A 56,713-nucleotide genomic window follows, 5' to 3' on the forward strand; every position below is an offset into this window, starting at 1 on the left:
TACCCGTGCTGCCGCTCGACTTGCATGTGTTAGGCCTGCCGCCAGCGTTCAATCTGAGCCATGATCAAACTCTTCAGTTCAAACATCTTTGGGTTTTTAAAAAACCCTAAATTTAGCTCAGCAATCGTTGGTTATTCTTTGATTTCTCGCGGAGTAACTGGTGACTGCTGATAATCAGTTGACTTCAGTCTTACGGCACAAGCACCCACACGAATTGCTTGATTCAATTGTTAAAGAGCGGTGGGTTGATTCTTTCGTCTCAACCGAGGCGCGCATTCTACAGCAGCGCCCGTTACTGTCAAGCGGTTATTTCAAACACGTTTCAAAGTTTCCTTTGCAACTTCAACCACTTGCGCTTCGATCAACTTCGCGTCTCTCGTCAGCGGGAGGCGAATTCTACAGCGTTTCAACTCGCTGTCAACTGCCTTTTTTCACCGCTTCCGATCACCGCGACCGAAGGCTCTTCCTCGCTGACAAATCTGGCTAACTCATTGATTACCAAGGAGTTTCCGTTTCATCTGCTCCGGAAGAGGTGCGAATTATAGGCCCAGGAAAAGTTACGTCAATAGCTAATTTCAACTATCTGTCATTGATGCCATAACCCGGCATCGCCAAACGCCAAGTTTGAGGTACATCGGCCGGTGCGATCAGCTTTTCCAGCGCCATGGGTTTTGCGAAGTAGTAACCCTGGGCCTGGCTGGCGCCCATTTCACGCAGCAAGTTGAGGGTCGCCTCATCTTCCACTCCTTCGGCCACCACAGAGAGATCAAGCGACTCGGCCATCCGCACGATGGCGCGAACGATAGCTCGGCTGCGAGGACTGGCGGTCAGTTCCAGGATGAAGGATTTGTCTATTTTCAGTCCGCTGAAACGGTACTGGTGCACGTAGCTCAACGATGAAAATCCCGCGCCGAAATCATCGAGCACCACCGACATCCCTTGGTCGGCCAGCTGCTGCATGGTCTGCCGCGCAATAGCCGGCTCAGCCACTAACGCACCCTCAGTCAGCTCCAGACAAATCCGCGATGGCGCCACGCCGTGCCGTGCCAGCAACGACAGCACTTCGCCGGCAAACTCGGGTCGAGTCATGCTGTAGCTGGAACAGTTCACATGCACCGGCGGCCAATTGCAGTGCTCAGGCTGCGCAAGAATCAGCGCGATGCTGTTGAGCATGTAAAGGTCAAGCCGGCCAATCAGGCGCAGGCCTTCGACATCCGGCAAGAACTCTCCCGGCGCGACCACCCGACCGTCCGCCTGATGCCAGCGAATAAGGGCTTCCAGCGCCACCAGTTCTCCGGTTTCCACGCTGACGATGGGCTGAAAGTACGGCAGCAATTCGTCGCTGCGCTTGAGCGCGTTGCGCAACGCCCCTTCGCGCTCGACCTGGTCTGAAACCTCACGCCGCACTTCTTGATTAAATACTGCATAGCTGTCGCGGCCACCGCTTTTGACCCGGTACATCGCCATGTCGGCGTCGCGCAATAAGTCGGCCGGCTCGTGGTGAAACTGAACGTCGGCGCTGACGATGCCAATGCTGCACGAGGAAAACACTTCATGCCCGGTGATGAAAAACGGTAAGTCAAACGCAGCCAGAATGCGCTCGGCAATGTCGATCACCACTTCAAGCGGCGCTTCGGGCGCCATCACTGCAAATTCATCGCCACCCAGTCGAGCCAGCAGGTCGGATTCGCGTAAACAGCTGCGCAGACGATAAGCGGCCTCACACAGCAGCAGGTCACCAAAATGGTGGCCCAGGCTGTCGTTGACGACTTTGAAACGATCCAAGTCGATGAACATCACCGCCAAGGGCCGGCCATTGTGGCAAAAGCGTGCCCAGGCAGCGTCCAGGCTTTGCTGCAAGTAGGTGCGATTCGGCAGGCCGGTCAAGGCGTCGTGTGAGTTTTCATGCTGCAACTTAGCGTTCGCATCGTCGAGCTCACGGGTGCGATCCTGAACCCGCGCTTCCAGTTTGAGATTGGCTGCGTGAATCGCGTCAGCGGCACCGCGTCGCGACAAGGCGGTGTCGATGTGTCGCGAGACAAAGGTCAGCAATTCTTGATCACGTAACGAATAGCTGAATTGAGTGCTGTAGCTCTGTACCACCAACACCCCGCGCACCACATGGTTCTCAAACAGAGGAACACCAAGCCATGACTGGGAACGAGCCGCATCGTTAAAGATATCGATTTCACCCACGTCTTTCAGGCGTAATGCTTCTGCGGCATCGATTAGGCAAGGCCGGCGCTGGCGAATCACGTACTCGGTAAATCCTCGCTGACCACGGCGCGCAAACGGGCGACCACCTAGTTGCTCATCGACGTAGTAAGGAAAGGTGACCTCAGAAGTGGCTTCGTCAAATAGCGCGATGTAAAAGTTCTTCGCAAACAGCAAGTCGCCAACGATACCGTGCAGGCTGTGGAACAACTCAGCCATGTCGCCGGGCCGGCTCGACAGCTCAGCAATTTGGAACAACACGTTCTGTAGGTGCTCGGCACGTTCTCTCTCGGCCACCTCCTGACGCAGTGCATCATTGAGCGCCGAGAGCTCCAGCGTCCTGCGCATGACGGTCTCTTCCAGGTCCGCGCGGTGCAGCAGTCGGTCGAGCGCCATCGCTACATGGCGGGCCACCACCAAGAATAACGCTCGATCTTCCGCGCTGTACACGCGGGAAACATCGTAGACCTGCATCGCCAACATGCCGAACACTTCGTCGGAGGCATTTTTAAGCGGTGCACCCATCCAGAACTCAGGACGATCGCCTACGCAAAAAAACCGGCCTTCAGCCTGGGCAGCGCGGATCGCGGCAGCGTCAATCAGCAGCGGCTGACCCGACGTTAAAACCTGCCCAGTCATCGACAGATGCGCGGGATCAAGAAACTCGTAGTTCTCGGCTTCCAGTGCGTCGACATCGATAATATCAACGTAATACGGGTACGAAATTTTGCCCGTGTGCGGATCGTAAAGCGCGAGGTAGAAGTTTTCGGCGTCGACCAGCGTGGCAAGAAGCTGGTGAATACCCACCAAAAACACCGAGCGGTCGCGGGTAGAGCTGGCCAGGTAGGTGATTTCATACAGAACGCGCTGAGTGATCTGAGCACGCGCGAGGGTGTCCGTTTGCACCTGACGCCCCAAGCGCATGGCGAATTCAGCAAGTGCCGACTCGTCAGCCTCGTCCAGCGGCGCCAATAGCCAACCCAACACGCTTTCGCCGGTCCCGGTAGGCCAGCGGTGCAGTCGCCATGTCTCACAGAAAGCGTCGAACGCTTCGTTGGCAATAATCGATGGCCAATGCCCCCGTGCATCGCCCTGCCCCATGAGATGCAACTGCTCACCAGCCCGGTAAACAACCCAAGCCGTGGTATGAGGCCATGTGCGCGCAGCATCCAATAAATGCTTGATCGAATTCTCACTGCCAGCCGCTGTCATCCCGACGCCCGGCTTGCCTATCGATTGAGGTGTGACGGTGTCACTCATGTTCGGTTGCTGCGGGGCGTCAATCACGGGACGAATACTCATCAGCGCTCCATGCCAGAAACTGGCGGTACTCATCTTAGTGACGACAAGCGAGTTGCCAGTGAACGTGTCATTTAAAGCTTATCGCTATTTTTTTCAATAGTTTTATACCCTTTAGTGCGATATGCCGTCGACGCTTAATCATTTAACCGGTGTTAACGCTAAGACGTCGTCGCATGACTGAATCTTCCAGCGTCGGCGGTATGATGCGCGCGCCCCCCCGGTACACGCCTGCCACTTGCGTGCGCCTCAACCGTCTTACCTCAGGAGCCCCCATGAATTCGGATGATCTTGGCCTGTTTGCGCACGTTGCCAGTATCGGTAGCATTTCCCGCGCAGCGATGGAGATGGGCGCGGATCAATCCACTGTCAGTCGGCGGGTCGGTTTGCTGGAGTCGGAGTTGGGCGTGAGGTTGTTTCATCGCAGCGGACGCGGCGTCAGCTTGACCGAGCGCGGCCAACAACTGTTGGTGTACGCCAACGCCGTGGCGCAGACCCTCAACGAAGCGCAACAGGGCATGCGCGACAGTGCCGATCTAGGCCCGGCGCGGTTGTGCATTGCCGCACAGCCGACCATCGCACGCATCTTGTTTGGCAGCCTCGGCCACGCACTGAAAGAGCGCTATCCGCTGACCCAAGTGCGGTTTATCGAAGGCTTGGCGAGCCAGGTTTTAGGGCGGTTAAGCGATGGTGAAGTAGACATCGCTATTCTGTATCTGCCCGAACATCCCGGAGCGTTGCAGTTCGATGTGTTGCTGAGTGAAGAAATCCACCTGATTACGCCGATTGACTATCCGTTGCAGGGTGACGCTATTTCAGTGCGGGATCTAGGCGACATTCCGTTGATTCTGCCCAGCACTCACCATGGCTTGCGGGTGATGGTGGAAACCCTGGCGGCACGATATGGGTTTTCGCCCAACATCGCGCTGGAGTGCGACGGCTCAATCTCAATCACCAAGCGCTTGGTGCTGGCGAATTGTGGCTGCACCGTGCTGCCCTCAGCGGCCGTGATCGAAGAAGTCGCGGCGGGCAGATTGAAAAGTTTTCGGCTTGAAAACCCTGAAATACGGCGCAACGTTGCCATCGTCTGGCCGAAAAACCGTGTCAGCCCGGATGGGCTGTGGGCCGTGACCCAGATTATTCGTCAACGCACGGCAGAGCTGGTCCGCCGTGGAGAGTGGCCGGATGCGGTGCTGCATGTGGCGGGTGATGCAACTTCGTGAACGGTAGGAGCGAACGTGTGGCGAAGCGGCTGGGCCGGGTATCAAGCCAGCTGCCCCCAAGTCGCAGCGCTTAGCCTTTAACCAACTCACCATCACGCAAACGCCACAGCGCCAACGGATTAGCGTCTTTCAAGGACGGTGCCAACAGTTGGTCAGGGACATTCTGATAGCACACCGGGCGCAAGAAACGCTCAATGGCGGCAGCACCCACGGAGGTCGTGCGATTGTCGGAGGTGGCTGGGAATGGACCACCATGCACCATCGCGTAACTCACCTCGACACCGGTGGGAAAATCGTTGAACAGAATGCGTCCCGATTTACGCTCCAGTGTCGGCATTAACTCCGCAGCGTGAGCATAGTCGGCCTCATCCAATTGCAACGTAGCCGTCAATTGACCGGCCAAACGCGAAGCGACCTTGCGCATATCAGCGAAATCGCGGCAGACAATCAGCAGCGCACTGGGGCCAAAGTTTTCGTCTTCCAGTGATGGATTGCCCAAGAACGTTTGCGAATCAGTACGAAATACCGCTGGCTGTGCTTCATATAGCCCTTTAGGTGCATGACCTTCAGCCACGGGTTTCACGTCTGCGCTGTCACGCAACGGTTTCAGTCCCTTGCAATAGGCACCGTGGATGCCCGGCGTGAGCATGGTGGTCGGTGCGCGTTCTGCCAGTTCGTTGGCCGCAACCTTCAGGAAGCTTTCCAGCGCGTCACCTTCCACTGCGATCAATAGGCCGGGGTTGGTGCAGAACTGGCCCGCACCCAGCACCAAGGAATCAACGAAGCTTTTCGCGATGGCCGGACCCCGGGCCTGCAACGCCGCCGGCATCAGAAACACCGGGTTAATGCTGCTCATCTCGGCATACACCGGGATCGGCTCCGCACGTGTTTGGGCAGCGCGCAGCAAAGCCAGACCACCTTGACGCGAACCCGTGAAGCCGACCGCCTGGATCGCCGGATGACTGACCAAGGCATGGCCGATGTCATTGCCGGTGCCCAGCACCATTGAGAAAACACCTTCTGGCATCCCGGTGCTGTGCGCCGCTTTTTGGATCACCCGAGCAACCAACTCCGAGGTGCCCAAATGCGCGTTGTGCGCCTTGACCACCACCGGTGAACCCGCCGCCAATGCCGACGCGGTATCGCCACCGGCAACCGAGAACGCCAACGGGAAGTTGCTGGAACCAAACACCGCCACCGGGCCCACCGAAATTCGACGTTGACGCAGGTCCGCTCGCGGCAGCGGCGTACGCTGCGGCAGGGCACTGTCGATGACCGCCCCGTGCCAGCGACCGTCGCGCAGCAGCGTGGCGAACAAGCGCAATTGAGTCACGGTGCGCATCCGCTCACCTTCGAGACGCGGCTTGGGCAAACCGCTTTCCAAGTGCGCACGCTCGGTCAAAGTGTCACCCAGATCGATCAGGCCTTGGGCGATGGCGTCGAGGAACGTGGCGCGCTTTTCGTCAGGCATCTGTCGATAAACATCGAACGCCGACTCGGCCAATTCGCACGCTTGCTCAATATCGAGAGTCTGGGCCGCGCCGAACGCAGGTTCCAGTTGTTCGCCAGTAACCGCTGCGAGTGCAAAAACGTCGTCGCCCTGCCCCTTCACGGCACGCTGGCCGATGATCATTTCACCTGAGATCTGCATGATGGGTCCTTGATAGAGAAAGCTGTTCAGTCCAGACGCGCCTGTGGCGAAATCTGCCGTGGGTCCGTTCGTAACTCAATCAATGCGGGAACGCCAGCCTGTTGCGCGCGCTGGAAAGCAGCGGGGAAATCCTCGGTTCGTTCAACCAATTCACCGTGAGCGCCGAAGGCTTTGGCAAAGCTGACGAAGTCCGGGTTGACCAGATCGGTAGCTGACACCCGGCCGGGGTATTCGCGTTCCTGGTGCATACGGATGGTCCCCAGCATACCGTTGTTAACCACAATGACCACCAGTGGCGCGCCGAATTGCACGGCTGTGGCCAATTCCTGAGGGTACATCATAAAGCAGCCGTCCCCCGCGAAGCAGACGACCGCGCGCTCGGGGCGTTGCAGTTTGGCGGCAATCGCAGCCGGAAAACCGTAGCCCATGGCGCCATTGGTCGGTGCCAGTTCAGTACCCGGATGACGATAACGGTAAAAACGGTGAACCCATACGGTATAGTTGCCCGCACCGTTGCTGATGACTGCGTCGTCCGGCAACACGTCGTTAAGGTGCGCGACCACTTGGCCCATGTCCACGCCGACGAGTTCAGGGTGGGGTGGCAGCGGTGTTGAGTGTTGCACATAATCCGCCCGCGCCCCTTCGGTCCAGGCCTTCCATGGCTGTTCAACTAATGGAGCCATCCGTTCCAAGGCATGGGCGAAACTGCGCAGAGAAGACACAATCGGCAAACGCGCCTGATACACCCGACCCACCTCTTGCGGATCAGGGTGAACATGCACAATGGGCTGAGTCGGCACCGGGCTTTTCACCAATGTATAGCCGTTGGACACCGTTTCGCTAAGCCGCGAGCCAATCACCAGCAACAGGTCGCTGGTCTTCAAACGCTCAGCCAGCTTGGGCGATACCCCCAGACCGAGCATGCCAACGTAATGCGGGTCACGGTTATCGAACAGATCCTGCCGCCGAAACGACGCCGCGACTGGCAAGTTATTTGCCGTTACAAAATGTGTGATCGCCTGGCGTGCAGCAGCGTCCCACGCGGTACCGCCGAGTATCACTAAGGGTTGCTTGGCACCGGCTAATAACGCACGCATCTCGTCCAGCGCTGCTGGGCTGGGTGCCGCATGGGCAATCCGCACGGGCAGCGCGTCAACACAGACGCCGGTGCCGAACAACACTTCTTCCGGCAAGCCAATCACCACCGGTCCCGGACGTCCGGAAAGCGCAATGCTGAAGGCTTTGGCGATGATTTCGGGAATGCGCTCCAGGCTGTCAATCTCAGTGACCCATTTCGCCAGACCGCCGAACATCTGCCGATAATCGACTTCCTGAAACGCTTCACGGCCCTTGAAGCTGCTCTCGACCTGACCGATGAACAAAATCATCGGTGTCGAATCCTGCTTGGCCGTGTGTACGCCATTACTGGCATGGGTTGCGCCGGGACCGCGGGTGACGAAGCAGATTCCCGGTTGGCCGGTCAACTTGCCGTAGGCGTCAGCCATGTTCGAGGCCGCGCCTTCGTGGCGGGTGACGATGGTACGAATCGCCTCGGCGCCGTGCAGGGCATCAAGCACCGGCAAATAACTTTCACCAGGGACGCAATAAACGGTGTCGACCGCGTTACGCAACAAGGCCTCAACGAGGATTTGCCCGCCGTTACGGGGTTGAGTGACTTCAGACATGGACTTCAAGCTCCTTGTTACGGGTTTCTGGCAAGAACAGCGCGACCGCGAACACCAGCAAGTATGAACAGGCGGCCCAAATGCCGATGGACACAGCGAGGCCGATCGAGCCGCTGGTCATCCCCACACCCGCTGGGACCAACGCACCGATACCCCGGCCGAAGTTGTAGGAAAAACCACCAGCAGTGCCGCGTACTTGAGTGGGAAACAGTTCGGTAAAACAGGCACCCATACCGGAAACAATCCCGGACTGGAACAGACCAAGGGGAAAACCCAGCAGCAACAACACGCTCATTGGCAGATGGAATTGGGTATACGCCAAAACGGTCAAGGTTGCACCGGCAGCGGACAAGGCAAAGGTCTTGCGTCGACCGATACCGTCACTCATGTACGCCATGCCGACGTAACCGCAAAACGAACCGAAAATATTCACCGCCAAGTACAGCGAGGTCATGCTGACCGTTAGCCCTTGGGTTTCACGTAAATAGGTAACCAGCCAAGTCAGGATCGTGTAATTGCCGCCCAACGCACCCGCCGCCATCAGCGAGGCCATGATCGTCATTGGCAAAATCGAGGGTGAAAAAATCAGCGCGAAGGTTTTCAGCGGACTGGTTTTCTCACGGTAGTTGGCAGCGGCCACAAAGGCTTCGGATTCGCTGATATTGCGGCGCATCCACACCACCAACAGCCCCGGCAAAATCCCAAGCAGGAACAGCACGCGCCAGGCATCGGTTTCCGGCAACAGGCTGAACGTGATCCAGTAAGCCAGCGCCGCCAGCGCATAGCCCACCGGCCAACCAGCTTGCACCGAACCGACAGCGCGACCTCGAATGTGCTTGTCCACCACTTCACCGATCAACACCGCACCGGCGGCCCACTCGCCGCCGAATCCCAGGCCCTGCAAACTGCGGGTCAGCAGCAATTGATGGAAAGAATCGGTGAACGCCGACAGCCCGGTGAATACCGAAAACCAAAGGATCGCCAGTTTCAATACCTTGACCCGACCAATGCGGTCGGCAAGCACACCGGCAATCACGCCACCGATGGCCGAAGAGATCAACGCAGAAGTGCCAATGATCCCGGCTTCGCCTTTGGTCATGCCCCAGACCCCCAACAACGTGGGGATTACAAAGGCGAAGAGTTGAACGTCCATTGCGTCGAGCGCCCATCCAAGGAAACACGCCCAGAAGGTGCGACGCTGGTTAGGCGCCATGCTGTGGTACCAGGACTGCATAGGGTTTCTCCGTTACGCGACTGCGCTTGTTGTTTTTTATAAGTCAGGAAGACACCGCGCATGCAACGCAGTTGGGTCGAGTATGTGAGAAAGCATGCCTGCGCCGAAGGGCGCGGGGTGCATAGCAGCTAGGGTGGGATTGCGGGGGCTCGGCTTTTTAAAGCGGATCTCAACACTCTGTAAGAGGGGCCGCCACGGCTTCGACGCGGTGCTGTCGCGCTACCCCGGTGAAGGGCAGCAGGTGCTTGCATTGGAACGTCGGCCAGCCAATCAACCCGTTGCTGAGCAGCTAATCGACGGGTGAGGTGTGAGCAGTGACAGTCAATGCCAAGGGGCCGTCGATGCGATCGTTCACGGGTGGTTTACTTTTCTTGAGCCGAAGGTCGAACTTCGGCCCCCTTCCCTACCGCCACCGTTCAATTTTGACTGTCATAAAATCTCAACCGCCCACAACCTGAAAACATCGGTTTGCTTTAATTTCTGCCATTTTGATGACGCCACGCATATCCAGTGTTCGGCCCTCACTCTAGTACCGCTGACAATTAGTTATCCTAATTTTCGCTCCTAGAACGCTTTCACCCCAGTCGACAGGAGTAAATATTTCAATTTCAGGAGTGCGGCAGGGTTGAATGCACCTTTGTAGTAAGTCCGACCCTGGACAGCGTAAAATTATTAAAAATGCAATACCTACCATATAAGGAGCGATGCAAGACGATATACGCTAATCTATTGCACCACGATGTTAACTTCCGCGTTCTTGCATATGTTTATCTAGGGTTCAAGTACTTCGTCGCGATGCCGTTAACGTCATACTTGAGCTGCATTTTACTAGGAAGTACCTGTGCTGGCTGCAGCTCGGATTAAGGAGGATCATCATGGTCAGCATTAACAGCACATTCCAAGGCATCAATTTAGGCGCCGTCAATAGCACTGAAAAACCCAAATCATCCGACACTACGGGCGTTGGCAACATGGGGGCAACTGTCACTCAAGCCAACTCCAGTAACTCCGTATCTTCCTTGGGCCGTCAACTGAGCGATGCAGCGACGCGGGCTGAACTCAGGGACTCTACGCTAAACTTAAAAACGCTGGGACAGACGGCTGACAGCATTAACGACCAATTGGTGGGCAATGCCTATCAAACCAATAAAATCAGGAATGATGCCGAAGTACCAAATACCGATGATCCGGAGCTGCTCGCACGCGCCCGTCAAGCCACTGGCTTTGTCAACGGCACCGGCAGCAACCCTTTCAAAGGGATGTCCCGGGATCAGCTGGCGCTCATTACCTATGACGAGGGCGGTGAATTCACCGTCAACGAGCGTCGTGCGGCCTGGCAGGAATCGACTGATCAGGAACAGGTTTGGAGGCGTCAGACCGCTCAGAAAGCGATGGATGAGTACAACAGCACTGGCAAGATGACCAATTTCTTCACAGATGTACTCGACCACTTCAAAGGTCTACCAGCCATCGAGCAAGCTCAGTACCCTGAAAGCTATGCATCCGACCTACTGCAGAAAATCGGCGGCGGCGCCAACTACAAATCAAGCCCGGCGGCAGGGACAACCATTAACCCGCTACTTCAGCAAATCATATACTCAAATCAAGAAAGAGTATTTTAGTTATCAAGATGTAGCATCTAGTAATATAGAGCCGGGTTACACGGGAAATGTTGTTGCTATATAGGCTTGGCAGGAATAATAAATGTCCCGCCAGTAATAGGTCGACTGCCGCCGGTGGGGACGGGCAGCAATCGGCCATAAGCAGACATTCGGTCGTATCTACGGATTAAGGGTCGATTCACTATGAAGACATGCCGAAACTTGAACGCGGGGTACTAGCTATAAATAGATCGACAGAAATCTGATTTGATTGTCATGCTTCAAAATTAAAACGATGTTTGGAATGAGAGTTACTGGTTTTCGAAGGTGCTGCCAGTGCCTAACGGAAGATCACCGACAATGCCTAGGGGAGCACTGTCGGCATCAGGATTTTTAGGAGTGTCCGCAGTTATCTAATTAACGGTCAGACCATTACCTTCATGCTTTGAGGGGAATATTTCGCATAGTTACCAGAGCGGTGGCGCAAAGGGTTTCCTTGCCTTGTTTCACGGCAAACAAATCGGCAGCGGCAACCGTAGTGTTGTTCGACGCATTGATGACACGTCCCCTGGCTAGTAGCTTTTCACCATCTGCCGGGGCAATTAGTTTGACAGTGAAATCTGTAGTCATATTTATCCAGCCAGGTGGCAGCAAGGTTCCAGCGGCCGAACCTCCGGCAAAATCAGCCAACGCTCCGATGATACCGCCTTGAAAGTAGCCGTTATGCTGAGTGAGTTCTTTGCGCGCTGGCTGTTCGATTTCACATTGACCTGGCTTCAGGTAATTGTAATGAAACCCCAGTAATTTTGCCGCTGGCATACTGAGTACCGCTCCTTGGACGTGCTTGTCAAAGTCGGGATTACTTGCAGCAAAATCTTCCATGGTATTCATCCTTTTATTCTGCATTTGTGAACGACACTAACCAAGCTGCCGCTCGAGTTCTTTATCGATGTATTGAGTGCGTAATGCAGTGCGCATGACCTTGCAACTACTGGTTTCCAGTAGTTTTCCAGGCATTGATAAAACAATGTCGTGGGGAGTGATCTCATTGTTTAAAATCACTGCCTGTCGAGTGATGGAGATAATTTCGTCCCCCTCGATTTTCTTTCTCAACTCTCTTCGCATTTCTTGAACGATAATCAGTTTGTCTTCAACGCCTAAGAGTGAAAACACTGCGCACGCCGAATTCTCTAGGCTATAGCGAGCTGTCGAAAAATTGTGCTCGATATCATGCGGATAGTAATTCTTACCGCGAATGATGACCATATTTTTCCTTCAGCCCGTTATATATAGCTCTCCTTGGTGAACAAATCCAAGTTTTCCGGCACGTAAATAAGGCGGTTGAATGCCCCATGATTTTTCAATGATATAAGGCAAAGGCATGGAAAGTGGCTTAGGAATCGTCCTTGTCAAATTTGTTGGCTATCCTCATTCGTCACGAGTCGAGGAGCCCGAATGTTAGACTGAATCGCCCTAAGTTCCGTAGGCATGCACTTTCGACTGATTCTGGCCAATTCAATTCTTGCCAGTGGCCACCGGCAGCTATGGGTCGACTTCTGCCGGTCACAATAGGCCGGGGCGGGCAAGAAGCAGGCGTTCCTCTTTTCCCCAAGCGACGGTGCTACGATTGCTGCCCGCTTGTCTTTCCTCCAAGCCATGCGCTACCCTCGACCCTGCTAAACACCGTTCGCGAAAGGAATTGCTGCAATGGTGCCCAACGGTTTTTTACTTCCACCCTCCTCGTAAACAATTCACTCTAGAGCGGCAGCTCACGTTCGCCCAAAATGTTCTGCACCCGTTGATGTCTATTATAGTTAGGCATTTTTTATCCGACCTACGCAGGATCTATGTGAAGACAGCAAAAGCAATTACCAAAAAGAAATCATCCGGGCGTGGTTTTGAGATGTCCTCGTTTTGTGGGTGGGATGGAGAGATTTTAGTTCTGAACATACTTGGAACTCCGAGCGCCAAAAAGGATGCCATCGGCAAGGCGAAAGGAAGTCAACTCAAGATTAGTGTCACCGCCGCACCCGTAGCAGGCAGGGCGACTGACCACATGGTTAAGTTTCTCGCCCGAGAGTTTGACGTCTCGGTTTCTGACATCACGGTTGTGTTCGGTCGTTTTAATTTGAACAAGCAGATGCGTATAAGGGCGCCCGGAAGCTTACCTGTCGTAGTGGCCAAGGCCCTGTCAGAAGCAGAAAACACCTGACCATTCGCTACGGGCGCGATGCAGCCTAATGAGCCGCCCTGCTGTCATGGACTGTCCCAGTGTCTGCTCGCCGACAAGATTGCATCGAGTTAACTACCCGTTTGCATTCGTACTGAACAGACTGTTTAAGCTAAATATTTTCTGCGAAGTGCCACGTTGCAATGCAACTTTGGCCATGAGCGGCTACTTGGAAAATTTTCTCGCTCCTGCAAAGCGGAGAATCACGGCAACGGTAAAGGGCGAGACAGCACACGACCGTTTTGGCAGTTGATTGCCGATACAGACCAAGTGATTCCACTGGAATCACCCCCGCATTAACCACTCCCACCCACCACCGGCTGACTTCCCACCGCCCCCACTCCCCGCTTACCCATCATCGCCATAATCGCCGCCAACTCCTTGTTCGCGACAGACTTACTTAGCTCAGTCGGTTGATGCTGTTTGAACGCCGGCAACGGGTCCCGCAGTCCGTCATCTGCGACGGCCACCCCTGACGTATCCGAATGAGACCGGCCCATCCCCACCTGACCCACCACATTAAACTCCCCATTCCGCGCCTTCTCGATCATGCCCAGCAAATACCCAAACGGATTCCGTATCTGCCCCTGCCCTACCCGCACATCCCACTGATCAAGCACCGATTGCTGTACCTCTGCCGAAACCCACCCCAACCCGACCTGCACCTTCCGTCTCTGATCCGGCGCCAAGTTTTCAAACGACGCTGGCCACTTGATTACCGCCCCAGGGCTCGCACGCGGTACAGAGCTTTTACATACAGATGTATTTGTATTAGTACTTGTACTAGATGAGTTCGGATTCCGAACTCGGGGTGCGGAGCCCTGTTTCCCACTGGGTTCGGATTCCGAACGGGGGGCTGCACGATTCCGAACTGGGTGTTTTTTACTGAGTTCGGATTCGCTTTGACTGAGTTCGGATTCACTTGGCCCGAGTTCGGATTGGAGTGGTGCGTCCGAGGGAGGTGTCTGCGTGTTGGATTTGTCATTGAGTGCCTTCGCCCAGCCCTGATTGGCAACCCGACGCCCCAGCACTTCGAGGTGGCTCGGCAGTGTCTGCTCGCGAAGATGGGGATCCTGCATGAACTCCTCAAGGGTATTGGCGGCCACTTGGCGTATGGATTTGTTGGCGTGGTCCTGGGAGTTTCCGACCAATTGCAGATAGCTGCTGTCCAGCAGCATGGCTTCCGAAATGCTGATGGGTTCGTCATGCAGCAGGTAGATGTTGCCTTTCATTTGTCCGGTGACTTCATCCCGAACTCGCCCGGCCAAGCTCAGCCAGCGAGTCAACCGCAAGGCGGTGAGCGCTTTGGCGACGGTCTCTCGGGATGCAAGCTTGTAAGGCGACGAGGCCAGGTAAGGTCGTAGCTGCTCGTAGGTGGGAAACGACGTCAGGCCGTCGTCATTCAGCAAGAGTCTAAAAACCTGCCAAGCATTGCGCTCCAGTGGCGTCAGCCGGTTATCCAGCAAAAGCCTTCGGGGGAAGGCTTCGTGGGGATTGCCGGTGTTCTCGGTATCGAGTATGGGCGCCAACGGCTGCGCGCCGGGGCGATCGGGTTTAGGAATTCGGGTCTGCTCTCGACGCTGATCGCTCATTGAGCTGGATGCAGAAGCCAGCAACGCGTTCAGCGTATCGAGATTGCCCGGGGTGAACCGTTTGGAGGCGTGGGGCATCAGATCAAGTCCTGTTCAATCCAGCCCTGAATCGTCGTCCACACCATCGACAGGTTAAGCGCTGGCAGCTTTTCGGTCAGCTCTATTGCCACGTTCAACAAGGCTCGGTCGTCATGGGGAGCGTCGGGAAAACGCTTGATCGCGTTGACCCAGTGATCCCATAGCTCGCGCTCCTGCTCCTGATTCACCGCAGGCCAGCGCCCCCTGCGGTTGGGCAGGTTTAAAATGCTTCGCCGTAACGCCACCTCCTTGGCGGGTAGGCCAAACAGTTGATGGATCATGGACGAACTCGCACCCACCTTAAGGGCGCGCATGATCAATTGGTCTTCTTCAAAGCTCTTGGCTTGCACCAGCAGACGTTGAACGACCAGACCATCAACCACGACCTTGAACCAGGGAACGGGCGCATTGACCAACATGCTCATGCATTGCGGTTCGACAAGGTCCTTGAGGTCTTGCTCCGAAAAACCCATGGCCAGGCAGCTACGCAACTGGCCATTGCGGATGTCGCTCAAGATTTGAAAAGCCACTGCCAGATTTAGTGGATGGGCCATGGATGTGTCTCCATTTCGAGGCGGATACCGATGCGCACGCTCACAGCGCCGCTTCCAGTTCAATGAGGCGTCGTACGAGGCGTATGACACGAAAGATTTTCACCAAAGCCTGATCACTGAGACGATCAGCGACGGAAGCGTCGCAAGACTCGTTTCTTGGAAGCCCCAGCATCAATCGCCCTAGATCAGCCGTGAACTCGACCGGCGTCCGCCCTAACACCTCCGGGCCCAGACAAAGGGAATTGAGCAACGTCATGGTCGTAATGGATACCTGAGCCAGCGCTTCGGCTTGCTCGAATGTGCGCCGCATGCGAAAGCCGGCGCCCAAATCGGACGGCAATAGCTCAACAGGACACCGCGCCTCTTCGATGACTTCACTCACCAAACCGAATATCTGATGTCGCAGTTCGGTGGGTTCATCGATCTGCCGTTCGATGTACCAAAGGTCGGAGATAGGATGCAGCCCCCGACCTGCACCGGAATCGAATGCAGGCACGAGGCGTCGAAGTCAGGAATCGGCTCGCCAGTCGCGCCAGCGAGCTGCTGTTTCATCGCCTGAATACGTGGGGTCAGGCCGGGAATCGGCGTGATGATGTGGGCCTGAATTCGGTCCTGGTCTTCATCTTCCGTTGTCTCAGGCGGCACCTCGGGAACGGTTGCAGGCGTCGTATCACCTTTACTGGCGGCTTTGACGGGCGGTTTTTTCGGTTCCTGCGGCGGCGCCTTCACGCCGTCGGAAGGGGTTTTCGCTGACGCCACAGGCGCAGGCGTTTCAGGCTCCGTCACCGGCGGTAGGGGCGCGCGCGCATCAAGGATGTCCAGCTTCAGCCAGTTGTAGTCCTTCCCCAGCGGCTGCTGCATCTGGTGAATCAACTCATCCTGAAACCGATCAAATTTAAAGTCGCCACCGTCATCAAAAGTCGCCAGTACCTCAGAGAACAACGATTCAAAATCGATGCGATTTGCGGCGCTATCCGCGTACTTAGCCCAGCTCTTGGCTGCCGTGCGCCGCAGGTTGGTCAGCCGTTCGATTTGCGGTTTCCCTAACCCGGAATACAGCAGGTTGGGAATGGCCGGCAGCAGAAAATGCACGCAGTCCTGCATTTTGCTGATGTGCGGCTGGGACACCGGATAGCCGTCGGCGGCCAGCCTTCGTGCCAGTTCTCGCTGTGAAATGGACTCGTTGGCTTCCTGCTCATACAGCGTTTTGGCTCGCTCGATGCCCAATGCCCGCTCAATGAAGGTCAGTTCTCCGTGCATATCGTTTTCGGCCAGATGCCCGGTCAGCGCGACGATGTCGCCACGTTTAGGCCACGGCCGAAATAAACACTGAATACGCAAAAACTGTTCATCACGGGTTTCACGCCACAGCTCATTGAGGATCGCCAGCCGGGTGTTGCCGCCGTTGCGAATAATGAAATGCTCCTCCCCCGGCCGACGCGTAATCGGGGGTGGTGCGTCCAGGCCCCGATTGAGAATCGAGGCTTTCAGTTCATCGAACAGCGGATTGCGGTTGATGCGCGGGTTGTATTCATAGGGCCGCAGTTTATCCAGCACGATCACCATCGGGGTGTCCGCGACCGGGTCTGAAAGTTGGGGTACATGGGGGCCGTTGTTCATGAAAGATCCCTGCAGCAGTTTTCCCTTGATGTCGTCGCGACTTAATGATTTGGCGGTCATCAGGAACGTCCTTCAGCGCGGCCGACGTCTACAGCGTCGAGGCCCGTCAATCGGTCGATCACCGCGTTGGCTCGCCGCAGTTCTTCTTCAAGCTCAAAGCTGCGGAACAACCGATAAACGATCTCTCCGTTCATTGAGCGACTGGCCAGTTTTGCCTCGTCGGCAATCTGGGCTCTAAGTCCGAGCTCCGAAAATCGGATGACGAACTTTTCTCGATCACTCTTTCGGCTGTTCATGCCCAGCTCCTTGCTCGGTGACGTTTTCGGTTTTTGCTTCTGAATGAAGCGATGAATTCAGCTCGTAGCGTAGGTCGCCGACCTCCAGTTTGACGACCTCGACATGGGTCCACTGCTCGACCCGACAGGCCAGCGCGTAGACAAATTTGCCTGCATCGACCCGGCCGTTTTTCAAGCGAAAAACCACCGTGCAGTACTCGTCGGGGCGGTCATTGGGTTTGTTCATGGCTGACCTCCTCCACCGAGTAGCTGCCGCACTCCGGGCAGACCAAAATATCCAGTTCGCCATCTGGAAAAATGGTGTCGGCGAAACGGCAGATGGCCTTGAAGACAGGAAAATTAGCCGTGCAATCCAGGCAAGTGCCGCGTGGCAAAGGTACCTTGTTCATTTCGTGGCTCCTTGCCAGTGCTTGGCATCCAGATCGGCGAAGCGGGTGTGCGCGGGGATGAACGCCGTGCGTACAACGCCGGTCGGCCCGTTGCGGTGTTTGCCGATGATCAATTCGGCAATACCTTGATCAACGGAGTCGGGGTGATACACCTCGTCGCGGTAGATGAACAGCGTCAGGTCGGCGTCCTGTTCCAGCGCGCCAGACTCGCGCAGGTCGCCGTTGTGCGGGCGTTTGTTGGGCCTGTTTTCCAACGATCGGTTGAGCTGTGAAAGCGCGACCACCGGGCAGTCAAACTCCTTGGCCAGGGCCTTGAGCCCTGCCGAAATGGCGGCGATTTCCAGGTTGCGATTTTCCTTGCCGGGGCACTGCATCAGTTGCAGGTAGTCGACCATGATCAAGCTTGGCTTGCCGTAACGACGGGCGGCACGTCGGGCACGGGCACGAAGCGTCGCGGGGGTCAGATCAGAGCTGTCGTCCACCACCAGGCGTTCGCCGTAGGCATTGATTCTGGCCACAGCAGCGGTCAGCCGTGGCCAATCCTCATCCTCCAGTTGACCGCGCATCAAATTGGCCAAATCCAACTGCCCCAGGATGGCCAGCATCCGATACATCAACGCCTGGGCGGGCATTTCCAGGCTGTAGATCTGCACAGACCCCGTCGGACGCTTCTGCAACACCGCATCGACAAAATTCAGCGCAAGACTGGTTTTACCCATCGAAGGCCGCGCGGCGACGATGATCAAATCAGCGTCCTGAAAGCCTCCGGTTTTTTGGTCCAGATCCGCGAGACCGCTGGGGACACCGGTCACGCCATCGCCGTGATTGAAGTTGAAATCAACCTGCTCCAGTACCTTCATCAGCGCGTCGTTTACATCGACAAAACTGTTGGGCGCACGGCCCTGCCCCAGTGCAAAGAGCTTCTGCTCAAAGCTTTCCTGCACCTCCAGACTTTTTGCCTGAGGCAATGAGGCATTTCGGGTGCATTCATGGCCGAGCATGATCAGTTGACGCAGATGAGCGCGCTCTCGAACGATCTCCGCGTAGGCGCTGATGTTCGCCACCGACGGGACATTTTTAGCCAGCTCTGCCAGGTAGCCGAGACCGCCCGCCTCTTCCATTTTGGCCAAGGATTCGGACACCGTAACCACGTCAAACGGGGTAGTGGCCTGCGCCAGTTTTTCAATGGCTTTGAAGATCAAACGGTGTTCGTGCTTGAAAAAATCCTCAGGGCCGATGAGGTCGGCGATCAGTTCCCACGCATGGTTGTCGAGCATCAACCCACCGAGCACGCTCTGCTCGGCTTCGATGGAGTGCGGCGGCATCAAGTCAAAGAGGTTCATGAGGCCATTCCCTGATCAGCCAGGCGCCGGTTGTGGCGGGTTTGCTCACTTAACAGCTCAAACTGCGCCTTCCACTCCGGGAACAGCTCAACCGCCAAGGCTTTGATCACGTTGAACGCCGACGGCGAGCGGCGATTGAGGGGTTGGCGATATTCAAGCCGGTGGGCTGGAACCCCTTCGGTCGCCGCCCGACGAAAGCTGACCGCTGCTGGCAGTGTCGTATTAAGCAGGTTGATCTGCGGATGATCGGCCAGGGTTTCGGTGAGTGATTGGTAGATCAGGCTCGCGTCGTTGGTGGCGTCGAGCTTGTTGATCACGATGTTTAACGGCGGCGTGTGTACGCCCAGCACCGACAGCGGCTCCAGGTCCTTGAGCAGTTGCTGGGTGCCCCGGTAAAACTCACGCGCAGCGAGCATGTCCGGGGTGATCGGAGAGATCGCCAGATCGGAACAGAGCAAGGCCATTTCCAGCAGCACCGAGCGCGCACCCTGGGTGTCGATCAGGATCAGGTCGAAGTCGTCAGCGAAGGCTGAGACCAGATTTTTCAGGCGTAAGCGCCCGTCAGCGGCGTGCAGCAGCAGGTTGCTGAGCTGGTTGTAGGGGTCGTTGGAGAGCACCAGTGACAGATTAGGGATACAGGTCCGGGAAATGATCTGCTCTGACCGGGTATCGTTTTGGGCAATGAGTTGATACGTCCCGCCTGCCGCTTCGTGGTCGATGCGATAAAACGAGGACAACGACGGTTGTGTGTCGAGATCTATCAAGAGGGTGCGGATATTCGCGTCGGCGCAGAACGCGCCCAGGTTTGCGGTCACCGTGGTTTTGCCAGGGCCGCCTTTGGTTGAAACGATTGATGCGATTTTCATGATGCTGACCTCTAAATCAAGTTGATTAGAGGCAGCGCATTGCACGTGAAAATTGAACCGAAAACACTGTTACCAAATGTTTTTTCGAGGCGGTTAAGCGGGTTTTTCGGACCTCAGGCACCAATGATTCAGAAATCATTGGTCACTGGAAACGTCCTACAACACCCCGCTCAACCCCTTGAAAACAATATGGCTCCACGACCTGGACTCGAACCAGGGACCCAATGATTAACAGTCATTTGCTCTACCAACTGAGCTATCGCGGAATGCGTCGTATGTTACTGATTGAAAAGACTAAGTCAAGCTTTTCATGACCTTGCCTCACTGCACTCAAGACGGAAAATTAGACTTAAGCGCCGCCAACCCACCTCGATACACACCGTCGAATAATTCAGCGGCCGCTTCTTCAGTAATGCCGGCACAGGTGAAGGTACCCGACCAGACAATGTTCGTCGAGTGTTTGCCCGGCACTTCGCTGACTTCTACTTTCGCCAGGTAATCGGTCACTGGGAACGGTCCCTGCTCAATGGAGTAAGTGTACGTCCGTGCGGCGTTATCGAATGTCTGGAGTCGCTCGACGATGACGGCGCCGTCGTTGGTTTTCAAGTGACGAACGCGGCCACCCTCGCCCAGCTCACATTCCACGATAAACGGCAGCCAGTCCGGCAGTGAACCGAAGCCACCCATGAGTTGCCACACTTGATCAGCAGTTGCCGACACTTCAATCGTTGCAGATGCCTTAGCCACGGTAGATCTCCAAAACTGAATCGATAATTTAGAACAGCAATGTAAACCAGCCCTTGAACGACTTCATCCATTTCCGTTGCGCCTAGCCGTTGATGGATCATGCCTCTGCATCGCTCAAGACCACGGTTCAGCAGGGCGCGGCGCTCACACCACCATCCCGTCACGCGCGACGATGATGTGCATGGGCAACTGATTTCCGGTCTCCATCAACCACGCATCCAACGTATGGCCGATGTGGGTCAGCACTGCCAATTGCGGTTTCAACTGGGCAATAGATTCCAACGCTAAATTCAGGTCATTGTGGTTACGCGGTGCCTGGGGTTGCGGTGGCAGCGAGCAGTCAAGCACCAGCACGTCCAGGGGCTGACGCTGCAAAAACGCGAGGGTTTCGTCCGGTAAACCCACCGTATCGGTCAGGTAAGCAATGCGCCGCCCCTCACCCTCCAGCAGGTACCCCAAGGTCGGTTTCGAATGCACCAGCGGCATCGCCGTAACGCTCAATGCGCCTAACTGACGAGTTTCGAAGGCACTGAACGGCTGGCTGAAATCCAGAATACCCGGATGTTTGTAAAGGTCGGCCAAGCCTTGCGCATCCACCGGCCCGTGCACCGGAATCACCCAGCCCTGCCCCCAGCGCAACTCCAGCAGCCCTTGCGCATGGTCGGCATGGTAATGGGTTTGCAGAATGCCATTGAAGCTGCGCGGCGGGAAACGCTCGGTCAAGTCAGTCAAACCGGAGTCGATCAACCAACGCTGGCCCCCGCACTCGACCAACGCGCTGCACGGCCGACGGCGCAAGCGTTGATCGGAATGAGCCGCCGCACACGCCGGGCAATCGCAGCCATACACCGGAACCTGCGACACATCAGCGGTGCCCAGCAATGTCAGGCGCATGTGGGGTCTTTGCCGATTAGTGTCAACAAACGTGCGAGGGTGTGTTCGATAGGTCCGGAGTTGTCCAACAGCCACGGCCCGGACGTCTCACTTGCCATGAGCGTTGCAGCGAAATCAGCATTACGCGCCAACCGCGCTTCAATTTCAGGCATTGATTCGCGGCCCCGAGCCAACAATCGGTCACGCAAAATATTTTGGTCCACCGTCAGCAGCAGCGCGAGCAAATCCGGGTAACGTTGGCGCGCTTGAGTCAAGTGCCCACGGGAGCCGTTGATGAGCACGTCTAGCCCTGAATCGAGCCACGCGTCGATCTCACCAGGAATGCCGTAGTGCAACCCATTGGCCTGCCAGCTCAGAGCAAATTCACCCTCAGCTTGCATGGCAATGAACTGTTCGACACTGACGGCCTGCGCCGCCTCGCCCACCGCTTCGGCCGAGCGAGTGATAACACGCCGCACGATCCGGCAGCCCTGAGCGGACAACGGATCGCGCGCAGCATCCAGCAGGCTGTCTTTGCCGGAACCTGAAGGTCCGATGAGATAGATCAACCTGCCTGCCATCAAAACACCCTCTTCGCTTGTCGCCACACCTGTTGAATGACCGGTAACCCGTCCTGATTTTTTGCCTGAATCAGATCCGCACGCAGCCGTACGCGAATCTCGCCGCGATCGTCGAGCCCTGCCGAACGAGCCGGTGCGCGGGTGACCATGCCCACCGCTTGCGCCAGCTCGCAGGTGTTGTCTTGCGCGGCCAATAAAAAGGCGGCCTGTAGCAGGCTGGCGGGATAGTAATCGCTGGACAGAATATCCAGTAGTCCTTCTTTAGCAAGGTCTGCCGCCGCCACGTTGCCTGAATGAGAACCGCCGCGCACGATGTTCGGCGCCCCCATCAAGACCCCCATGCCCAACCGGTGGCTGCCACGTGCCGCCTCCAGTGTGGTGGGGAATTCGGCAATGGTCATGCCGTAACCGGCCGACTCTTCGACATGGGCCATTGTCGCGTCGTCGTGGCTGGCCACTGACAAGCCTCGGGCCAAGCAATCCTCGACGATGGCGCGCCGATAACGGTCGCTGAACTCACGAGAATTGGCCGTCTGGAATACGATGAATTCGTCCATCTGCTCAGGGGTCAGTTGGTACTTACCCATGTAGTACTCGCGGTACTTGGATTCAAGGGCAAATTGGCGCTGACCCGGCGAATGGTCCATCACCGACACTAATTGCACCAGTGGGTGCTCCACCAAATCGCGGAACACGCTCAAGGTGTCCGGGTGGCAGAGTTCGCAGCGCAAATGCAGCCGGTGATCGGCACGGGTCAGGCCCGCCGCGCTGGCGCTGGCAATCGCCTCCAGCATGCCGGGCAATTTCTTCATCCGGTTGCCCTTGGGGTTAACGTCGCCGATGGACAGCGCGTCGAACACCGTGGTAATGCCTGCCGCAATGATTTGCGCGTCGTGGCTCAACACCGCTGAGGTTGACGGCCAATCCACGCCGGGACGCGGGGTCATGTGTTTTTCCAGGTTATCGGTGTGCAGTTCGACCAGACCTGGCAGCAAATAATCACCGTGCAGGTCCTGCGCCTGGGGCAAGCGGCTGCGGCCTTCATCTACTTCGGCGATCAGGCCATTGCGCAAGACCACGGTGCCGTTGAATACCCGGTCAGCAGTAACGACTTGAGCATTGCTGAGAATCTGTTCGGTCAGCATGGTGCGGCTTCCTTGATGATCGAAGTGCTGGGGGTCATGTCTAGATGACGGTCAGCCACCGCTTCACGGGCGGCGCGGTCGTGGAATATGCCGATCAGCGCAGCGCCGGCGGCTTTGGCTTCTTGCATCAGTTCCAAGACCACTTGGCGATTGGTGTCGTCCAACGACGCGGTGGGTTCATCCAACAGCATCACCGGCCACTCGACCATGAAACCGCGGGCGATGTTGATCCGCTGCTGCTCACCCCCGGAAAACGTGCCGGGCGCCAGTTGCCACAAGCGTTGCGCAATGTTCAGCCGGGCCAATAAATGCTCCGCTCGGGCCTTGGCTTTTTCCTTCGACCAGCCCCGTGCCAGCGCCGGTTCCATGACCACATCCAGACTGGCAACCCGTGGAATCACCCGCAGAAACTGGCTAACGTAGCCCAAGGTTTGCTGGCGCACGGCCAGAACCTCACGGGGTTGCGCGCCGACCAACTCCAGCCAGTCGCCGGCATGGCGCACACGAATACTTCCGCCAGCTGGCAGGTAATTGCCATACAACGTGCGCAACAACGTGCTTTTGCCGGCGCCGGATTGCCCGTGCAACACCAGGCAATCACCCGCACTCACCGTAAAACTCAGACCATCAAGCACATTGAGCACCACACCGTTTTGCTGATGCAGCGTGAAAGTTTTCGAGAGGTCGCGGACCTCGATCAACGTGTTCATCAAGCTCACCTCAAAAAGACGGCAGCGACCGAAGATCATCCGGTCGCCAGTTAATTCACGGTTGCAGCACCGACGACACCAGCAGCTGCGAATAGGGATGCTGCGGGTCATCAAGGATCTGATCGGTCAGCCCCGACTCCACGACCCGGGAACGCCGCATTACCATCAGCCGATCTGCCAGCAGTCGGGCCACGGCCAAATCGTGGGTGACGATCACCACCGCCAAATCCAGCTCACGCACCAGACCGCGCAACAGGTCGAGCAAACGCGCTTGCACCGACACATCGAGGCCGCCAGTCGGCTCATCCATGAACACCAGGCGCGGACCGGAGACCAAATTGCGAGCGATCTGCAGGCGTTGCTGCATACCACCGGAAAAGGTCCGTGGCAGGTCGTCGATGCGCAGCGGATCAATTTCCACTTGGCTCAGCCAGTCAATCCCGGCCGCCCGCAATTCGCTGTAATTGCGCACGCCTTGAGCCATCAGACGCTCGCCAATATTGGCCCCGGCTGAGACGCCCATCCGCAGGCCGTCGCGCGGACTTTGCTCAACGAAACCCCACTCGGTGCGCAGCAAGGTACGGCGTTCGGCTTCACTGGCGCTGTAGAGGTCGAACCAGTCGCCTTCCTTGCGGCGATAGGCAATGGCGCCGCTGTCCGGGGGGCTACGACCACTGAGCAAAGACAATAAAGTCGATTTTCCCGAACCGGACTCGCCGACTATCCCCAGCACTTCACCGGGATACAAATCAAAATCGACGCCTTGGCAGCCCTTCTCAGCGCCGTACAAACGCGTTAAGCCACTGACTTTGAGCAAGGGTTGCGCACGGTCTGTCTGGCGGTCGTGCAGGGGCAATTTTGCTGGAGTGTTCATTGAGCCGCCTCCTGTTCGATGCTGCGCTGGGCGCAATAGTCGGTGTCGGAACATACGAAGCTTTGGGTGCCTGCGTCATCGAGAATCATTTCATCGAGGAACGACGCTCGGCTGCCGCAAATGGCGCAGCACTCTTCCCATTTCTGGATTTCAAACGGGTGGTCTTCAAAGTCCAGACTCACCACTTTGGTGTACGGCGGCACCGCGTACAGGCGCTTCTCACGGCCAGCGCCAAACAGCATCAGTGCCGGGCTCATGTCGAGTTTCGGGTTGTCGAATTTAGGATTGGGCGACGGGTCCATCACGTAACGGTCATCGACCATCACCGGATAGGCATAGCTGGTAGCGATGTGGCCAAAAGTGGCGATGTCCTCGTAGAGTTTTACGTGCATCACCCCGTAATCGTTCAGCGCATGCATGGTCCGGGTCTCGGTTTCCGACGGCTCGATAAAGCGCAGTGGTTCCGGGTTTGGCACCTGATACACCATGATTTGATCAGCGTGCAGCGGTGTTTCCGGAATTCGGTGACGGGTCTGGATGATCGTCGCTTGGGGCGTGCGCTCGGTGGTGGCGATGCCCGCCGTGCGGGCAAAAAAGCGTCGAATCGACACGGCGTTGGTGGTGTCGTCCGCACCCTGATCGATGACTTTGAGCACGTCGTCCGCACCTAGAATCGCCGCAGTAACTTGCATCCCGCCGGTGCCCCAACCGTAAGGCAGCGGCATTTCGCGGCCACCAAATGGCACCTGATAACCCGGAATCGCCACCGCTTTAAGTAGCCCACGACGGATCATGCGTTTGGTTTGCTCGTCCAGATAAGCAAAGTTGTAAGCCTCGTCCCGCGTGGGGCGGGCCGGCATCTGGTTGCTGCTCATTGCAGATTCTCCTGGGCGGCAGGCTTGCGCAGTTTGCGGATCAGTTCCAGCTCAGACTGGAAGTCGACGTAGTGCGGCAGTTTCAGGTGAGAGACGAAACCGGCTGCTTCAACGTTGTCGCAATGGCTAAGCACGAACTCTTCCTGCTGCGCGGGCGACTCGATTTCTTCGTTGAACTCAGCGGCGCGTAACGAGCGGTCCACCAGTGCCATGCCCATAGCCTTGCGCTCGGCTTGGCCAAACGTCAGGCCATAGCCCCGAGTGAATTGCGGCAGTTCAGTGGGCGAACCGACGAACTGGTTGACCATCTCGCACTCGGTGATTTCAATGCTGCCGATGTTGATGGGAAAACCCAGCTCTTCCGGTTCGATCCAGACCTCAACCTCGCCGATGCGAATCTCTCCGGCGAACGGGTGATTGCGGCCATAACCGCGCTGCGTGGAATACCCCAGCGCCAACAAGAAACCTTCATCGCCACGGGCCAATGCCTGCAAACGCTGGGCACGGCTGGATGGGAACTCCAAAGGGTTACGCGTGATGTCAGCAATCGTCTCGTCGCTACTGGCTTCATCCTTGACCAAGCCTTCTTTGGCTAGCAAACCCAGCACCCGCGGGCAAGCTTCCAGCCGTGCGCCCGCCTCCACCTGAGGCCCCGGCTGTTCGCCTTCGGCCAATAAAGCAAAGTCGAGCAAGCGATGGGTGTAATCAAAGGTGGGACCGAGCAACTGGCCGCCCGGCACGTCCTTGAAGGTCGCCGATAAACGACGGCTCAGTTGCATGTCCGACGTATCAATCGGCAGGCTGCCGGCAAAGCGCGGCAGCGTGGTCCGATAGGCGCGCAACAGAAAGATTGCTTCAACCAAATCTCCCGCCGCCTGCTTGATCGCTAAGGCCGCCAGTTGCTCGTCATACAGCGAGCCTTCACTCATCACCCGCGCCACGGCCAGAGGCAGCTGCTGACGAATTTGTTCGACGGCCAACTCAGCAATAGAAGTGTCGCCCCGGCGTCTTTTTGCCAACAGACGATGGGCGTTGTCGATGGCCTGTTCGCCACCTTTGACGGCTACGTACATCAGGCAAACTCCTCGGCCACAGTGTTGGTTTGCGCCACGCTCACCCGAGTGCTGCGCGGCAGGCCGATAACGCTGCTGCCTGCGAGGAAGAACGCGTCCAGTCCACGGGGAAAATCATTGCGGGCGTCGCGCTCGCCCCAGAAGCCGGCAGCCAAGGGCAATGCCACCTGGTTTTCGCTTTGGATACCCGGGCCGCGCCAAGTCAGGTGGGGGCCGCCATCCAACTGGTCCAGCTGAATCAACAGCGTGCAGGACTGGTCCGGGTAACGATCATTGCCCAACTCGAAACCATGCAGGTCACTCAACTCACTGTCGTCGAGCAAGGCAAAGCGCGCCTGCTCACGGGTGCCGACAATCGGGCAGCCGCAGTGAAAGGCCAGGTTGGCGCGAATGATCGGGGTATCAAATGCCGGCGCCAGCCACAACGGCGTGTCCACATCCAGCAGCGCCAGGCACAGCGCGTAACTGGCAGGCGCCAAGCCCTCCAGCGGCGGCGCGTTCATTGGCTGGACAATGCCGGGACCGGCCAGGGCTTTGAGGGCTGCGCGAAAACTGCGCACCGAATCCAGCACCGAGTCGGCGAACGCCGGTTGCAATAGGGTTGCATTCATCAGTCTTCTCCTCGCACCAGGGTGAAGAACTCAACCTTGGTGGCAGCGGTTTCGGCTTCTTTGACGGCGCGGCGCGCGGCATGCGCATGGGCCAGGGGTTCGATCAATTCACTTAACCAACGCAACTGTTGCGAGCCCTGCAAATGCGCATCGGCCAGCGCGGCCAGCTCGGCGTGCAACTTGTCGCGCCCGGCGAGGTAGCTGAAACCGGTGCGGCCATCAGCCAACCGCACAACGCAGCGGGTGACGCTCATCTCGCCGACGTTAAACGGCGCGCCGGTCCCGCCCATGCGGCCACGGACCAACGTCATGCCAATTTCAGGGGCGCGGATCAGTTGGTAGTCGGTGTCGCGTAAGGCGGCTTCGTGATGACTCAAATCGGCAAGTCGGGCGTGAGCCAACACGCTGATCCACTGTTGACGGGCGGTGGTCGCGGCTACAGGAGCGGGATTCATCTTCGACATCTCCATCGGGCTGTTCATTGGGACTCTTTAATCAGGTCAGGACTTGATACTGAAAGCGGTCCGATCGGCTGGTGGACTGAGCAAGCTCCACCGGTTGACCGGATCGATCACGAGAAAGGGTGAGGACGCTCAGCACGGGCAAGTGTCGGGGCATCAGCAACAAACCGGCTTCTTCACGGCTCGGCAGGCGTGCGCCGATCAGGCTGAAGGTGCGGGTCAACGGCAGATCGTGATCGGCGAAAAACTGCCGCAGCGAACCACCGCTATAGGCCGCCAGCATCTCGCTACGGCTGGCGCAATAACGGTGACGAATCAGGCTTACTGGCTGGCTGTCGACTAAGCGCAAGGTTTGCAGCTCAATGAGCGGCGCCTGATCGGCCAGCCCCAAATGGGTAGCTTCATCGCGATTGGCGAGGCAGATCCGCCGCTGCAATAAACGCGCTTCGACTCCGTGGCCCAAGGCCGAGACCGATTGGCTGTAGGCGCTTTCGGCGGCCATGGGATAGATCAAGCGGCGTTCCAGCACCTGCGTGCCTTTGCCCTGCTTGCGCAGCAGGCTGCCTTCTAAGACCAACTCGTCGATGGCACGCCGCACGGTGTGACGGTTGACCGAAAACCGCGCGGCCAGGCGGATTTCTGCGGGCAGGTAATCCCCCGCCTGATAGTCGTCCAGCTCCCTGCGCAAGGTGTCGGCCAGCTCGCGGTAAACCGGTTCAATTTGTCTAGACAAGTGCATGGTTAAAAAAAGCGCCGTCAGGCACCGCCTCCGTTAAATGAACTGTTTGCGCAAGCGTTGCGACAGGATGTCGATCACGCTCACCACCAAAATAATGATCAGCAAGACAGCGCAGGTTTGGGTGAACTGAAAGGAGCGAATGTTTTCCCAGAGGATCACGCCGATGCCGCCGGCACCGACCATCCCGACCACCGTCGCCGAGCGCACGTTGGACTCGAAGCGATACAACGCGTACGAAATCCACAGCGGCAATACTTGCGGGATCACCCCGTAGATGACTTCTTGCAACGCGCTGGCACCGGTGGCCCGCACCCCTTCAACCGGACCGGGGTCGATGGCTTCAACCGCTTCGGCAAACAGCTTGGCGAGCACACCGGTGGTGCCGATCCACAACGCCAATACCCCGGCGAATGGCCCCAGACCTACCGCCACCACGAACAACATGGCGAAGACCATTTCGTTGATTGAACGGAACGCGTCCATGACCCGGCGTACCGGCTGATGAACCCACCACGGGGTGATGTTCTCGGCACACAGAATGCCCAGCGGCACCGAACAGATAATCGCCAGGACCGTGCCCCATACGGCGATCTGCACCGTGACCAGCATTTCCTTAAGGTAGGAACGCCATTCGTGAAAGTCAGGCGGAAAAAAGTCGGCAGCGAAAGTCGCCATGTTCCCGGAGTCGCGGTAGAGCGCCAGCGGATTCATTTCGGCGCCGTGCCAAGACCAGACTAACAAGGCGAGGACCAGGCCCCAGCCGATATAGCGCGGCCAGGTGCGTTTGCCGACGGCGTCGACGTATGCGGCATGGGTAGTCATAAAAAACTCTCGACACTTCAAGCATTCAAAGGCAGCGACCGCCCGACACCGTCCTTGGTGTCAGGTCATCCGGCATTAACCGGCGCTGGCGGTGTTCTTCTTATCAAGCTCGGTAATGCGCTGTTGCAGCTTGGCCAGACTGCTGTCGAGGTCCTTCAGACGCTCTGTCTTTTCCTTCTCGTCCAGCGTGGTGCTGGCGACGACTTCGTTACGCTGCTTGAACAGTTCAAGCTGACGAATTGGCAGCAATTGATCGTCGGAAGACGGTAAGAACTTGCCCAACTGCATATCCTTGAGCACCGCCTTTTCGTGATCGGTATCGCCGTAGGTGGCGAAGAACTCACGAATCTTGGCTTTGTCGGTGTCCGACAGGCCCTTGTTCCAAACCATCGGGTCGGCTGGAATCAACGGCGACTTCCAGATCACTTTGAGCAACGCGGTCTTGTCCGGCTGCGTAACGGCCAAGCGGTCCCAGCTTTCGGTGTTGAAGGTCGCGACATCGAGTTGACCTTTTGCCACGCTCAGGGCGTTCACTTCGTGGCTCGAATTCAAGGTGCGCTTGAACGCGGTGGCCGCATCAACATGGTTCTTGGCGAAGACGTAATAGCCAGGAACCAAGTAGCCGGACGTCGAGTTGGGATCGCCGTTACCGAAGGTCAGGTTCTTGGCGTTTTTCAGCATGTCTTCGACAGAGTTGATCGGGCTGTCCTTGCGCACGATCAACAGGCTCCAGTAGCCCGCAGCACCATTGGCGGCGGCGGTCTGGGCGAAGATTTCGCCGTTGGAGCGGTCCACGGCCTCCATCGCGCCTTTGTTGCCCAACCAGGCGATATCGACCTTGTTGAAGCGCATGCCCTGAATCAAACCAGCGTAATCAGAGGCGAAGGTAGCGTTGACTTTCAGACCGGTTTTTTTCGACATATCGTCGAGAAACGGTTGCCAGATGCTCTTGAGGTTGGTCGATGACTCGGTGGACATAAGGCCGAAATTGATGACTTTCTCTTCAGCCTGAGCGGTGCCTAGACAGAAGGTGGCCAACAAAGCGGCAGACGCAAAAACGCGACCGATACGATTCAACATGGGCAGGTTCCTGGGAGAGAAAGGGTCAGTTGGGTGAGTGAAACGGCAGCGTTTTCCGGCCCGCGATCACGCTCGGGCAAGGGCCAGCTTTAGCGGTTTTTCGGCGTTTCGCGCCGTGTCGGAGAACAGCAGACTGGTGTCCAGGTCCGCGCCGTACAGGCCGTTGAGAAACTCGGTACTAAGCGCCTCGGCGGCGCCATCAAAATGGATGCGGCCACCTTTGAGGGCCACGGCGCGCTGGCAATAACGCACGGCGTAATCCACTTGATGCAGGGTGACAACCACGGTTTTCCCGTCGCGGCGATTGATGTCAGCGAGAATTTCCATGACGTTGCGTGCGGATTCGGGGTCCAGCGAGGCAATCGGTTCGTCGGCCAGAATCACTTCGGCGCGCTGGGTCAAAGCACGGGCTATCGCCACGCGTTGCTGCTGCCCGCCCGATAAGGTAGAGGCGCGCTGAGCGGCAAAGTCGGCCAGGCCAACGCGGTCCAGAGACGCCATCGCCCTCTGTTTTTCCTCGGTGCTAAACAACCCCAGATTGCCGCGCCAGCTTGGCATGCGACCCAGGCAACCGAGCAACACGTTGTCCAATACGCTGAGGCGGTTGACCAGGTTGAACTGCTGGAAGATGTAGCCAATATCAGAGCGCAGCCGACGAACATTGCCATTCAAACGTCCGCACGCTTGCACTTCACGCCCCAATACCTGAACGCTGCCGCCGTTGTGTTTGTCACAGTGGACGAGCCCCGCCATGTGCCGCAACAGCGTGGACTTACCAGAGCCAGAAGCACCAATCAGCGCAACCATTTCACCGGGTTGTATAGACAACGCAAGATCGATCAACGCGGTCTTGCGAGCAAAAGTCTTGTTCAGACGGTCGACATGGATAGCAGCGTTCATGGGCTTTTCTCTGTCTGGTTGAACAGCCTTTGCACGGCTGCGTTCGAGTGCTTCAGACAGTAGAGAGCCTGTGTTTCAGACCTATGAACTGCGGATGACAGTACGGTAACGGTAGGCTTACGGTTTGAGGTTGGACTCGATGACGGTGCGCCGTGCCAGTTCTGGCGTATCAGCGTATGGTTCTGAAAGCCCCGACTGACGGGGCTTCTTGTTGAGAGGGAGAGTCAGCGATATGCACGCCGCGCCGCGCTTTAATGTCCTGTTAATTATGTTACTAGGTGTTTTGCCGCTGGTCGCACAGGCCACTTCCACCCCGCGACCGACCCCGCAAGCTGCGTCCGAACCCACCTTGGCGGACAGTGGATCTGCTCATTATCGGTTCGAGCGATTGCACGTTGGTTCCACCGACGGCAAACGCCGCTACCGCCTGGATCTGGCCATACCCCGCCGCGCGCCACCTGCGGCAGGTTACCCGGTGGTCTATTTACTCGACGGCAATAACGTCATGGCGGAACTGCGTGATGATTGGCTCGCTGAACTGGATGCGGGCAATCCGCCGCTGCTGGTTATGGTCGGGTACGACATAGAAGGGCGCTACGACATGGACCTGCGAACCCGTGATTACACCGGAGTCGGGTCGGCGGATTTTTTGAAAACCCTCATCACCCAGATCAAACCGCTGGTTGAAAAACAGCAAGCCATCGACCGCCAGCAGCAGATGCTGTGGGGCCATTCATTTGGAGGGTTGTTTGTGTTGTACGCACTGTTTGAACAGCCGCAAGCATTTCAAACCTGGTTCGCGGCCAGTCCATCGCTTTGGTATCAGCCAGAAACCTACGCCAAAGGCATGGGGTTTACCGGCATTGCCCAGGGATCAAAACGACGGGTGATGATCATGCGCGGTTCAAAAGAAGGCAGCCCACCGGTTAAATCATTTGATGGCGGCTCGCTGGAGCGAAGAAAAGCCATGGCGGCGGTACCGGTGGACGCCAATCGACAGGTCGCAGCGCACCTGGCGACACAGCCTGGACTGACCGCGAATTACCAAGAGTTCGAAGGGTTGGCCCATGGCGACATGTTTAATGCCGCCCTTTATCCAGCGCTGAGAATGGCGGCAGGGTTGAAGTAAAACCGCGTTATTGATGCGCCTTCTGTAGGAGCCGACGTGTTGGCGAAGCGGTGTATCCGCTCTCGCCAACACGTTGGCTCTTATCAAACTACTTTTTAATTTTTTAAAAACAACGGGTTGGCGCTGTATTTTGTGTGTATATCCGGCATTTGTGGTTGCTGAAAGTAGGGTTTCGCTTTTACAGCGAGTCACCTTTTTCAAACGCCAAAAAGGTAACCCAAAACGCTTGCCCCACCATGCGGGACCTCGCTTAGGCTCGGTCTTCCCTCACTCCGGCGTTGCTCCGGGGGTCGCCGTGAGCGGCCGTCCCTGGCCGCGCACGGCTTACTCGGCATCCTTGCCTCGTTACCCCCTGCGCAACGCCTGCGATCGGCCGCATGGTTTCACGGGGCCTCTTTCCGTAATTTGATATTCAATTCACGGGCGATCTACAGGCGGGCGACCATCTGTAGGAGCCAATTGTTGGCGAAGGTCCTTCGGCCCTTATCGCAGCCTTCGGCAGCTCCTACAGAAATCTGCGCAGCGCCAGAATCTGTGGGACCGAATTTATTCGGGAAGGCGCCAGTCCTGACACCCTGCAAACTCAAACCACACAAAAAGTGCCACACAGTTTGTTGTGCGACAGCGCGGCGTCGAAGACGTGGCGGACCCTCCTACAGAGAGGCGAGCGATCACTTATATCCGAAACGTCCCGACCAAATGCTGCAACTTGGTCGCCTGTTCTTCCAAATCCGCACAGGCCTCCAGCGTCAATTTCAAGTTATCGACCCCCGCCTGATTCAACGTGTTGATCTGCGTAATATCGACATTAATCGACTCGACCACTGCCGTCTGTTCTTCAGTAGCCGTGGCCACTGACTGGTTCATGCCGTCGATTTCACTGATACGCCCGGTCACGCTGCTCAACCGATCACCGGCCTGGTTAGCGATGGTGACGCTGGTCTCGCTCTGGCGCTGGCTTTCGGTCATGGTCACCACGGCTTGCTTTGCGCCGACTTGCAGCTCTTCAATCATCTTCTGCACTTGCTGCGCCGAATCTTGAGTGCGGTGTGCCAGGTTACGTACTTCATCAGCGACTACGGCAAATCCTCGGCCCGCTTCCCCTGCCCTCGCCGCTTCGATGGCCGCGTTCAGCGCCAGCAAATTGGTCTGCTGCGAGATGCTGGTAATGACCTCAAGAATCTGCCCGATATTGACCGTCTTGCCATTCAGGCTTTCGATATGGGTGCACGATTCGCTGATGTTGACCGACAGCAGATTCATCGCCTGAATGGTCTGCTGCACAACTCTTTGACCATCGCCCGCGAGCTGGCTGGCGTCGCTGGAATGCTGCGAAGCCAAGGCGGCGTTCTGCGCAATTTCTTGGGCGGCGGCTCCGAGTTCGTTGATCGCGGCCGCCACGCTGCTGGTGCGATTGGCTTGCTCATCGGAGCTGACCATCGACGAGTTCGACGCACAGACCACCCGTGCGGCGACTTCACTGAGGTGCGCTGCGGTGCCTGCCACTTCACGAATAGAACCGTGAATCCGTTCGACAAAGTGGTTGAACGACTCCGCCAGCGCGCCGAACTCGTCCTGAGCCTCAATGGCCAAGCGTTTGGTCAAATCACCTTCACCGTCAGCGATGTCACGCATGGCCCGGCCCATCTGATGCAACGGTTGCATCAGCGCTCGAATCAACAGGCCCAGCAGCAGCACCACGACCAGCACAATGATGATCATCGCGGTCAGTGCCGAGGTACGAAATTCGCTGAGCATCGAATACGCGGCATCTTGATCCAGCACCAGTGCCACGTACCAGTTCGCCGACGAGAGACCTTCAACGTGGGTGAACGAGATAAATTCGGACTTGCCTTGAACGGTAACCTCGACCACCCCTGGGGCTATTTTCGGCGTGCCAACCGGGTACGCTTCGCTGAGGTTTTTCAGTACCAGCTTGCTGTCCGGGTGAATCAGAATCTTGCCGTCGCCACTGACGATAAACGCATAACCGTGACCGCCAAAGTTCAGCGAGTTGATGGTATTACTGATGCTGTCCAGAGCAATGTCAGCGCCGGCCACACCGACGAATTGGTTGTCGTGCTTGACCGGTAAGGCCAAGGTAACCACCAACTTTCCAGATGACGCGGCAATGTAGGGTTCAGTCACGACAGTGCTTTGCGCACTCACCGCCGCTTTGTACCAACCCCGTTGGCGCGGATCGTAATCACTCGCCCGATTGCCCGCGGGTACGGAAAACATCACGCCTTCGCTAGAACCGAAGTAACTCAACTGAAAGTTATCGGCGTACGCAGGCAGACCCACCGTGCGCTGAAGGGTAGGGATCGCCGTGCCATCGACGGCAATCTGTTGCGCCATGGATTGAAGCAATTGGGTTCGGCTTTCCAGCCAGGTCTGAATGTTATGGGTGGTCAGATTGCCCAGTTGTTGCAGTTCCGAAAATACATTGGCCTTCAGCGTTTCACGTTGTCGGTAGTCGTTTACAACAATAAAACAGGAAAACGCGACCACAATAATTAACGTGGCGGCCAGCAGGATTTTCCTGCTGAAGCCCATATTTCTGATCATTTGAACTGCATCCGGGAAAAAGACAGCAATGGCGAGTGCGCAAACTATGCGCACGCGAAGATTACGATGCAGCGTTGTACGGACTTATGTCAGCAAAAGGAAGAATAAATCGCCTTTACCAATGTGTTTACGCAGTTTCGCGAGTTATTTGCAGATCCCCTATATCTGTGGGAGCTAACTTGTTGGCGAAGAAGACGTGTAGCAGGCACTCCGCCTCGCGAACACGTTCACTCCTACCGTTTCAGGACTCCAGATGACAACGCACCAACGTATCTCCAACAGCCGCTAAAACTTGTGGCCTGTCGCAGCCGGTGGTAGCGCGGGGGCAGCGGTCGCGCAAGAAGCAGCCGGTGGGTAGGTTGCGGTTGCCCGGCAGTTCGGTGGGCGCCGCAACTTGAGCGTTGTCTAGCGGCGCGCCCAAACGGGGCACGGCTTCGAGCAGCAGACGCGTATAGGGATGGCGCGGTCGCTCAAGCACCTCGGCGGTGCTGCCCAGTTCGACAATCTGCCCCAGGTACATCACCGCCACCCGGTCTGCCATGTGCCGAACCACCGACACATTGTGGGAAATCAGGATGTAGGTCAGGTCGCGACTGCGTTGCAACTCTTGCAGCAGATTGAGAATCTGCGCCTGCACCGAAATATCCAGCGCTGAGGTCGGCTCGTCGAGAACAATAATGTCCGGGTTGGAAGAAAGCGCCCGAGCAATGGCGATACGTTGCCGTTGCCCACCGGAAAACTGATGGGGGAAGCGCTCCATATACTCGGTGCGGATTCCGACTTGCGCGGCCACTTTAGCGGCGATCTCACGCATTTCCCGGCGCGGCGCGGCACGCTGGACGAACAGCGGCTCGGTGATGATTTTCCAGATCGGCAAACGTGGGTCGAGTGAGGACTGCGGGTCCTGAAACACGATCTGCACATTGCTGCTGCGTTCTCGGGCGTCGTTATAGATCCAGTTCAGCGTGCCGCTGGTGGGCTTGATCAGGCCCATCAGCAGTTGCGCCAGGGTGCTTTTGCCACAGCCGGACTCACCGACTACCCCCAGTGTTTCACCGCCACGAACGTCCAGGTCGATCCCGTTCAGGGCATGGGCCACGCCTTTCGGGCGACCCAACCAGTCGCTGCCTACCGGAAAATGCACGCGCACCTCTTTAAGGTCGAGAATCGACGCGCTGTCAGTCGGCAATTGTTTACGGACGTTGCTGATCATGCCGATGGCTCCTGAACGCTCAGCCAGCAGGCGCTTTTGCGCAGACCGCTGGCATCGATGGCCTGAAGGGGTGGGCGTTGGCTGCAAACCGGCATTGCATACGCGCAGCGGTCTCGAAACGTGCAGCCATCGGGCAATGCCGACAGGTTGGGCACTTGCCCCGGTATCGTCATCAACGGTTCGCCTGGCTGAACTTGTTCCGGCAAGCCGCTGAGCAAACCTTGGGTGTACGGATGACGCGGATCGGCCATAACCTCAGCGGTTGCGCCCTGCTCCACCACGGCGCCGGTGTACATCACGTACACCCGGTCGCAGAACTGCGACACCAAGGCCATGTCGTGGGTAATCAACAGAATCGCGGTGCCACGCTCACGGGCTTTTTCCCGCAACAGCAACAACACTTGGCGCTGCACCGTGACGTCTAACGCGGTGGTCGGTTCGTCGGCGATCAACAACTGCGGATCGCACGAGAACGCCAAGGCAATCATCACTCGCTGGCGCATGCCACCGGACAGTTCGAAGGGGTAGCTTTCAAGCACCTGCTCGGGATCAGCGATGTGCATGTCACGCAGCAAACCCAAGGCTTTGGTCCTCGCCTGCGCCTTGCTCAACCGTTGGTGGTGAATGATCACGTCGAGCATCTGCCGACCAACGCGTCGGGTCGGGTTCAGCGCCGTCATTGGCTCCTGAAAAATCATCGCCGCATCGCGACCGCGAACTTTCAGCAGGTCTTTCTCCTTGGCGGCGAGCATGTCGCGTCCCAGGATGTGCAAGCTGCCGCCGCTGACCCGGTAACTGCGCTCCGGTAACAACCGCAAGCTGAGCATCGCCGTGACGGATTTGCCGGAACCCGACTCGCCGATCACGCCCACGATTTCGCCCGGATTCACGTGCAACGAAACACCGTTCAGTGCTTTGACCGTGCTGCGATAAGCCGGGAACTCAATGCTCAGTTGGTCGATGACCAGCACCGGCGCTGCTGACGGATGAAGATATTGCGCACTGTGCATGCTCATTTCCCCTGTTGGCGCGGGTCGAGCAGGTCGCGTACGCCGTCGCCCAACAGATTGAAGCCGGTGGCGGTAATCAGAATCGCCAAGCCGGGGAAGGTCGAATACCACCATTGATCAAGGATGTAATTGCGTCCGGTGGCGACCATTGCGCCCCACTCTGCCGTTGGCTGTTGAGCGCCCAAACCGATGAAACCCAAGGCCGAGGCCATCAGAATTGCGCTGCCGATATCAAGGCTCAGTTGCACCAACAATGGCGGCATCGCGTTACGTGCGACGTGCCACAGCACGATGTGCCAACGTCCGGCGCCAAAGGTCTGCGCGGCTTTGACGTAGCCCATCTGGCGGATGCTCAATGCCTGCCCACGGGCCAGACGCACATAGAACGGAATCCGCACCAGCGTAATAGCCAACATCGCATTGAACAGGCTCGGCCCCAGCGCGGCGGTCAAGGCCATGATCAACACCAGCGACGGCACCGACAGCATGATGTCCATCAAGCGCATGATCAGGCCGTCGAAGCGCCCGCCGATGACCCCGGACATGCAGCCCAACAAGCCTCCGATCAAGCAGGACGCAAAGGCCACAAACAGCCCGACGCCCACCGATTGCCGGCTGCCATACACCACGCGGCTGAACAGGTCACGGCCCACTTCGTCGGTGCCAAACCAATGCGCCGCCGACGGCTCAGCCAACCGCTGGGCGAGGTTCAAGGCGTTGGGGTCATGGGACGCCAGCCACGGCGCGAAGGCCATGCACAGCAGCACCAGCAAGGTGATCGCCATGCCGGCCATGGTCAGCGGGCTGCGGCGGATCTGGTAACGCAAATAGGCGAATTTATCCTGCCAGCGCGGCGTGCCTGGCAATGGCGCGACGATGGGTGCGGAAAATGGCGTCGACATCTCAGTTCACCTCGCCAATGCGTGGGTCGATGACCCGGTACAGCAGGTCAATCGCCATGTTCAGCAGTACATAGATGAACGACACCAGAATCGCGAAGCCCATCACCGCTGGGAAATCCAACGATTGGATCGACTTGACCACATAAGCGCCCATCCCCGGCCAGGCGAACACCGTTTCGGTTAACACTGCGCCGTACAGCAAGTCACCCAAGGTCAGGCCCAGCACCGTTACTGACGGAATCAGCGCGTTAGGCAGCGCATGGCGCACTATCACCGCCCAGCGCGACAAGCCATACGCTCGGGCCGTGCGGATGTAGTCTTCACCCAGTTGATCAAGCATGGCCGAACGAATCTGCCGCGCGACCACGCCCAAATTGACGAAGCCCAGGGTCACCGCCGGCAAGATCAAATGCTGCACCGCGTTCCAGAACAACGCCCCATCCCCCGCCAGCAACGAATCAATCAGGTAAAACCCGGTGCGGTTTGGCGGCGGGTCGAGCCCTTCATCCAGCCGACCGCTGCCCGGCAGCCAACCAAGGTGCCCGTAGAACAGCACGATCAAGCCCAACCCGAGCCAGAACGCCGGCGTCGAAATACCGGTGACCGCGAGGGTCCGCGCCAGTTGGTCGATGGCGCGGTTGTGGTACACCGCCGACAGCACACCCAACGGCACTCCCACCAAAATCGACAGGGTCAGTGCGGTAAATGCCAACTCCAAGGTCGCTGGAAAGTACGCCTGCAAATCTTCCAGCACTGGCCGACTGGTCCGAATCGAGGTACCAAGGTCGCCGTGGAACAGGTCGAGCATGTAGCGACCGTATTGCTGATACAGCGGCAAATCCAACCCCAGTTGATGACGGATGTGCGCAACGATGGCGTCGGTGGCACGGTCGCCCGCGATCAACCGGGCCGGGTCGCCGGGGATCAAATGGGAGATGGAAAAGGTAATCAACGAAACGCCAAACACAACCAATAACAGGCCGAACAGGCGTTTGCGCAACATATTCAAGAAGGCCATGAGGCACCTCGGTAACGCGACGAATCGGCAGCGATAAGTTGCCGTGGGCACAGCGCTGCACCGACCTCCGCTTACGGGCGAGGTCGCTGGAGCGTTAACACGTTGCAGTGGCTGGCGGTTGTCCTGACGGACAGCCGCGTTTTACTTGGTGATGGTGTCGATGTTGAACACTTGCTCAAGCATCGGGTTAAACACGTAACCCTTCACCGTGCTGCGCATCGGCAGCGTGTAGGCCTTCTGGTACAGGTAGGCGTACACGCTGTCGTTGAGCACGATTTTTTGCGCTTGCTGGTACAGATCGGTGCGCTTGGCCGTGTCGTTGTTCGCCGCCGATTCGCGAATCAGCTTATCCACCGCCGGGTTGTCATAGAACGAACGGTTGCCCGGCAAGCCTTGAAGTTTGGAGTCGAACCAGAAGTTCATGAACATGTACGGGTCAGCAAAGTCTGGACTCCACGAACCAATGGCGATGTCGAAATCACCGGTGCCCAAGCGTTCACGCATGGTGGCGTTGGCCAGTTTTTCCATTTTCAGGTTGACCCCCAATGGCGCCAGGTCAGCTTGCAAGGTCAGCCCAATGGGCTCCCAGTTCGGGTCCTTGTCCGAGTACATGAAGTTAAGCGCGGTGATTTTCTCCGGGACTTTGGCCAGGTCGGCCTTGGCCTTGGCGGTGTCCTGCTTGAACGGCGGCAGTTTTGAATCGTAGGCCCACATGCCTTGGGGGATCGGCCCGTTCATGGGTTTGGCTTTGCCTTTCAAGATGCCATTGATGATGCCGTCGTAATCCAGCGCATCAACGATGGCCCGACGCGCGTCCGGGTTATTCATCGGTGCTTTCTTGTTGTTCAGATACAACAAGGTGACCCGCAGTGACGGGTAGTCGCCAATGACCACGCCTGGCTTTTTGCTCAGCGCATCCAACTGGTCTTCGGGCATGTCTTCAATGATGTCGAGGTCACCGTGTTCCAGTTGCAAGCGACGCACCGATGCTTCGCCGATGATCTTGATCACGACTTTTTTCAAGGCCGGTTTCGGGCCGGCGAAATAGCTGTTTTGCTCCATGGTCAACGCCTGACCTTTCTGCCACGACGCCAGGCGGAAAGCGCCAGAGCCTGCAGTGTGGGTCGACAAGTAGGCGTTAACGTCGTCGGATTTTTTCGCCACGTCCGGGTTGATGATGGCGCCGCCGTTGTGCGCAAGGGTGAAGAGGAACGGCGCATACGGGGCTTTCAGGGTAAAGCGCACGGTCATCGGATCGACCACCGAGACCTCCATGTCATCCGGGAACGCGCCGGACGGCCCTTGCTTGAGCTTCATCAGGCGGTCGAAGGAGAACTTCACCGCGTCGGCGTTCACTTCAGCGCCGTCGTCGAACTTGTTGCCCGGCTTGAGTTTGAACTCCCAGACCAGGTTGTCCGCCGAGGTGCTCCAACTGGCGGCCAGGTCGCCCTGCACTTCCGTGCTGCCCTTACCGTTCTCGACCTTGTAGGCCACCAACTTCTGATACGCCGGATAAGTCACGGCCCAGTCGTTGTTATCAATGGTCACTGCCGGGTCGAGGGTCTGGGGATCGGACGGTTTGCCGATCACCAGGGTGTCTGGCGGTGTTGCAGCGCTGGCCGATTGCCAGGCGCCGAGGCCCAGTGCTGAACACAGCAGGGCCAAGGCCATTGTGCGCGGGGTGAAAAGTCGGTTCATGCCGGTTCCTTGATCATTCGAACGATGGAATTTCGTCGGTTCATCTTTTATGAAAAGCTATTAAGAGCTATGAAAGCTCCACCGGCAGTTGAAACCCAAGCACCTTTTCAGGTGCTTGCAACGGACAGTCATTGGCCTTTCAGCTAAACGTCTGCACCGGGTATACGCCGGGATTCATGGGTGCCCCGGTCAGGTCTTGCGGTGTCACGGTTCATCAGGTGTGGCGGTGTGGCGATTTCAATTAACGGCCGGGCGAATCGAGTGATCGTCGATCATTGGATACGCGTCGGCATTGGGCAATTCGTAGTGCCACCATTCGCTGGCAATGTGCTGGAAACCCGCCCCGAGCATGATTCCCAGCAGCAACAGGCGATTGCGTTGCACGGCAGGTGGCAGGTCAGGGAAAAACGGGTGGGACTGCTCGCGCATGTCATCGAACCCGGTGCCCATGTCCAGCGGCTGGCCGTCACCGTCCAGCAGCGTCAAGTCCACCGCCACGCCACGGCTGTGGGGCGAACCCAGTTGCGGATCACGCACGTATTCGGGGTTCGGTAAGGCCTGCCATAACAACAGCTGGGCATAAGGCGGACGGTAGGCGTCAAACACCCGCAAGCTCAATCCGGCCTGGCGCGCCAATCGGCTGGCCAGGCGCATGCAAATTTCAGCGTCACGGTGCAGCAGGCAGCGTGCGTCCTTGTAAATCGGTTTGCCTGCCAAGTTATCGGCGCTGGCGTAAATCAAGTCGATTTCGATCTCAAGCGCCTCGGCATCAACCTCGACAAGTGGGCTGCTGTTCACTCAAACACTCCAAAATCCAAAGTAAAAAAAGGCGCTATTCGAACTGGCCGAAAAGCTCTTGTAGCTGCCGGTTTTTCGCCAGACGCTCATCCAGCCCACTGCCATATTTTTCTGCCACGGCAGAGACCATCAGGTTAAACAGGCAGGCCAGTGGCGCCATGGAATCCCAAAACTGCCCGACGTCGGACTTCAACTGCAACAGGTCCATCGGGTAGTCACGCGCCCAAGGACAGTGGAAATCGGTGATCAGCGCCAGTGGTAAGTTGTTGCTGCTGGCGACCTCGCAAAACGTGCGGGCCACGGCTGAATAAGTACGAAAATCGGCGATCACTGCGTAGGGTTTTTCGAACCGGGAGTTCAGTGATTCGGCGTAGGTACCTGACAAACCATCGACGTAATAAACCTTCGGCCGGATGTATTCCAAGTGGCTGTGAAACGCATTGAGGAGGCCTCGGGTGGTCTGGATGCCGACGATGAACACCGCATCGGCGGCGTACAACTGCTGGACGATCTGGCCGAACTGTTCGCTGCGAGCCAGGCCATACACGTGTTGGATGGCCTCCAGCTCGCGGGTCAGTGAGCGGTCAAGCGCGTCGCCATGGGTCGCCTCTTCCCGAAAAGCCCCAAGCCGGTCAGTGATCAGCCAGGTGTTCACCGAATCACCACGCAGGCTCTGCTTCACGTCATCCAGATTGCGATAACCCAGCGAACGCAAAAAACGCCCGACCGAAATGCCGGTGGTGCCGGTCTGCTGCGCAATGCTGTCAGCGGTCTCGAACGGCAGCTTCTGCGGGTGGGCCAACAGATAACCCGCAATCCGCTTCCCCGTCGGCGTCAGGCTATTGAAGCGCTGCTCCAATGCGTCGTGAAAACTGCTTTTTTCCATGGCATTCATACGGGCTTCAGCGTCCGAAATCGGTGTCAAAATGTTAGATAACATTCATTTTGTCGCAATATGTTAGCAACATAACATTCGTTTTAAATCGAACACAAACGGTTTTTTGTAGAAATTTCAGGACGGAAAATTAATGATTCAAGAGGGTGCGGAGGGAGGGGGAAATGCGCTTTTTGTGGGCGGATATGTGGTGTTTGGCGAAATGAATTCATTCTGTAGGAGCCAACTTGTTGGCGAAGATTCTTCAGACGTATCGCAGCCTCCGGCAGCTCCTACAGAATTTGTGCACGGCCAGAATCTGTGGGACCGAATTCATTCGGGAAGGCGTCGGTTCTGATTCACACCACTGTCAACGCCGCCACCGCATCCAAAAACCCCACATCAAACGTGCGGATCACCCGGTGGTTTAACCAGTGGAACCGCATATTGCGGCTTGAGCTTGCCTTCTTTGTCGAGCAACCAGGCGTCCAATATCTGGCGCACCACGGGCCCCGCAACACGGCCACCGGCCTCGCCGTTTTCAATCATCACCGACACCGCGATTTTCGGTTTACCCGCCGGGGCAAAGCCGACGAACAAGGCGTTATCACGGTTACGTTCCAAGGTCTTCAGGCGGTTGTAGCGCTCGCCCTGTTTGATCGCAACCACTTGCGCGGTGCCGCTTTTACCGGCAATCCGGTACTGCGCGCCCACCGCTGCCGCACGGGCAATGCCGCGCGGATCGTGCATGACCATCTGCATGCCGTGGTTGACCTGCTCCCAATCTGCGTTGTTGCGCAGCACGATGTTAGGCATCGGATGCTCGTCGACCGGCGCTACGCCGTCCACGGTTTTCGCCAAGTGCGGGCGGATCCATACGCCTTTGTTGGCGATCAGCGAAGTGGCTTGGGCCAATTGCAACGGCGTGACCTGCATGTAGCCCTGACCGATGCCGAGAATCACCGTTTCGCCTGGAAACCATACCTGTCGTCGCGTAGCACGTTTCCATTCACGGGACGGCATTAAGCCTGGCGCTTCTTCAAACATGTCCAGCGAGACTTTTTGTCCCAGCCCGAACATGGTCATGTAGTCATGCATGCGGTCGATGCCGAGCTTGTGCGCCAAGGTGTAAAAGTAGGTGTCGTTGGAACGCATGATCGCCGCGTCCATGTCCACCCAACCGTCACCGCTGTGGTTCCAGTTGCGGTATTTATGGTCGTAATCCGGCAACTGGAAATACCCAGGGTCAAACACCCGGGCTTGTGGCGTTACTACTCCACTGTCGAGTCCGGCAATCGCCACTTCCGGCTTGATCGTCGAACCCGGCGCGTACAAGCCGCGCAGTACGCGGTTAAACAACGGCCGGTCAACCGAATCCCGTAGCGCTGCGTATTCCTTGAAGCTGATGCCGGTGACGAAGAGGTTCGGGTCGAAACTCGGCTTGCTGACCATCGCCAGAACTTCGCCAGTTTCCGGGTCCAGCGCCACCACCGACCCACGGCGGTCACCCAACGCGTCTTCGGCCGCTTCTTGCAAATGCACGTCCAAGCTCAAAACAATGTTCTTGCCGGGAATCGGATCGGTGTGTTTAAGCACTCGCAACACCCGGCCTTGGGCGTTGGTTTCAACCTCTTCATAGCCCACTCGCCCGTGCAACTCGGACTCGTAGAACTTTTCGATACCGGTCTTGCCGATCGATTGCGTGCCCCGGTATTCAACGGCATCCAGCTGCTTGGACTCTTTCTCGTTGATCCGGCCCACGTACCCAATCGAGTGAGCAAAATGCTCGCCGTACGGATAATGCCGAACAAACTGCGGCTCAACGTCCACTCCCGGCAGACGAAACTGATTGACGGCGATCAAGGCGATTTGTTCTTCGGTCAACTCATACAGCAGCGTTACCGGATCAAAATGATGGCGAGCCTGCTTTAGGTCCTTGTCGAACAGAATGCGGTCTTCTTCCGGCAAGCTGAGAATGCTGATCAGCGAATCCAGGACCTGACTCCAGTCCCCGGAACGCTCACGGGTCATGATCAGGTTGAAACTCGGTCGGTTATCAGCCAGCACGACGCCGTTACGGTCGTAGATTATGCCCCGCTCCGGGGTGATCGGCAGCACGTGAACCCGGTTGTTTTCTGAAATGGTCGAGTGATAGGCGAACTCGGTGACTTGGAGGAAATACATTCTGCCCACCAGAATGCAGCTCAAGATGGCGACGAGCAGGCCACAGACCGCCAATCGCTTATTAACCAGCTGCGTTTCTTTCTCATGGTCTTTTAAGGGAATTGGATCAGGCATTTCTACAGCTTCTCGTTTAAAAAGGGACAATCATCACAAATTGTGACGCACGATACCAAGAAGTGCGCACCAATATGGATTCATCTGCCGGACGCGACCTTTGAGACAGATGCACCGATGGGAAAATCACCCTGATTTGGGGGGCTACAGGCTATCCATTCAGGCGCGCAGAACCGGTATCGTGTGGTGCACATGCCGACGGGAGCAGCGCGCTCCTTTATTCAGCGGGTCAAGTTCGGAACACTCATGCTGAAAAAAAAACAGAGAGCGCCGCGGTGGTCGCTGTTGCTTGCTCACTGCAAAATCCCGATTTACTGGGTAAAAGGACGGGAACTGAACATCCTGCAAGCCGGCGCCATCGCTGCCGTGTCGGGTATTTGCGGGTTATTGGGACAGATTTGATGAGCGCCGGCGAACCGCACGAGGTTTTGTACAGGCTGGGACCGAATTCATTCGGGAGGCGGTCAATCTGGCGCACCGCGTCAAGCTATTCGCGAATGAATTCGCTCCTACAGAGCCCTGTGATCAGCGGCGTTTCATCCGGTCAATGATCACCGCGATCAACAGAATCGTTCCGCGAATCACGTATTGATAGAAGGTGTCGATATTCTTCAGGTTCATCGCATTCTCGATGATCGCCAGAATCAGCACACCGGCAATGACATGTCGAATCATCCCGATGCCGCCACTCAGCGACACGCCTCCCAGCACGCAGGCCGAGATCACCGTCAGTTCAAAACCCTGCCCGATCATCGGTTGACCCGAGGTCATGCGCGAGGCCAATACCACGCCGGCCAGGGCACCGATCACCCCGTGCACGGCGAAGATGATGATCTTGGTTCGGTCGACGTGTACGCCCGCCAACAGCGCGGCTTCTTGGTTGCCGCCGATGGCCATGGTGTTTCGCCCGTAGGTGGTGTAATTCAGCAGCCAACCAAAGAACAAGAAGCACAGTACGGTGATCACGATCGGTACCGGAACGCCGTAGATCATGCCGTTACCGAAGACGAAAAAGTCCTGGTCCATTACCCCAACTGCTTTGCCGCTGGAGAAGATGTAAGCCAGGCCACGCACGATCTGCATCGTTGCCAAGGTCGCGATCAAGGCATTGATGCGCAATTTTGCGATCACGATGCCGTTGACCAAGCCCACCACTAGGCCCATGGCCAAGGCCGCTGAAACCCCTAGGAACACGCTGTTAGTGTCGCGAATAACCAGACCCGCAACCACCCCCGCGCAGGCGATGACCGACCCTACCGACAAGTCGAAATGCCCGGACGCCAGGCAAAACAGCATGGTGCAGGCGGCAATTCCGACGGTGGACACCGCGAGACCCAAGCCACGCATGTTTAAGGACGACATGAAGTTATCGATGAACAGCGCACACAACACAAAGATGGTCAGCGCAGCGAGGAGCATGACCCAATCGTCGAAAAACCGACGCAGATTCAGCCCCTGCCGAGGAGCGGGCAGGCTATTTTCGTGTGACATATGTACCTCGTTTGTAGTTTTTTTTGTCAGCCACATAAGTAATTACCCGCGTGAGCGCGGAAGTGCCAATTGCAACAGTCGCGACTCATCCGCTTGGTCGCGAGACAGTTCACCCGTGAGAGCACCTTCGCTCATCACCAAAATACGGTCGGAAATGCCCATGACTTCCATCAAGTCGCTGGAGACCACAATCACCGCGATGCCGCTGGCAGCGAGTTTATGAATGATTTGATAAATTTCCGCTTTGGCTCCGATATCGATCCCGCGTGTCGGTTCGTCGAGCAGCAACACCTTCATGGGCATCGACAACCAACGGCCCAAAATCACTTTCTGCTGATTGCCCCCTGAGAGGTAAATAATCTGCTGATCGGGCGATGGGGTTTTGATGTTCAGGGCACGAATTTGTTTGTCAGCGTTTTCACTTTCCCAGCGTCCCTGGATCAGGCAACCCAGGGTGGCGTGGTTGCGACGTGCGCCCATGTTGATGTTTTCGGCCACGCTGGACAGCGGTACGATGCCTTCTTTTTTCCGGTCTTCGGGACACAACAACACCCCGGCGGCGATCGCGTCCCGGGGCGAGTTCAACGTCAGCGGTTTGCCGTCCAATTGCAGTTCGCCGGCCTTGCTGCGGGCCAGCCCGGAGAGCAAACGCAACAACTCCGTGCGCCCTGCTCCGACCAAACCAAAGAAGCCCAATATCTCGCCCTTGGCCACCGAAAAGCTGACGGGCTCTTGCAGGCCATGACCCAGCAAGCCATCAACCTTCAGCGCCGTCCCTTGGTGCTCCCGTGGCCGATAGTCGTAAATATCCTGAATATCGCGACCTACCATGCACGTCACTAACTGGTCATGGCTCAAGTCGCTCATTTGCTCGAACGTACGAACGAAACGACCGTCCTTGAACACCGTCACGGCATCGCAAATGCGGAAAATTTCTTCCATGCGGTGCGATACATACAAAATCACCCGGCCTTCATCACGCAGCTTGGCGATGATGGTCATCAAGCGTTCGATTTCACGCGCTGAAAGGCTGCTGGTGGGTTCGTCGAAGGCAATCACGTGGGCGTTGTGCGACATGGCCTTGGCGATTTCAACCAACTGCCGCTGGCCCAGGGACAGATCGCCCAGGCGCGTGGACGGGTCAATCTCATCCGCCAGGCCTTTGAGTAATTCCCGCGCCCGACGCAACATGGCGCGCCGATTGACGACACCGAAGCGCGACGGCATATGACCCAGCAGCAGGTTTTCCGCCACGGTCATTTCTGGCACCAATTGCAGCTCTTGGTGAATCACCGCCACACCGCCAGCGATGCTGTCCGCCGCCGACTTGAAATGCATGGTGCGATCGCCGATCTGTAAGTTACCGCTGTTAGGCTGATACGAACCGCCGAGAATTTTCAACAGCGTCGACTTGCCGGCACCGTTCTCGCCCATCAGTGCGTGCACTTGGTGGGGACGCGCGACGAAGCTGATTTCAGAGAGCGCACGCACGCCGGGGAAAACTTTGCCAATATCATTGAAACGCAGACTTTCGCCCGCTTGTTGTTGTTCCACCATGAAACCACCTCTTACCTCGTTCCGGTGGTCGGAACGAGGTCTTGCAGATGCCAGCCTGAACAGCCAGGCGCGTCAGGACAGATCAAACCCGGCTTACTTATAGAGGCCGATTTTGGTCAATACGTCTTTGAAGTTGGCGCGCGTAATCAGTGTGACATCGGCCAGCGCCGTGTATTTCGCAGGTTCTTTGCCGGTGGTCACCCACTCGTACATCGACAGCGCGGTGCCGTAACCTTCTTTGTCCGGGCTTGGTAGCATCGAGCCAAAGAAGCCACTGTCTGGTTTCTTCAATTCGTCGATGGCGTCAGTGCCATTGATGCCGATACCGATCACGTGTTTGGCATCGAAACCTGCGCTTTCGGTTGCACGTACGCCACCCAGAACGGTGTTGTCGTTCATGCCGCCGATGATCAGGTTTTTCGCGGTGTTTGGCAGCTTGACCAACGCCGAGTTGGTGGCGTCCATGCTGCCCGGTACGTCGAGGGTTTTCTGTGCGGTATAGAGGATGTGATCTGCGGGTAGACCTGCTTTTTCCAGCGCATCCACCGAGCCGTCGGTGCGCTTCTTGCCCGTGTCCAATTCGTTGTAGGTGTTGATCACCGCGTAGGTTTCTTTCCAGTCCCATTTGCGATTTTTCGCTTCGGTAGCCATGGCGCTGCCCTGTTTCTGGCCTACTTCAAACGCAGCCATGCCCAGGTACGGCACATCTTCCATGAACTTGCCATTGCCATCGACGAAGCGGTCGTCGACCGTCATCACTTTCAGGCCATTTTGCTTGGCTTTGGCGACGATCGAAGACCCGAGCCCGACATCCGGCGCACAGATGACAAAGCCTTTGGCGCCGTTGGCGGCCAAGCTGTCGATGGCGGAAAGGGTTTTTTCACCGTCGGGAACGGCGATTTTGATCACGGTAAAGCCGTGTTCTTTACCGGCCTTTTCAGCGAAGGCCCATTCAGTCTGAAACCAAGGCTCTTCGGCCTGTTTGACCAGGAAACCGATTTTGACTTCTTCAGCGGCAGATGCGGTGGTGCCCAATCCCAGTATTGCAGTGGCGACAGCGGCACAGCACAGGGAACGAATCCCGTGACGACTCAACATAGCTAACTCCTTATTTTTATTGAATAGCTACAGCGTGGACGATTTGGCGCAGTGGCTACCGACCCTTGAAAGGGTGGTCTTGATTCCTGGGGAAAAGTACGACCAGAAACCGACAAAACAGTCATATCATAATATGAATGGTGCCAAGGTAACGTAGTGTCACCTTGGCTCAGACAGTCAGCCGCCACCCTCGCCAGCGAGGTCCGCACGATTAACCTGCGAACCGATGACAGGCCATACCCGCCACCCCGACCGGTGCCATGATCACCGCACCGGCAAGCGCGCCATTGGCCGAAGCTGGCGCAGCACTGGTGACGTACAGCGTAGACAACTCCGGACCACCGAAGACGCAACTGGTGGGGTGACTGACCGGCAGCTCTACCACTCGGTCGACAGCACCGTCTGGGGCAAACCGAATCAGGCAATGGCCCTCCCAGCGCGCGTTCCAGATATAGCCTTCAGCGTCCATCGCCGAGCCATCGGGATCACCGCGCGGGTGTTCGGCAGCCCAAATCGTCCGCTCGCCCAAAAGACCATCGGCCGCGATGGGGTAACGATAGATCACGCCGTCCAGAGTGTCGGCACTAAATACCGCCGTCGCCTCTGCGTTCCAAAGCAGGGTGTTGACGATGCCTTGCTCAGCGAGCAGTGGCGTAACACTGGCGTCCGGATCGACGCGAAACAGGCCGCCCGAACGCCGCATCAACGGCACGTCACCGCCTTGGGCATCCAGGTTGTTTTGCATGCTCCCTAGCCATAACCGCCCCTGCACATCGCAACGCGCTTCGTTGGGACGATTTCCCGCGACTGGGTCAGCCACGCAAAAGAGAGAGAGTTTTGGTTGGTCCGCGGGGGAAGAAAGGTCCAGGCGGTAGACGCCACTGGCCAGGGTGACCAACGCATCGCCCGATTCGCAGGGAATAAAAGCGGAAACCGGCTCGGTGAAACGCCACTGATGATAACGGCCATGACTCAAGCGGCAGGCCAGAAAGCCGGCAATATCGACCCAATACAACGCTTCTTGCTCGCGATCCCAAAAAGGACCTTCTGCCAGTTTGAAGCGTTTTTCTGACACAGGTTGCCAGTGCATAAACCGTCCTTATTCTTATTTTTTTGTGCTTCATTATTTACAGCGCTTGGGGCATTGCTCAGCTAGGTTGCAGCTGAGACTTTTCGAATCCCGCATCGCTTTTATGCGCAGCGTAATAGCGTGAAATGGTCACCGTCGCCTGTTCGATCAGGCTCATGCAGGCCCACACGCCTCGCGCGGCATCACGTGCTGTAATCGCGTCAGCCAATTCCTTGTGCAACGGCAAGGTCTTGCCCAACTCCTGCGGCGCCGCCGACGACACCTCGAACGACACCGCCAACAATGTCCCTAACGCGGGCAACATTTGCTCGATGAACTGGTTATGGCTGGCCGCCAGCACCGCCTCATGAAAACGTTGGTCGGCGCGGTTGTAATCGCCCTTGTCGTCCAGCGAAGCCTCAAGTGCGCGGTACGCCTCCTGAATGTCAACAATCTGCAGCGGGCTCGCACGTTCACAGGCCCAGCGCACAGCCATGGGTTCAATGGTGCGTCGCAAATCCAACAGGTCCATGACGAAATTTTCCGGCAAGCCTTTCTTTGCCAGCCAACCCACCACCTGCGGATCAAACAAATTCCAACTGCGTATCGGCATCACCCGAGTCCCGACTTTGGGCCCCACTTCCAAAATGCCCTTGGCCACCAGCGTCTTGATTGCCTCGCGGATCACCGTTCGGCTGACCCCTAATTCCTCACACAACGCGGCCTCAACCTTGAGCGTCTGCCCTGGCAACACATGGCCCGCAGCAATCCAGGTGCCCAGCCAATCCACGGTCGACGCATGATAATTACTGCTCATCCCCAGCGCCTCTGTCTGCGGCTATTTCCGCAAATTGAGGCTAATCATCATACGATTAGCTGTCAAACGACTATGCTGCCTTGGCTGAGTATCTTTGACGCCACATCCATCACTGCCCAACACTAAATAGTATTACCATTAATTTTTCAAGTACTGCTTTTTGGGCTATAAATGGCAATTAGTGAATTTTACCGAGCCGAATAGTCTGATTAATAGGCGCTGCGACAGGGAGGCGGATATTCATTCTGTGGGAGCAGGCTTGCCTGCGAAGAGGCCCGTCATCGCGCCGCTGATGTCGACCTGAATCCTGAGTCGCTTGCATTGACGCTTTCGTTGGCAAGCCAACTCCCACGGAGACTTTTGGCAGACATGGAATAGTAGGCACTGAACATCTGATCGCAGCAGCCTTCGGCAGCCCCTACAGAGGTTTTGATCTGTTTTTGGATTTTTCATAGAAGGAGTTGCCCACCCAGAAACCGATACACCGTCAGGAAAACTGCGCTTTTCAAACCCTACTCTGTTCAAAAATAAAAAAGGAAAGGTAGCTATGATGCATCGCACACTCACCCTCAGCGGCCTCAGACTGTCCTTGATGATCGCCACACTTTCTGCTCACGCCGCTGGACTGACCAGCGAACACAGCGCCTTCGGCACCACTTCGGACGGCGCGCCCATCGAAAAATACACCCTGCGCAACAGCCACGGCATGCAAGCCAGCATCATTACTTGGGGCGGCGTTCTGCAATCGCTGATGGTCCCGGATAAAAACGGCAAAGCCGATGACGTGGTGTTGGGCTTTGACGATATTCAGGGCTATCAAGCCAACCCCACGGTCTACTTCGGCGCGACGATCGGTCGCTTTGGCAACCGCATCGCCGGGGGCAAATTCTCTCTGGACGGCAAGCAGTACCAAGTGCCCACCAATGACGGCCCGAATTCGCTGCACGGCGGCAGCCAAGGCTTCGATAAACGCGTCTGGAAAGCCGAGGCCAGCAAGGAAAAAGGCTGGGTAGGCGTGACACTGACCTACACCTCCCCAGATGGCGAAATGGGCTTTCCCGGCACATTGGAAACCCACGTCACCTACAGCCTTAACGAGAAAAACGAGCTGCGCATTCAGTACCGCGCCACCACCGACAAACCCACTGTGCTTAACCTGACCAACCACAGTTACTTCAACCTGGCTGGCGCGGGCAGCGGCGACGTTCTAAAACAAGTCGCCACGGTGTACGCAAGCACGTACACACCGGTCAACAGCACGCTGATCCCTACTGGGGAGTTGGCACCCGTGGCAGGAACCCCGATGGACTTCCTCCACCCCACGGCGTTCGGCAAAAACATTCACGCCGACCATCCGCAGTTGAAATTCGCCGAGCCCAAGCAAGGTGGTTTTGACTTCAACTGGGTACTGGACACCAAAGGCAACGTCGGCAAACTGGCCGCCGAAGTGCGCGACCCGCAATCTGGACGGCACTTGCAGCTCTACACCACTGAACCCGGCGTTCAGCTCTATACCGGCAACTTCCTCGACGGCACCGTCAAAGGCAAGGCTGGCAAGGTTTACCCACATTGGGGCGCGTTTACCCTGGAAACCCAGCACTACCCAGATGCGCCTAACCAGCCTAACTTCCTGAGCACCCGCCTGGACCCTGGCAAGGTTTACACCCAGACCACGCTGTTCAAGTTCTCAAATAAATGAGAGTCGATAGATAAGCGTGAACTTAGGCATCGGGGTTTATTCACCCCGGTGCCTTTATGTACGTACCAGCAGCTTCGCGGCCAGAAATCGGTGATCCGCCGAAAATAGCCGTCGGTACGTGAGCAACACCGCGAGCACCGTGCCCAAACCAGACGCGGCCGCGATCAAAAACATGATGATGATTTGATAACGCACCGCCTGAATCGGCGATTGGCCCGCCAGCACCTGGCCGGTCATCATCCCCGGCAGGCTGACAAGTCCGACCACGGTCATTTGATTCAGCGTCGGTATCATTCCGGCCCGTACCGCCTGCCGCGCGGGACCTTGCGCTGCTTCCCAGCGCGATGCGCCCAGCGCCAGGCTCATCTCTACTACCGTACGTCCGGCCGTCAATTCCTGTGTCATTCGGTCGATGCCCAACGAAACACCGGTCAGGGTGTTACCGAGAATCATGCCGAGAATCGGGATCGCGTATTGCGGTTCATACCAGGGATGAATCCGGATAATCGCGAACAAACCCACTGCCGTCACCAGCCACGAACTGAGCCAGATCGACACGATGCTGTCGAGGCGCTGGCCCACGTAAGTGCGTCTGCCGCGCTCCGACGCCGACAGCCCGGCAATCAAGGTCATCGCGGCCATTAATGGCAACACCACGTACCACTCGCCATGGCCGAAGACCCAGCCCAGTACGTAACCAATGGCCAGTAATTGCACCACCGTACGAACCGCCGCCACAGCCAACTTACGCTCCAGGTTGAGTTTCAACAGCAACGACAACACGCCGTTAATCAGGATCAGTGAGGACGCAATGCCGATGTCCAGCAGCGACAGGTTTTGATAATCCATCACGGGGTTTCCTCGCTCAATGTGCCGGCCAGCATCGTCAGTTGACGCCCGCTCATGCGCTGCGCCTGCGCTTGATCGTGGGACACCCATAAATAGGCGCGGCCATTGTCGTTCGTCGCGTTGAACCACGCCGTGACCAGCGCTTCGATCTCTTGCGAAGACTCCGGGTCCAACGCAGCAGTGGGTTCGTCGAGCAGCAGCACATCGGGTTGCAATTGCAGCACCCTGATCAACGCCGCAATTTGCGCCTCCCCGCCGGATAACTCACTCGACTGTTTGTCGAGAAAACTATCGTCCCTCCCCGCCTGTTTCGCCAACCGCACCGCCGCGTCGCGATCAAAGTGCAGGTCGTTGTAAACCTTCAGGCTGAACGGGTAGCGCAGGTTGTCTTCGACCGTACCTTCCAACATCGCCGGACGCTGGGCGATGTAGCTGACATGACGTCGAAAGGCCGGAATTGCGGCGCCACTTACCCGCGTGTTGCGCCAAAAGATTTGGCCGGCATCCAGTGAATCCAACAACGCCAAGGCACGAAGAAAGACGCTTTTTCCCGACCCCGACGGCCCGGTCACCGCCACCCGGTCACCTGCGGCCAAGCTGAAGTCCACGCAATTGAGCAAATGGGTTTTGCTTTTTGCGTTATACCGGACCAGCCCGGTGGCGTTGAGAAGTATCTGCCGAGGCGTGGCCGGCGTTGGTTTGGGGGGAGAAAGCGTCATTGGATTACGGGTTCTCTGAAGTTACCGGTGAGGGTCGCAGCATAAGCGATGGCAGGCGTCTTTAGGAGTCAACGTGTTGGCGATGCATCCGCTACGGTGTGTCGGATACACCGCCTCGCGAACAGGTTCGTTCATACAGATTTTGACGATCCGCAGATTTCTATAGAAGCCGTCGAAGGCGGCGATGAGTGCTCGCGCTTATTATTTTGGGTCTGCCGAAGTCTCTGTGTGGCTTGCCAACGAAAGCGTTAATACACACGATTCAGGTTTCAGGTCGACATCCGCGGCGCGATTACGGGCGTCTTCGCAGGCAAGCCTACTCCCACAGTATCTGCAGCTGCTTGCTAACAACCGCGTCAACGAAATCCCAGAGCGGCACCGGCTTCGTAGCCTTCGGCAGCTCCTACAGGGGGGCGGGGTTCGGCGCGGTTTTTTGTTTGAATTGGATACGTTCCGCAAGGTCAAGAATCGCCTTCAGAACGTCGGACGGCGCCTCCTGCGGGATGTTGTGCCCGACCCCGCTCAGGATTCGCCGCTCGTAGAAGTCTGAAAACTGATTTGCATCGCCATCAATCTCGGGGGGCGGCCCGACGCCGTCATCGCGCCCACACAACGAAATCGTCGGCACGCCAATCATCGGCTGGGTAGCCAGCTGGGTTTCAATGGGCTCAAGGGCCGGATCGCCTTCCGTGTAGCCGTACCGATGCCGATAGGAATGAATTACAACGTCCACGAAGTCAGGATTGTCGAACGACTGCGCCGTCCGCTCAAACGCTGCCTCACTGAACACCCAAGGAGGCGACCACAGTTGCCATAACAAACGGCAAAACGCTTTGCGATTGGCTTCAAGTCCGGCTCGCCCACGTGGGCTATGGAAATAATATTGATACCAATAACGGTGCTCGGACTTCGGGTCTTGGGGTTGGGAGGAACCGGGGATGTCTTGGATGTTGTAGCCGTCGCCAGTGACCAACGCATTAACCCGTGACGGCCAAAGTGCGGCGACGACGCACGCCGCGCGCCCTCCCCAGTCATATCCCACCAGCGTAGCCTTCGCGATGCCAAGAGCATCCATCAGCTCCAGCAGGTCTTTACCCAGCGCAGCTTGTTGGCCGGAACGCAGGGTCTCGAGAGAAAGAAACCGCGTCGGACCGTATCCACGGAGGTAGGGAACGATGACTCGAAATCCCTTGTCGACTAACAGGGGGGTAAGTTCGTCGTAGCCTCGTGGATCATAAGGAAAGCCGTGCAACAACATCACCACCGCGGCACCCCTGTCTCCATGGGTTTCATAAGCCACTTCGAGCGTTGGGGTACGGATGAATTGGATGTTCGGTGTGGTCATAAGGGATGCCTTATCGACGAGAAAGGCCGCCTTTTTACGTAATATCCCGATAAATACAGGGGCCAATTCTGTAAAGCTCGGGTAAAGCTCGTTCCCTTATCCGGCGTTTTGGATTAATTATTATCAATCGCTTTACGATCCATCCGGAGTACGTCATGAGCAACATTCAAATCGGTATGTTTGCCTTGTTCGCCATAGCGGTGTTGGGAGCGCTCAATTTTTACTTGGACTTCCTGCGTACCAGCAAGCCCAAGAAAGACAAAATAAGCGCCCCCAAGTCCTGATATCCGGTTCAGCCCAGAAATGGCAACACGTGCTCCAACAGCAGTTCGGGTGCTTCTTCGGCGATGTAGTGCCCTGCGGCCACAGGTTCACCCCGCACATCGGTGGCGACGAGTTGCCATTCCTTGAGTGGATCAAAGCAACGCCCGACGATCCCTTCCTCACCCCACAGCACCATAAGCGGCAGCACTAGCCGGTTGCCCGCAGCCATGTCGGCACGGTCATGATCAAGGTCAATGCTGGCGCTGGCCCGATAGTCCTCGCAAACGCCTCGCGCGGCGCCCGGCAGTTTCAGGCAGCGCAGGTATTCGCCAAACGCTTGGTCGGTAAATGGCGCCATGCCCGCGCTACGGCTGCCCATGACGCTGCGCAGAAACTGTTCGGGATCGGCTTCGATCAACGTTTCCGGTAGCGGTGCCGGGCGGATCAGAAAAAACCAATGCCAATAGGCGCGGGCGAACGCCTCGTTGGTTTGGCTGTACATCGCCAGCGTCGGCGCGATGTCCAGCAGTACCATGCGGTTTACCGTGTGTGGATGATCCAGCGCCAACCGATGGGCAACCCTGGCGCCACGGTCGTGGGCCAACACCGAAAATGTTGAAAAGCCTAGTTCACGCATCAACTCAACGTTGTCGCGGCCCATTTCGCGCTTGGAATAAAGGCGGTGTTCGGGGTCGGCCAATGGCTTGCTGCTGTCACCGTAGCCACGCAAGTCAGCCGCGACCACGGTGAATTGTTTGGCCAGGGTTTCGGCGACTTTGTGCCAGATCACGTGGGTTTGCGGATGGCCGTGCAGCAACAACAGACCGGGGCCAGAGCCTCCAATGCGGTAGGCAATTTCAACACCGTTGACCTTACAGACCTTCTTTTCGAATCCAGCGAACATGGATGTCTCCTTATGATTATTGAAGAC

General features: G+C 57.2%; 54 protein-coding genes, 1 tRNA gene, 1 rRNA gene and 1 pseudogene (1 of these 57 cut by a window edge). 7 read left to right on the forward strand and 50 right to left on the reverse strand.

Annotated elements, in window-relative coordinates; all coding sequences use genetic code 11:
- Positions 1–80, reverse strand: a 16S ribosomal RNA gene (locus RHM65_RS21490) (it extends 1,459 nt beyond the left edge of the window).
- Positions 81–579: 499 nt separating this feature from the next.
- On the reverse strand, positions 580–3,516 hold the full coding sequence (locus RHM65_RS21495) for an EAL domain-containing protein (RefSeq protein ID WP_322183968.1): 2,937 nt from the start codon (positions 3,514–3,516) through the stop codon (positions 580–582).
- Between the two features lie 272 nt (positions 3,517–3,788).
- Here RHM65_RS21495 and RHM65_RS21500 point away from each other — a divergent pair, with 272 nt between their 5' ends.
- Positions 3,789–4,736 (forward strand): LysR family transcriptional regulator, encoded by a 948-nt coding sequence (locus RHM65_RS21500; protein ID WP_322169053.1) that lies wholly within the window; start codon positions 3,789–3,791, stop codon positions 4,734–4,736.
- Between the two features lie 70 nt (positions 4,737–4,806).
- Here RHM65_RS21500 and RHM65_RS21505 read toward each other — a convergent pair whose 3' ends face one another.
- The 3 genes from RHM65_RS21505 to RHM65_RS21515 are packed head-to-tail and all read right to left on the reverse strand — an operon-like array spanning position 4,807 to position 9,306.
- Positions 4,807–6,387: an aldehyde dehydrogenase (NADP(+)) gene (locus tag RHM65_RS21505; RefSeq protein WP_322169050.1), complete on the reverse strand. Its 1,581-nt coding sequence runs from the start codon at positions 6,385–6,387 to the stop codon at positions 4,807–4,809.
- 26 nt (positions 6,388–6,413) lie between these two features.
- Positions 6,414–8,072: a thiamine pyrophosphate-binding protein gene (locus RHM65_RS21510; protein WP_322169047.1), complete on the reverse strand. Its 1,659-nt coding sequence runs from the start codon at positions 8,070–8,072 to the stop codon at positions 6,414–6,416.
- Positions 8,065–9,306: an MFS transporter gene (locus RHM65_RS21515; protein WP_322169044.1), complete on the reverse strand. Its 1,242-nt coding sequence runs from the start codon at positions 9,304–9,306 to the stop codon at positions 8,065–8,067. Before RHM65_RS21515 ends, RHM65_RS21510 begins: the two co-directional genes overlap by 8 nt.
- An 875-nt stretch (positions 9,307–10,181) precedes the next feature.
- Here RHM65_RS21515 and RHM65_RS21520 point away from each other — a divergent pair.
- Positions 10,182–10,928, forward strand: coding sequence for a hypothetical protein (locus RHM65_RS21520; RefSeq protein WP_322169042.1), 747 nt, complete (start codon positions 10,182–10,184; stop codon positions 10,926–10,928).
- Between the two features lie 417 nt (positions 10,929–11,345).
- Here the strand turns inward: RHM65_RS21520 and RHM65_RS21525 are convergent, their stop codons facing one another.
- Together RHM65_RS21525 and RHM65_RS21530 are read right to left on the reverse strand one after the other, a co-directional pair.
- Entirely contained in the window at positions 11,346–11,789 is a 444-nt protein-coding gene (locus RHM65_RS21525; protein ID WP_322169039.1) for a PaaI family thioesterase, read from the reverse strand.
- 36 nt (positions 11,790–11,825) lie between these two features.
- Complete coding sequence (locus tag RHM65_RS21530; protein WP_322169036.1) at positions 11,826–12,173, reverse strand: hypothetical protein; 348 nt, start codon at positions 12,171–12,173, stop codon at positions 11,826–11,828.
- Positions 12,174–12,756: 583 nt separating this feature from the next.
- On the opposite strand from RHM65_RS21530, the gene RHM65_RS21535 reads away from it, so the two are divergent.
- A complete protein-coding gene (locus RHM65_RS21535) occupies positions 12,757–13,119 on the forward strand; it encodes a DUF167 family protein (RefSeq protein ID WP_322169033.1) in 363 nt (120 codons plus the stop codon).
- A 314-nt stretch (positions 13,120–13,433) separates the two neighbouring features.
- Here RHM65_RS21535 and RHM65_RS21540 read toward each other — a convergent pair whose 3' ends face one another.
- From RHM65_RS21540 to phnC, 24 genes are all read right to left on the reverse strand, one after another.
- Positions 13,434–14,807: an STY4528 family pathogenicity island replication protein gene (locus RHM65_RS21540; RefSeq protein WP_322169030.1), complete on the reverse strand. Its 1,374-nt coding sequence runs from the start codon at positions 14,805–14,807 to the stop codon at positions 13,434–13,436.
- Entirely contained in the window at positions 14,807–15,361 is a 555-nt protein-coding gene (locus RHM65_RS21545; protein ID WP_322169027.1) for a DUF2857 domain-containing protein, read from the reverse strand. Before RHM65_RS21545 ends, RHM65_RS21540 begins: the two co-directional genes overlap by 1 nt.
- A gap of 40 nt (positions 15,362–15,401) precedes the next feature.
- Positions 15,402–15,743: a hypothetical protein gene (locus tag RHM65_RS21550; RefSeq protein ID WP_322183970.1), complete on the reverse strand. Its 342-nt coding sequence runs from the start codon at positions 15,741–15,743 to the stop codon at positions 15,402–15,404.
- Positions 15,740–17,041, reverse strand: coding sequence for a ParB family protein (locus RHM65_RS21555; protein WP_322183972.1), 1,302 nt, complete (start codon positions 17,039–17,041; stop codon positions 15,740–15,742). Before RHM65_RS21555 ends, RHM65_RS21550 begins: the two co-directional genes overlap by 4 nt.
- Positions 17,041–17,277 (reverse strand): Arc family DNA-binding protein, encoded by a 237-nt coding sequence (locus RHM65_RS21560; RefSeq protein ID WP_322183974.1) that lies wholly within the window; start codon positions 17,275–17,277, stop codon positions 17,041–17,043. Before RHM65_RS21560 ends, RHM65_RS21555 begins: the two co-directional genes overlap by 1 nt.
- Positions 17,258–17,503 carry a hypothetical protein gene (locus RHM65_RS21565; protein WP_322169018.1) on the reverse strand — a complete coding sequence of 82 codons (246 nt, stop codon included), beginning with the start codon at positions 17,501–17,503 and terminating at the stop codon, positions 17,258–17,260. Before RHM65_RS21565 ends, RHM65_RS21560 begins: the two co-directional genes overlap by 20 nt.
- On the reverse strand, positions 17,487–17,666 hold the full coding sequence (locus RHM65_RS21570; RefSeq protein ID WP_322169015.1) for a hypothetical protein: 180 nt from the start codon (positions 17,664–17,666) through the stop codon (positions 17,487–17,489). Before RHM65_RS21570 ends, RHM65_RS21565 begins: the two co-directional genes overlap by 17 nt.
- Positions 17,663–19,009, reverse strand: a complete 1,347-nt coding sequence (gene dnaB, locus RHM65_RS21575; protein ID WP_322169013.1) for a replicative DNA helicase — start codon at positions 19,007–19,009, stop codon at positions 17,663–17,665. The genes RHM65_RS21570 and dnaB overlap by 4 nt, the downstream gene beginning before the upstream one ends.
- A complete protein-coding gene (locus RHM65_RS21580) occupies positions 19,006–19,875 on the reverse strand; it encodes a ParA family protein (protein ID WP_322183976.1) in 870 nt (289 codons plus the stop codon). The genes dnaB and RHM65_RS21580 overlap by 4 nt, the downstream gene beginning before the upstream one ends.
- 190 nt (positions 19,876–20,065) lie before the next feature.
- A tRNA-Asn gene (locus RHM65_RS21585) sits at positions 20,066–20,141 on the reverse strand.
- A gap of 64 nt (positions 20,142–20,205) precedes the next feature.
- Positions 20,206–20,622, reverse strand: coding sequence for an SRPBCC family protein (locus tag RHM65_RS21590; RefSeq protein WP_322169007.1), 417 nt, complete (start codon positions 20,620–20,622; stop codon positions 20,206–20,208).
- A gap of 144 nt (positions 20,623–20,766) precedes the next feature.
- Entirely contained in the window at positions 20,767–21,516 is a 750-nt protein-coding gene (gene phnP / locus RHM65_RS21595) for a phosphonate metabolism protein PhnP (RefSeq protein ID WP_322169004.1), read from the reverse strand.
- Positions 21,507–22,076: a phosphonate metabolism protein/1,5-bisphosphokinase (PRPP-forming) PhnN gene (gene phnN / locus RHM65_RS21600; RefSeq protein ID WP_322169001.1), complete on the reverse strand. Its 570-nt coding sequence runs from the start codon at positions 22,074–22,076 to the stop codon at positions 21,507–21,509. Before phnN ends, phnP begins: the two co-directional genes overlap by 10 nt.
- Positions 22,076–23,221, reverse strand: a complete 1,146-nt coding sequence (locus tag RHM65_RS21605; protein ID WP_322168998.1) for an alpha-D-ribose 1-methylphosphonate 5-triphosphate diphosphatase — start codon at positions 23,219–23,221, stop codon at positions 22,076–22,078. The genes phnN and RHM65_RS21605 overlap by 1 nt, the downstream gene beginning before the upstream one ends.
- A complete protein-coding gene (phnL, locus tag RHM65_RS21610; RefSeq protein WP_322183978.1) occupies positions 23,215–23,931 on the reverse strand; it encodes a phosphonate C-P lyase system protein PhnL in 717 nt (238 codons plus the stop codon). The genes RHM65_RS21605 and phnL overlap by 7 nt, the downstream gene beginning before the upstream one ends.
- Before the next feature lie 55 nt (positions 23,932–23,986).
- The gene (gene phnK / locus RHM65_RS21615) at positions 23,987–24,805 is read right to left on the reverse strand and encodes a phosphonate C-P lyase system protein PhnK (protein WP_322168995.1); all 819 of its coding nucleotides are present in this window, start codon (positions 24,803–24,805) and stop codon (positions 23,987–23,989) included.
- A complete protein-coding gene (locus tag RHM65_RS21620) occupies positions 24,802–25,680 on the reverse strand; it encodes an alpha-D-ribose 1-methylphosphonate 5-phosphate C-P-lyase PhnJ (RefSeq protein WP_416194764.1) in 879 nt (292 codons plus the stop codon). Before RHM65_RS21620 ends, phnK begins: the two co-directional genes overlap by 4 nt.
- Complete coding sequence (locus RHM65_RS21625; RefSeq protein WP_322168992.1) at positions 25,677–26,753, reverse strand: carbon-phosphorus lyase complex subunit PhnI; 1,077 nt, start codon at positions 26,751–26,753, stop codon at positions 25,677–25,679. The genes RHM65_RS21620 and RHM65_RS21625 overlap by 4 nt, the downstream gene beginning before the upstream one ends.
- Entirely contained in the window at positions 26,753–27,364 is a 612-nt protein-coding gene (gene phnH / locus RHM65_RS21630; RefSeq protein WP_322168989.1) for a phosphonate C-P lyase system protein PhnH, read from the reverse strand. Before phnH ends, RHM65_RS21625 begins: the two co-directional genes overlap by 1 nt.
- Positions 27,364–27,819, reverse strand: coding sequence for a phosphonate C-P lyase system protein PhnG (gene phnG / locus RHM65_RS21635; RefSeq protein ID WP_322170861.1), 456 nt, complete (start codon positions 27,817–27,819; stop codon positions 27,364–27,366). Before phnG ends, phnH begins: the two co-directional genes overlap by 1 nt.
- A gap of 40 nt (positions 27,820–27,859) precedes the next feature.
- Entirely contained in the window at positions 27,860–28,564 is a 705-nt protein-coding gene (gene phnF / locus RHM65_RS21640) for a phosphonate metabolism transcriptional regulator PhnF (RefSeq protein WP_322168986.1), read from the reverse strand.
- 33 nt (positions 28,565–28,597) lie between these two features.
- Positions 28,598–29,386: a phosphonate ABC transporter, permease protein PhnE gene (gene phnE, locus RHM65_RS21645; protein WP_322168984.1), complete on the reverse strand. Its 789-nt coding sequence runs from the start codon at positions 29,384–29,386 to the stop codon at positions 28,598–28,600.
- Between the two features lie 75 nt (positions 29,387–29,461).
- On the reverse strand, positions 29,462–30,466 hold the full coding sequence (gene phnD / locus RHM65_RS21650; protein WP_322168981.1) for a phosphonate ABC transporter substrate-binding protein: 1,005 nt from the start codon (positions 30,464–30,466) through the stop codon (positions 29,462–29,464).
- A 66-nt stretch (positions 30,467–30,532) separates the two neighbouring features.
- The gene (gene phnC, locus RHM65_RS21655; RefSeq protein ID WP_322168978.1) at positions 30,533–31,366 is read right to left on the reverse strand and encodes a phosphonate ABC transporter ATP-binding protein; all 834 of its coding nucleotides are present in this window, start codon (positions 31,364–31,366) and stop codon (positions 30,533–30,535) included.
- 232 nt (positions 31,367–31,598) lie between these two features.
- On the opposite strand from phnC, the gene RHM65_RS21660 reads away from it, so the two are divergent.
- Positions 31,599–32,495, forward strand: coding sequence for an alpha/beta hydrolase (locus RHM65_RS21660; RefSeq protein ID WP_322168975.1), 897 nt, complete (start codon positions 31,599–31,601; stop codon positions 32,493–32,495).
- A 675-nt stretch (positions 32,496–33,170) separates the two neighbouring features.
- Here the strand turns inward: RHM65_RS21660 and RHM65_RS25505 are convergent.
- From RHM65_RS25505 to mrdA, 10 genes and pseudogenes are all read right to left on the reverse strand, one after another.
- Positions 33,171–33,935: a methyl-accepting chemotaxis protein gene (locus RHM65_RS25505; RefSeq protein WP_416194793.1), complete on the reverse strand. Its 765-nt coding sequence runs from the start codon at positions 33,933–33,935 to the stop codon at positions 33,171–33,173.
- Positions 33,936–34,028: 93 nt separating this feature from the next.
- Positions 34,029–35,063: pseudogene (locus RHM65_RS25510) on the reverse strand (cache domain-containing protein); the annotation flags it as partial.
- Positions 35,064–35,304: 241 nt separating this feature from the next.
- A complete protein-coding gene (locus tag RHM65_RS21670) occupies positions 35,305–36,276 on the reverse strand; it encodes an oligopeptide/dipeptide ABC transporter ATP-binding protein (protein ID WP_322168969.1) in 972 nt (323 codons plus the stop codon).
- The gene (locus RHM65_RS21675) at positions 36,273–37,292 is read right to left on the reverse strand and encodes an ABC transporter ATP-binding protein (protein WP_322168966.1); all 1,020 of its coding nucleotides are present in this window, start codon (positions 37,290–37,292) and stop codon (positions 36,273–36,275) included. The genes RHM65_RS21670 and RHM65_RS21675 overlap by 4 nt, the downstream gene beginning before the upstream one ends.
- Positions 37,289–38,188 (reverse strand): D,D-dipeptide ABC transporter permease, encoded by a 900-nt coding sequence (gene ddpC, locus RHM65_RS21680; protein ID WP_322168964.1) that lies wholly within the window; start codon positions 38,186–38,188, stop codon positions 37,289–37,291. Before ddpC ends, RHM65_RS21675 begins: the two co-directional genes overlap by 4 nt.
- A gap of 1 nt (position 38,189) precedes the next feature.
- The gene (locus tag RHM65_RS21685; RefSeq protein WP_322168961.1) at positions 38,190–39,206 is read right to left on the reverse strand and encodes an ABC transporter permease; all 1,017 of its coding nucleotides are present in this window, start codon (positions 39,204–39,206) and stop codon (positions 38,190–38,192) included.
- Positions 39,207–39,347: 141 nt separating this feature from the next.
- On the reverse strand, positions 39,348–40,904 hold the full coding sequence (locus tag RHM65_RS21690) for an ABC transporter substrate-binding protein (RefSeq protein WP_322168959.1): 1,557 nt from the start codon (positions 40,902–40,904) through the stop codon (positions 39,348–39,350).
- A gap of 237 nt (positions 40,905–41,141) precedes the next feature.
- Positions 41,142–41,702, reverse strand: a complete 561-nt coding sequence (gene ddpX / locus RHM65_RS21695; protein ID WP_322168956.1) for a D-alanyl-D-alanine dipeptidase — start codon at positions 41,700–41,702, stop codon at positions 41,142–41,144.
- A gap of 34 nt (positions 41,703–41,736) precedes the next feature.
- On the reverse strand, positions 41,737–42,588 hold the full coding sequence (locus RHM65_RS21700) for a MurR/RpiR family transcriptional regulator (RefSeq protein WP_322170858.1): 852 nt from the start codon (positions 42,586–42,588) through the stop codon (positions 41,737–41,739).
- A gap of 390 nt (positions 42,589–42,978) precedes the next feature.
- On the reverse strand, positions 42,979–44,874 hold the full coding sequence (gene mrdA / locus RHM65_RS21705) for a penicillin-binding protein 2 (RefSeq protein ID WP_322168952.1): 1,896 nt from the start codon (positions 44,872–44,874) through the stop codon (positions 42,979–42,981).
- A gap of 246 nt (positions 44,875–45,120) precedes the next feature.
- Here mrdA and RHM65_RS21710 point away from each other — a divergent pair, with 246 nt between their 5' ends.
- Positions 45,121–45,276: a hypothetical protein gene (locus tag RHM65_RS21710; protein ID WP_322168949.1), complete on the forward strand. Its 156-nt coding sequence runs from the start codon at positions 45,121–45,123 to the stop codon at positions 45,274–45,276.
- A 123-nt stretch (positions 45,277–45,399) separates the two neighbouring features.
- On the opposite strand, the gene araH is transcribed toward RHM65_RS21710, so the two are convergent.
- The 5 genes from araH to RHM65_RS21735 form a co-directional block, all read right to left on the reverse strand.
- Entirely contained in the window at positions 45,400–46,365 is a 966-nt protein-coding gene (gene araH / locus RHM65_RS21715; RefSeq protein WP_322168946.1) for an L-arabinose ABC transporter permease AraH, read from the reverse strand.
- A 42-nt stretch (positions 46,366–46,407) separates the two neighbouring features.
- Positions 46,408–47,922 carry an L-arabinose ABC transporter ATP-binding protein AraG gene (gene araG / locus RHM65_RS21720; RefSeq protein ID WP_322168944.1) on the reverse strand — a complete coding sequence of 505 codons (1,515 nt, stop codon included), beginning with the start codon at positions 47,920–47,922 and terminating at the stop codon, positions 46,408–46,410.
- A gap of 93 nt (positions 47,923–48,015) precedes the next feature.
- Positions 48,016–49,020 carry a substrate-binding domain-containing protein gene (locus RHM65_RS21725; RefSeq protein ID WP_322168942.1) on the reverse strand — a complete coding sequence of 335 codons (1,005 nt, stop codon included), beginning with the start codon at positions 49,018–49,020 and terminating at the stop codon, positions 48,016–48,018.
- A gap of 211 nt (positions 49,021–49,231) precedes the next feature.
- Entirely contained in the window at positions 49,232–50,110 is an 879-nt protein-coding gene (locus tag RHM65_RS21730) for an SMP-30/gluconolactonase/LRE family protein (RefSeq protein WP_322168939.1), read from the reverse strand.
- A gap of 58 nt (positions 50,111–50,168) precedes the next feature.
- Positions 50,169–50,906 (reverse strand): FadR/GntR family transcriptional regulator, encoded by a 738-nt coding sequence (locus RHM65_RS21735; RefSeq protein WP_322168937.1) that lies wholly within the window; start codon positions 50,904–50,906, stop codon positions 50,169–50,171.
- A 550-nt stretch (positions 50,907–51,456) separates the two neighbouring features.
- On the opposite strand from RHM65_RS21735, the gene RHM65_RS21740 reads away from it, so the two are divergent.
- Positions 51,457–52,605: an aldose epimerase family protein gene (locus RHM65_RS21740; RefSeq protein ID WP_322185361.1), complete on the forward strand. Its 1,149-nt coding sequence runs from the start codon at positions 51,457–51,459 to the stop codon at positions 52,603–52,605.
- Positions 52,606–52,659: 54 nt separating this feature from the next.
- On the opposite strand, the gene RHM65_RS21745 is transcribed toward RHM65_RS21740, so the two are convergent.
- From RHM65_RS21745 to RHM65_RS21755, 3 genes are all read right to left on the reverse strand, one after another.
- The gene (locus RHM65_RS21745) at positions 52,660–53,454 is read right to left on the reverse strand and encodes an ABC transporter permease (protein ID WP_322168934.1); all 795 of its coding nucleotides are present in this window, start codon (positions 53,452–53,454) and stop codon (positions 52,660–52,662) included.
- Complete coding sequence (locus RHM65_RS21750; RefSeq protein ID WP_322168931.1) at positions 53,454–54,173, reverse strand: ABC transporter ATP-binding protein; 720 nt, start codon at positions 54,171–54,173, stop codon at positions 53,454–53,456. The genes RHM65_RS21745 and RHM65_RS21750 overlap by 1 nt, the downstream gene beginning before the upstream one ends.
- 403 nt (positions 54,174–54,576) lie before the next feature.
- Positions 54,577–55,518, reverse strand: a complete 942-nt coding sequence (locus tag RHM65_RS21755) for an alpha/beta hydrolase (RefSeq protein WP_322168928.1) — start codon at positions 55,516–55,518, stop codon at positions 54,577–54,579.
- A 155-nt stretch (positions 55,519–55,673) separates the two neighbouring features.
- Between RHM65_RS21755 and RHM65_RS21760 the strand changes: the two genes are divergently transcribed.
- Positions 55,674–55,802: a hypothetical protein gene (locus tag RHM65_RS21760; protein ID WP_322168926.1), complete on the forward strand. Its 129-nt coding sequence runs from the start codon at positions 55,674–55,676 to the stop codon at positions 55,800–55,802.
- Between the two features lie 8 nt (positions 55,803–55,810).
- Here the strand turns inward: RHM65_RS21760 and RHM65_RS21765 are convergent, their stop codons facing one another.
- A complete protein-coding gene (locus RHM65_RS21765) occupies positions 55,811–56,686 on the reverse strand; it encodes an alpha/beta hydrolase (RefSeq protein ID WP_322168922.1) in 876 nt (291 codons plus the stop codon).
- Positions 56,687–56,713: the final 27 nt, after the last annotated feature.

It is taken from the genome of Pseudomonas sp. CCI4.2 (genome assembly GCF_034350045.1).
GTDB lineage: Bacteria > Pseudomonadota > Gammaproteobacteria > Pseudomonadales > Pseudomonadaceae > Aquipseudomonas.

Excerpts from the sequence above, each read along its gene's own strand:
- phnL (WP_322183978.1), bottom strand. The coding sequence starts at position 23,931 with ATGAACACGTTGATCGAGGTCCGCGACCTCTCGAAAACTTTCACGCTG.
- mrdA (WP_322168952.1), bottom strand. The coding sequence starts at position 44,874 with ATGCCTGATCCAATTCCCTTAAAAGACCATGAGAAAGAAACGCAGCTG.
- RHM65_RS21570 (WP_322169015.1), bottom strand. The coding sequence starts at position 17,666 with ATGAACAAGGTACCTTTGCCACGCGGCACTTGCCTGGATTGCACGGCT.
- RHM65_RS21540 (WP_322169030.1), bottom strand. The coding sequence starts at position 14,807 with ATGCCCCACGCCTCCAAACGGTTCACCCCGGGCAATCTCGATACGCTG.
- dnaB (WP_322169013.1), bottom strand. The coding sequence starts at position 19,009 with ATGAACCTCTTTGACTTGATGCCGCCGCACTCCATCGAAGCCGAGCAG.
- araH (WP_322168946.1), bottom strand. The coding sequence starts at position 46,365 with ATGTCACACGAAAATAGCCTGCCCGCTCCTCGGCAGGGGCTGAATCTG.
- RHM65_RS21605 (WP_322168998.1), bottom strand. The coding sequence starts at position 23,221 with ATGCTGACCGAACAGATTCTCAGCAATGCTCAAGTCGTTACTGCTGAC.
- RHM65_RS21710 (WP_322168949.1), top strand. The coding sequence starts at position 45,121 with ATGCTGAAAAAAAAACAGAGAGCGCCGCGGTGGTCGCTGTTGCTTGCT.
- RHM65_RS21505 (WP_322169050.1), bottom strand. The coding sequence starts at position 6,387 with ATGCAGATCTCAGGTGAAATGATCATCGGCCAGCGTGCCGTGAAGGGG.
- RHM65_RS21515 (WP_322169044.1), bottom strand. The coding sequence starts at position 9,306 with ATGCAGTCCTGGTACCACAGCATGGCGCCTAACCAGCGTCGCACCTTC.
- RHM65_RS21740 (WP_322185361.1), top strand. The coding sequence starts at position 51,457 with ATGCATCGCACACTCACCCTCAGCGGCCTCAGACTGTCCTTGATGATC.
- phnH (WP_322168989.1), bottom strand. The coding sequence starts at position 27,364 with ATGAATGCAACCCTATTGCAACCGGCGTTCGCCGACTCGGTGCTGGAT.
- araG (WP_322168944.1), bottom strand. The coding sequence starts at position 47,922 with ATGGTGGAACAACAACAAGCGGGCGAAAGTCTGCGTTTCAATGATATT.
- RHM65_RS21620 (WP_416194764.1), bottom strand. The coding sequence starts at position 25,680 with ATGAGCAGCAACCAGATGCCGGCCCGCCCCACGCGGGACGAGGCTTAC.
- RHM65_RS21625 (WP_322168992.1), bottom strand. The coding sequence starts at position 26,753 with ATGTACGTAGCCGTCAAAGGTGGCGAACAGGCCATCGACAACGCCCAT.
- phnC (WP_322168978.1), bottom strand. The coding sequence starts at position 31,366 with ATGAACGCTGCTATCCATGTCGACCGTCTGAACAAGACTTTTGCTCGC.
- RHM65_RS21675 (WP_322168966.1), bottom strand. The coding sequence starts at position 37,292 with ATGAGCATGCACAGTGCGCAATATCTTCATCCGTCAGCAGCGCCGGTG.
- RHM65_RS21690 (WP_322168959.1), bottom strand. The coding sequence starts at position 40,904 with ATGAACCGACTTTTCACCCCGCGCACAATGGCCTTGGCCCTGCTGTGT.
- RHM65_RS21760 (WP_322168926.1), top strand. The coding sequence starts at position 55,674 with ATGAGCAACATTCAAATCGGTATGTTTGCCTTGTTCGCCATAGCGGTG.
- RHM65_RS21530 (WP_322169036.1), bottom strand. The coding sequence starts at position 12,173 with ATGGTCATCATTCGCGGTAAGAATTACTATCCGCATGATATCGAGCAC.
- RHM65_RS21510 (WP_322169047.1), bottom strand. The coding sequence starts at position 8,072 with ATGTCTGAAGTCACTCAACCCCGTAACGGCGGGCAAATCCTCGTTGAG.
- phnK (WP_322168995.1), bottom strand. The coding sequence starts at position 24,805 with ATGAACACTCCAGCAAAATTGCCCCTGCACGACCGCCAGACAGACCGT.
- RHM65_RS21725 (WP_322168942.1), bottom strand. The coding sequence starts at position 49,020 with ATGTTGAGTCGTCACGGGATTCGTTCCCTGTGCTGTGCCGCTGTCGCC.
- ddpC (WP_322168964.1), bottom strand. The coding sequence starts at position 38,188 with ATGTCGACGCCATTTTCCGCACCCATCGTCGCGCCATTGCCAGGCACG.
- RHM65_RS21700 (WP_322170858.1), bottom strand. The coding sequence starts at position 42,588 with ATGGAAAAAAGCAGTTTTCACGACGCATTGGAGCAGCGCTTCAATAGC.
- RHM65_RS21730 (WP_322168939.1), bottom strand. The coding sequence starts at position 50,110 with ATGCACTGGCAACCTGTGTCAGAAAAACGCTTCAAACTGGCAGAAGGT.
- phnP (WP_322169004.1), bottom strand. The coding sequence starts at position 21,516 with ATGCGCCTGACATTGCTGGGCACCGCTGATGTGTCGCAGGTTCCGGTG.
- RHM65_RS21565 (WP_322169018.1), bottom strand. The coding sequence starts at position 17,503 with ATGAACAAACCCAATGACCGCCCCGACGAGTACTGCACGGTGGTTTTT.
- RHM65_RS21555 (WP_322183972.1), bottom strand. The coding sequence starts at position 17,041 with ATGACCGCCAAATCATTAAGTCGCGACGACATCAAGGGAAAACTGCTG.
- phnD (WP_322168981.1), bottom strand. The coding sequence starts at position 30,466 with ATGTTGAATCGTATCGGTCGCGTTTTTGCGTCTGCCGCTTTGTTGGCC.
- RHM65_RS21500 (WP_322169053.1), top strand. The coding sequence starts at position 3,789 with ATGAATTCGGATGATCTTGGCCTGTTTGCGCACGTTGCCAGTATCGGT.
- RHM65_RS21580 (WP_322183976.1), bottom strand. The coding sequence starts at position 19,875 with ATGAAAATCGCATCAATCGTTTCAACCAAAGGCGGCCCTGGCAAAACC.
- phnG (WP_322170861.1), bottom strand. The coding sequence starts at position 27,819 with ATGAATCCCGCTCCTGTAGCCGCGACCACCGCCCGTCAACAGTGGATC.
- RHM65_RS21745 (WP_322168934.1), bottom strand. The coding sequence starts at position 53,454 with ATGGATTATCAAAACCTGTCGCTGCTGGACATCGGCATTGCGTCCTCA.
- RHM65_RS21685 (WP_322168961.1), bottom strand. The coding sequence starts at position 39,206 with ATGGCCTTCTTGAATATGTTGCGCAAACGCCTGTTCGGCCTGTTATTG.
- phnE (WP_322168984.1), bottom strand. The coding sequence starts at position 29,386 with ATGACTACCCATGCCGCATACGTCGACGCCGTCGGCAAACGCACCTGG.
- RHM65_RS21560 (WP_322183974.1), bottom strand. The coding sequence starts at position 17,277 with ATGAACAGCCGAAAGAGTGATCGAGAAAAGTTCGTCATCCGATTTTCG.
- RHM65_RS21750 (WP_322168931.1), bottom strand. The coding sequence starts at position 54,173 with ATGACGCTTTCTCCCCCCAAACCAACGCCGGCCACGCCTCGGCAGATA.
- RHM65_RS21495 (WP_322183968.1), bottom strand. The coding sequence starts at position 3,516 with ATGAGTATTCGTCCCGTGATTGACGCCCCGCAGCAACCGAACATGAGT.
- RHM65_RS21670 (WP_322168969.1), bottom strand. The coding sequence starts at position 36,276 with ATGATCAGCAACGTCCGTAAACAATTGCCGACTGACAGCGCGTCGATT.
- RHM65_RS21545 (WP_322169027.1), bottom strand. The coding sequence starts at position 15,361 with ATGGCCCATCCACTAAATCTGGCAGTGGCTTTTCAAATCTTGAGCGAC.
- RHM65_RS21520 (WP_322169042.1), top strand. The coding sequence starts at position 10,182 with ATGGTCAGCATTAACAGCACATTCCAAGGCATCAATTTAGGCGCCGTC.
- RHM65_RS21765 (WP_322168922.1), bottom strand. The coding sequence starts at position 56,686 with ATGTTCGCTGGATTCGAAAAGAAGGTCTGTAAGGTCAACGGTGTTGAA.
- phnN (WP_322169001.1), bottom strand. The coding sequence starts at position 22,076 with ATGGCAGGCAGGTTGATCTATCTCATCGGACCTTCAGGTTCCGGCAAA.
- RHM65_RS21735 (WP_322168937.1), bottom strand. The coding sequence starts at position 50,906 with ATGAGCAGTAATTATCATGCGTCGACCGTGGATTGGCTGGGCACCTGG.
- RHM65_RS21525 (WP_322169039.1), bottom strand. The coding sequence starts at position 11,789 with ATGGAAGATTTTGCTGCAAGTAATCCCGACTTTGACAAGCACGTCCAA.
- RHM65_RS25505 (WP_416194793.1), bottom strand. The coding sequence starts at position 33,935 with ATGGTCAGCTCCGATGAGCAAGCCAATCGCACCAGCAGCGTGGCGGCC.
- RHM65_RS21660 (WP_322168975.1), top strand. The coding sequence starts at position 31,599 with ATGCACGCCGCGCCGCGCTTTAATGTCCTGTTAATTATGTTACTAGGT.
- phnF (WP_322168986.1), bottom strand. The coding sequence starts at position 28,564 with ATGCACTTGTCTAGACAAATTGAACCGGTTTACCGCGAGCTGGCCGAC.
- RHM65_RS21755 (WP_322168928.1), bottom strand. The coding sequence starts at position 55,518 with ATGACCACACCGAACATCCAATTCATCCGTACCCCAACGCTCGAAGTG.